The sequence below is a fragment of the Acidovorax sp. SUPP3434 genome (genome assembly GCF_030159015.1).
In the GTDB taxonomy this organism is placed as follows: Bacteria; Pseudomonadota; Gammaproteobacteria; order Burkholderiales; family Burkholderiaceae_C; genus Paracidovorax.
On the sequence record NZ_BQXL01000008.1, the window covers coordinates 54,424 to 112,094 of the forward strand.

General features: G+C 61.8%; 46 protein-coding genes and 1 pseudogene (2 of these 47 only partly in view). 33 read left to right on the forward strand and 14 right to left on the reverse strand.

Annotation, left to right across the window (positions count from 1 at the left end; translation table 11 throughout):
• Nucleotide 1, reverse strand: partial view of a DUF5623 domain-containing protein gene (locus AVKW3434_RS14025; RefSeq protein ID WP_284406338.1) — a 1-nt sliver only. It extends 1,325 nt beyond the left edge of the window; just 1 of its 1,326 coding nucleotides falls inside the window; only part of the start codon is in view: it crosses the left edge, with 1 base visible at nt 1; its stop codon lies beyond the left edge, outside the window.
• A gap of 321 nt (nt 2-322) precedes the next feature.
• On the opposite strand from AVKW3434_RS14025, the gene AVKW3434_RS14030 reads away from it, so the two are divergent.
• Together AVKW3434_RS14030 and AVKW3434_RS14035 are read left to right on the forward strand one after the other, a co-directional pair.
• Nucleotides 323-2,074, forward strand: a complete 1,752-nt coding sequence (locus AVKW3434_RS14030; protein WP_284406339.1) for an ATP-dependent nuclease — start codon at nt 323-325, stop codon at nt 2,072-2,074.
• The gene (locus AVKW3434_RS14035; protein ID WP_284406340.1) at nt 2,071-3,807 is read left to right on the forward strand and encodes a UvrD-helicase domain-containing protein; all 1,737 of its coding nucleotides are present in this window, start codon (nt 2,071-2,073) and stop codon (nt 3,805-3,807) included. The genes AVKW3434_RS14030 and AVKW3434_RS14035 overlap by 4 nt, the downstream gene beginning before the upstream one ends.
• 87 nt (nt 3,808-3,894) lie before the next feature.
• On the opposite strand, the gene AVKW3434_RS14040 is transcribed toward AVKW3434_RS14035, so the two are convergent.
• The 3 genes from AVKW3434_RS14040 to AVKW3434_RS14050 are packed head-to-tail and all read right to left on the reverse strand — an operon-like array spanning nt 3,895 to nt 7,704.
• Entirely contained in the window at nt 3,895-6,066 is a 2,172-nt protein-coding gene (locus AVKW3434_RS14040) for a KAP family P-loop NTPase fold protein (RefSeq protein ID WP_284406341.1), read from the reverse strand.
• Nucleotides 6,067-6,089: 23 nt separating this feature from the next.
• A complete protein-coding gene (locus AVKW3434_RS14045; RefSeq protein ID WP_284406342.1) occupies nt 6,090-7,115 on the reverse strand; it encodes a nucleotidyl transferase AbiEii/AbiGii toxin family protein in 1,026 nt (341 codons plus the stop codon).
• Complete coding sequence (locus tag AVKW3434_RS14050) at nt 7,108-7,704, reverse strand: DUF6088 family protein (protein WP_284406343.1); 597 nt, start codon at nt 7,702-7,704, stop codon at nt 7,108-7,110. The genes AVKW3434_RS14045 and AVKW3434_RS14050 overlap by 8 nt, the downstream gene beginning before the upstream one ends.
• A gap of 140 nt (nt 7,705-7,844) precedes the next feature.
• On the opposite strand from AVKW3434_RS14050, the gene AVKW3434_RS14055 reads away from it, so the two are divergent.
• From AVKW3434_RS14055 to AVKW3434_RS14085, 7 genes are all read left to right on the forward strand, one after another.
• Nucleotides 7,845-8,444, forward strand: coding sequence for a hypothetical protein (locus tag AVKW3434_RS14055; protein WP_284406344.1), 600 nt, complete (start codon nt 7,845-7,847; stop codon nt 8,442-8,444).
• The gene (locus AVKW3434_RS14060; protein WP_284406345.1) at nt 8,441-9,562 is read left to right on the forward strand and encodes an XRE family transcriptional regulator; all 1,122 of its coding nucleotides are present in this window, start codon (nt 8,441-8,443) and stop codon (nt 9,560-9,562) included. Before AVKW3434_RS14055 ends, AVKW3434_RS14060 begins: the two co-directional genes overlap by 4 nt.
• Nucleotides 9,559-10,167 (forward strand): poly-gamma-glutamate hydrolase family protein, encoded by a 609-nt coding sequence (locus AVKW3434_RS14065; RefSeq protein WP_284406346.1) that lies wholly within the window; start codon nt 9,559-9,561, stop codon nt 10,165-10,167. Before AVKW3434_RS14060 ends, AVKW3434_RS14065 begins: the two co-directional genes overlap by 4 nt.
• 143 nt (nt 10,168-10,310) lie before the next feature.
• Entirely contained in the window at nt 10,311-11,450 is a 1,140-nt protein-coding gene (locus AVKW3434_RS14070; RefSeq protein WP_284406347.1) for a hypothetical protein, read from the forward strand.
• A 23-nt stretch (nt 11,451-11,473) separates the two neighbouring features.
• Nucleotides 11,474-12,619 (forward strand): competence protein CoiA family protein, encoded by a 1,146-nt coding sequence (locus AVKW3434_RS14075; protein ID WP_284406348.1) that lies wholly within the window; start codon nt 11,474-11,476, stop codon nt 12,617-12,619.
• A gap of 236 nt (nt 12,620-12,855) precedes the next feature.
• A complete protein-coding gene (locus tag AVKW3434_RS14080) occupies nt 12,856-14,430 on the forward strand; it encodes a hypothetical protein (protein WP_284406349.1) in 1,575 nt (524 codons plus the stop codon).
• A 21-nt stretch (nt 14,431-14,451) separates the two neighbouring features.
• Nucleotides 14,452-15,834, forward strand: coding sequence for an RNA-binding domain-containing protein (locus AVKW3434_RS14085; protein WP_284406350.1), 1,383 nt, complete (start codon nt 14,452-14,454; stop codon nt 15,832-15,834).
• 46 nt (nt 15,835-15,880) lie between these two features.
• Here the strand turns inward: AVKW3434_RS14085 and AVKW3434_RS14090 are convergent, their stop codons facing one another.
• Complete coding sequence (locus AVKW3434_RS14090) at nt 15,881-16,408, reverse strand: hypothetical protein (protein ID WP_284406351.1); 528 nt, start codon at nt 16,406-16,408, stop codon at nt 15,881-15,883.
• 113 nt (nt 16,409-16,521) lie between these two features.
• Between AVKW3434_RS14090 and AVKW3434_RS14095 the strand changes: the two genes are divergently transcribed.
• A complete protein-coding gene (locus tag AVKW3434_RS14095) occupies nt 16,522-16,845 on the forward strand; it encodes a hypothetical protein (protein WP_284406352.1) in 324 nt (107 codons plus the stop codon).
• Nucleotides 16,846-17,621: 776 nt separating this feature from the next.
• Here the strand turns inward: AVKW3434_RS14095 and AVKW3434_RS14100 are convergent.
• The 3 genes from AVKW3434_RS14100 to msuE all read right to left on the reverse strand — a co-directional run bounded on the left by AVKW3434_RS14100 (nt 17,622) and on the right by msuE (nt 20,370).
• The gene (locus tag AVKW3434_RS14100) at nt 17,622-18,647 is read right to left on the reverse strand and encodes a methionine synthase (protein ID WP_284406428.1); all 1,026 of its coding nucleotides are present in this window, start codon (nt 18,645-18,647) and stop codon (nt 17,622-17,624) included.
• Between the two features lie 114 nt (nt 18,648-18,761).
• Nucleotides 18,762-19,745: a DUF1852 domain-containing protein gene (locus AVKW3434_RS14105; RefSeq protein WP_284406429.1), complete on the reverse strand. Its 984-nt coding sequence runs from the start codon at nt 19,743-19,745 to the stop codon at nt 18,762-18,764.
• Between the two features lie 43 nt (nt 19,746-19,788).
• Nucleotides 19,789-20,370: an FMN reductase gene (gene msuE / locus AVKW3434_RS14110; protein WP_284406353.1), complete on the reverse strand. Its 582-nt coding sequence runs from the start codon at nt 20,368-20,370 to the stop codon at nt 19,789-19,791.
• Between the two features lie 123 nt (nt 20,371-20,493).
• Here msuE and AVKW3434_RS14115 point away from each other — a divergent pair, with 123 nt between their 5' ends.
• Nucleotides 20,494-21,411: a LysR family transcriptional regulator gene (locus tag AVKW3434_RS14115; protein WP_284406354.1), complete on the forward strand. Its 918-nt coding sequence runs from the start codon at nt 20,494-20,496 to the stop codon at nt 21,409-21,411.
• A 40-nt stretch (nt 21,412-21,451) separates the two neighbouring features.
• On the opposite strand, the gene AVKW3434_RS14120 is transcribed toward AVKW3434_RS14115, so the two are convergent.
• The 5 genes from AVKW3434_RS14120 to AVKW3434_RS14140 are packed head-to-tail and all read right to left on the reverse strand — an operon-like array spanning nt 21,452 to nt 27,747.
• On the reverse strand, nt 21,452-22,312 hold the full coding sequence (locus AVKW3434_RS14120) for an isocitrate lyase/PEP mutase family protein (RefSeq protein WP_284406355.1): 861 nt from the start codon (nt 22,310-22,312) through the stop codon (nt 21,452-21,454).
• A gap of 14 nt (nt 22,313-22,326) precedes the next feature.
• Complete coding sequence (gene prpF / locus AVKW3434_RS14125; RefSeq protein WP_284406356.1) at nt 22,327-23,520, reverse strand: 2-methylaconitate cis-trans isomerase PrpF; 1,194 nt, start codon at nt 23,518-23,520, stop codon at nt 22,327-22,329.
• A gap of 23 nt (nt 23,521-23,543) precedes the next feature.
• The gene (gene acnD, locus AVKW3434_RS14130) at nt 23,544-26,171 is read right to left on the reverse strand and encodes a Fe/S-dependent 2-methylisocitrate dehydratase AcnD (protein WP_284406357.1); all 2,628 of its coding nucleotides are present in this window, start codon (nt 26,169-26,171) and stop codon (nt 23,544-23,546) included.
• 20 nt (nt 26,172-26,191) lie between these two features.
• Complete coding sequence (gene prpC, locus AVKW3434_RS14135) at nt 26,192-27,355, reverse strand: bifunctional 2-methylcitrate synthase/citrate synthase (RefSeq protein WP_284406358.1); 1,164 nt, start codon at nt 27,353-27,355, stop codon at nt 26,192-26,194.
• A complete protein-coding gene (locus AVKW3434_RS14140) occupies nt 27,352-27,747 on the reverse strand; it encodes an acyl-CoA thioesterase (RefSeq protein ID WP_284406430.1) in 396 nt (131 codons plus the stop codon). The genes prpC and AVKW3434_RS14140 overlap by 4 nt, the downstream gene beginning before the upstream one ends.
• Before the next feature lie 120 nt (nt 27,748-27,867).
• Between AVKW3434_RS14140 and AVKW3434_RS14145 the strand changes: the two genes are divergently transcribed.
• The 3 genes and pseudogenes from AVKW3434_RS14145 to AVKW3434_RS14155 all read left to right on the forward strand — a co-directional run bounded on the left by AVKW3434_RS14145 (nt 27,868) and on the right by AVKW3434_RS14155 (nt 30,533).
• A complete protein-coding gene (locus AVKW3434_RS14145) occupies nt 27,868-29,280 on the forward strand; it encodes a short-chain fatty acyl-CoA regulator family protein (protein WP_284406359.1) in 1,413 nt (470 codons plus the stop codon).
• A 304-nt stretch (nt 29,281-29,584) separates the two neighbouring features.
• Nucleotides 29,585-29,794, forward strand: a pseudogene (locus AVKW3434_RS14150) (transposase); the annotation flags it as partial.
• Nucleotides 29,795-30,275: 481 nt separating this feature from the next.
• On the forward strand, nt 30,276-30,533 hold the full coding sequence (locus AVKW3434_RS14155) for a DUF3325 family protein (protein ID WP_284406360.1): 258 nt from the start codon (nt 30,276-30,278) through the stop codon (nt 30,531-30,533).
• Between the two features lie 549 nt (nt 30,534-31,082).
• On the opposite strand, the gene AVKW3434_RS14160 is transcribed toward AVKW3434_RS14155, so the two are convergent.
• On the reverse strand, nt 31,083-31,565 hold the full coding sequence (locus AVKW3434_RS14160; protein ID WP_272563871.1) for an Hcp family type VI secretion system effector: 483 nt from the start codon (nt 31,563-31,565) through the stop codon (nt 31,083-31,085).
• Nucleotides 31,566-32,195: 630 nt separating this feature from the next.
• Here AVKW3434_RS14160 and AVKW3434_RS14165 point away from each other — a divergent pair.
• The 19 genes from AVKW3434_RS14165 to AVKW3434_RS14255 form a co-directional block, all read left to right on the forward strand.
• Nucleotides 32,196-34,163 carry a serine/threonine protein kinase gene (locus AVKW3434_RS14165; RefSeq protein ID WP_284406361.1) on the forward strand — a complete coding sequence of 656 codons (1,968 nt, stop codon included), beginning with the start codon at nt 32,196-32,198 and terminating at the stop codon, nt 34,161-34,163.
• Complete coding sequence (locus AVKW3434_RS14170) at nt 34,160-34,978, forward strand: PEGA domain-containing protein (RefSeq protein WP_284406362.1); 819 nt, start codon at nt 34,160-34,162, stop codon at nt 34,976-34,978. The genes AVKW3434_RS14165 and AVKW3434_RS14170 overlap by 4 nt, the downstream gene beginning before the upstream one ends.
• Nucleotide 34,979: 1 nt before the next feature.
• Complete coding sequence (locus AVKW3434_RS14175) at nt 34,980-35,462, forward strand: TssQ family T6SS-associated lipoprotein (RefSeq protein WP_284406363.1); 483 nt, start codon at nt 34,980-34,982, stop codon at nt 35,460-35,462.
• Nucleotides 35,463-35,489: 27 nt separating this feature from the next.
• Nucleotides 35,490-37,691 (forward strand): type VI secretion system-associated FHA domain protein TagH, encoded by a 2,202-nt coding sequence (tagH, locus tag AVKW3434_RS14180; RefSeq protein WP_284406364.1) that lies wholly within the window; start codon nt 35,490-35,492, stop codon nt 37,689-37,691.
• The gene (locus AVKW3434_RS14185) at nt 37,688-38,476 is read left to right on the forward strand and encodes a PP2C family protein-serine/threonine phosphatase (protein ID WP_272563866.1); all 789 of its coding nucleotides are present in this window, start codon (nt 37,688-37,690) and stop codon (nt 38,474-38,476) included. Before tagH ends, AVKW3434_RS14185 begins: the two co-directional genes overlap by 4 nt.
• Nucleotides 38,477-38,505: 29 nt before the next feature.
• Nucleotides 38,506-39,075 (forward strand): type VI secretion system lipoprotein TssJ, encoded by a 570-nt coding sequence (tssJ, locus tag AVKW3434_RS14190; protein WP_284402179.1) that lies wholly within the window; start codon nt 38,506-38,508, stop codon nt 39,073-39,075.
• Nucleotides 39,076-39,080: 5 nt separating this feature from the next.
• Nucleotides 39,081-40,415 carry a type VI secretion system baseplate subunit TssK gene (gene tssK, locus AVKW3434_RS14195; RefSeq protein ID WP_284406365.1) on the forward strand — a complete coding sequence of 445 codons (1,335 nt, stop codon included), beginning with the start codon at nt 39,081-39,083 and terminating at the stop codon, nt 40,413-40,415.
• An 8-nt stretch (nt 40,416-40,423) separates the two neighbouring features.
• Nucleotides 40,424-41,764: a DotU family type VI secretion system protein gene (locus tag AVKW3434_RS14200; protein ID WP_284402174.1), complete on the forward strand. Its 1,341-nt coding sequence runs from the start codon at nt 40,424-40,426 to the stop codon at nt 41,762-41,764.
• A gap of 2 nt (nt 41,765-41,766) precedes the next feature.
• Nucleotides 41,767-45,393, forward strand: coding sequence for a type VI secretion system membrane subunit TssM (gene tssM / locus AVKW3434_RS14205; RefSeq protein ID WP_284402172.1), 3,627 nt, complete (start codon nt 41,767-41,769; stop codon nt 45,391-45,393).
• The gene (gene tagF, locus AVKW3434_RS14210) at nt 45,375-46,100 is read left to right on the forward strand and encodes a type VI secretion system-associated protein TagF (RefSeq protein ID WP_284406367.1); all 726 of its coding nucleotides are present in this window, start codon (nt 45,375-45,377) and stop codon (nt 46,098-46,100) included. The genes tssM and tagF overlap by 19 nt, the downstream gene beginning before the upstream one ends.
• A 74-nt stretch (nt 46,101-46,174) precedes the next feature.
• On the forward strand, nt 46,175-47,182 hold the full coding sequence (gene tssA, locus AVKW3434_RS14215; RefSeq protein WP_284406368.1) for a type VI secretion system protein TssA: 1,008 nt from the start codon (nt 46,175-46,177) through the stop codon (nt 47,180-47,182).
• Between the two features lie 313 nt (nt 47,183-47,495).
• Nucleotides 47,496-48,035, forward strand: a complete 540-nt coding sequence (tssB, locus tag AVKW3434_RS14220) for a type VI secretion system contractile sheath small subunit (RefSeq protein WP_272563859.1) — start codon at nt 47,496-47,498, stop codon at nt 48,033-48,035.
• 18 nt (nt 48,036-48,053) lie between these two features.
• Complete coding sequence (gene tssC, locus AVKW3434_RS14225) at nt 48,054-49,550, forward strand: type VI secretion system contractile sheath large subunit (RefSeq protein WP_272563858.1); 1,497 nt, start codon at nt 48,054-48,056, stop codon at nt 49,548-49,550.
• Nucleotides 49,551-49,745: 195 nt separating this feature from the next.
• Nucleotides 49,746-50,540 carry a type VI secretion system accessory protein TagJ gene (locus tag AVKW3434_RS14230; protein WP_284406369.1) on the forward strand — a complete coding sequence of 265 codons (795 nt, stop codon included), beginning with the start codon at nt 49,746-49,748 and terminating at the stop codon, nt 50,538-50,540.
• Nucleotides 50,541-50,548: 8 nt separating this feature from the next.
• Nucleotides 50,549-51,073 carry a type VI secretion system baseplate subunit TssE gene (gene tssE, locus AVKW3434_RS14235; protein ID WP_272552281.1) on the forward strand — a complete coding sequence of 175 codons (525 nt, stop codon included), beginning with the start codon at nt 50,549-50,551 and terminating at the stop codon, nt 51,071-51,073.
• Nucleotides 51,074-51,139: 66 nt separating this feature from the next.
• Nucleotides 51,140-53,014: a type VI secretion system baseplate subunit TssF gene (gene tssF, locus AVKW3434_RS14240; RefSeq protein ID WP_284406370.1), complete on the forward strand. Its 1,875-nt coding sequence runs from the start codon at nt 51,140-51,142 to the stop codon at nt 53,012-53,014.
• Nucleotides 53,011-54,141 (forward strand): type VI secretion system baseplate subunit TssG, encoded by a 1,131-nt coding sequence (gene tssG, locus AVKW3434_RS14245; protein ID WP_284406371.1) that lies wholly within the window; start codon nt 53,011-53,013, stop codon nt 54,139-54,141. Before tssF ends, tssG begins: the two co-directional genes overlap by 4 nt.
• A gap of 37 nt (nt 54,142-54,178) precedes the next feature.
• Nucleotides 54,179-56,944, forward strand: coding sequence for a type VI secretion system ATPase TssH (gene tssH, locus AVKW3434_RS14250; protein ID WP_284406372.1), 2,766 nt, complete (start codon nt 54,179-54,181; stop codon nt 56,942-56,944).
• Between the two features lie 292 nt (nt 56,945-57,236).
• Nucleotides 57,237-57,671, forward strand: partial view of a DUF2325 domain-containing protein gene (locus AVKW3434_RS14255; protein ID WP_284406373.1) — the beginning only. The gene runs 486 nt beyond the window's last position; 435 of the gene's 921 nt are visible here — the first part of the coding sequence; it begins with the start codon at nt 57,237-57,239; its stop codon lies beyond the right edge, outside the window.

Sequence of the window (57,671 nt, forward strand, 5' to 3'; positions counted from 1 at the left end):
TGACAGTGCTCCTGAGTTCATGACGAAACGTCACCCGTCTGCCGCTTCTCGAACCCGAACATGACATGCGGGAAGAGAGGGAGTGTCGGCAGTGCTGTCAACAGCTTTGCTATGACGGGTGGCAGGCTCCTGCCCGAAGCCTTAGGAGGAATTATCACTCCAAAAAGAGGCGTTGGAACCACCGGGAGCGGGGAAGCGTGGGCGTTGATTCGAGGGCAGATAGGGCCATGCCCATGGGGTGGCACGCGGCCATGACAAAGCACTAAGCTACGATGTAACCATACGTGTCAAAACATCGCAAAAGCGAGGAGAGGAGGCGCCTTTGTACCTGGCTCAACTGAACATCCTGAATTTCAGGAAATTGCAGAAGGCGGAACTTCACTTCCAGCCGGGCTTGAACGTCCTGGTCGGCGCCAACAATGTCGGAAAGACCGCAGTGGTCGACGCATTGCGCGCTTTGCTGGCGGGACACGACGAACCGTACCCTCGGCTCGACAGCGACGACGTTCACCACCCCAAAGGCGGAAAGCCAACGGGCGACATTGTTTTCCAGTACATCTTCCGTGGTCTTCAACCAGACGATGAGGCCGACTTCCTCGCGGCGCTCAAGCCCGGTGCCAATGGAGAGTTGGTGGCACGCATAACCATCAGGTACGCCGAAGCCGACAAGGCGGGTCGATTGAGGGCCAAACGCTGGTGCGGCGACCACGAGGATGTGGGTCTGACGACGGACATGATGGAGAACCTGCGCGGTGTGTACCTACCTCCTCTGCGAGATGCCTCGCAAGGACTCAAGCCAAGCCGCACAAGCCAGCTTTCACGCTTGTTCCAACTGCTTGCCGACGACGCGGGTCGCGATGGAATCAACGTCGTGCTGAAGGCACTGGACGAGGAACTCAAAAAGCATCTGCCCATCGTCAACACGCACAAGGCCATCAGTAGCCGACACGGAACGATGCTTGGACCCCAACTCGCACAGCTGCTGGAGCTTGGGCTCAGTGCCAGCGACTTTCAACGGCTGGCTTCACGGCTGTCGTTGCTGGTGGATGCTTTCGAGATCGAGCAGAACGGGCTGGGCTTCAATAATTTGATATTCATGGCCGTGGTGCTCAGTGAGCTGGCAAAAAATCCTGAGGCCAGTTATCGCAGCCTGATCGTAGAGGAGCCCGAAGCGCACCTACACCCTCAACTTCAGGCGGTCTTGCTACGGTACTTGGAGACCGTCCAGGCTACCGATGGCGAAAAGCCAGTACAGCTATTTGTGACCAGCCACTCCCCTAATTTCGCCAGCATCGCCGATCTCGACAGCCTGACATGCCTCGTAGACACGGGCGCAGCGGTGGAGACTTTCTTTCCGAGAACGGTCACCTTCGGAAAAGGAAAGCGCGAAAAACTGGAGCGCTACCTTGATGTGACCCGCGCAGAATTATTCTTCGCGCGACGGGTAATCTTCGTTGAGGGCGCGGCCGAACTGATGCTGGTGAGCGTGCTGGCCGAGAAGGCCGGTTTCAAGTTGCGGGAGCATGCCGTCAGCCTGATCAGCGTTGAAGGCCTAAACTTTGATTCGTTCATGCCGCTGTTCGGAAAGAGCGCACTCAAGATTCCCGTCGCGGTGATCACCGACGCCGATCCTGTGGACGAGCCTGCCGACGGCAGTGAGCCGCAGGCGCTGTATCCGGCGCCCGGTCAGGCCATCAAAGTGTCGGATAACACGGCGAAGATGAAGGAAAGCGAGGACGATTTCATCAAGGTCTTCCATGGACTGAAGACGTTCGAGTACGACCTGGCGCTGCATGCCGATAACCGCACGGCGATGTTGAAAGCATTGAAAGAGCTGCACCCCAAGATTGCTGTAGCGGTCGAAGCCGAAGTGCTTGCGGCGGGGAGCGACGCCGAGAAAGCGCGAGCGCTCTTCGCCGGCTTGTTCGAGCGCAAACAGAACAACGTGCAAAAGGGGCGGTTCGGGCAGGCCCTCGCACAAGTGTTCTCGGAACCAGGCGCCGCGTGCGTGGTTCCGGAGTACATCCGCGCCGCGATCACGCACGCCTGCCAAGCAGGACCAGCAAAACCATGACCTTGTCGGCGGAACAGCAGGCCATCATCGACGCACCGCTCGAGCCTTTGTCCGTGGTTGCCTGCGCGGGCAGTGGCAAGACTCGCACGGCAGTGCGCCGGCTTGTGGAAATTCGCAAGCGGCTCGGTGAGCATCGTGGCCGGGTGGCGTTGCTGTCGTTTTCTAACGTGGCCGTGGACACCTTCCGCGAGAGCTATCAGGCTTTGACGCAAAGTGTTCCGGCAGGGTTGGGACGTGATCGGGTCGAAATCGATACGCTGGACGGGTTTGTTACCAGCAACATCCTGCGCCCGCATGCGTATCGAACGATGGGAGCAACGCAGGCGGCTTTCCTCGTGACGGGTGGAGAGTCGTTTTTGAATGGTTTTACATTCAATCCGGGCACCTATCCACTCAACATCACGAAGATGCAAGCTGGCTTTCGCGGTGGAGCCACCTACTTCTACTACGCGGGCAACGATCAAACGCTGGAGCTGAACACCGCCTACGCAACAGGCATCGTCAATCGCCTGGGCCGAACGGGTGCGTATACCCACAACCTGGGCCGGTACTGGTGCCATCGCGTGCTCCTCGAACAGCCGGGCATTCTCCGTGTGCTCGCACGACGCTATCCGCACATCCTGATCGACGAATCGCAGGATATCGGCACATTGCATCAGGCCATCCTCGAACAGCTGATAGCGGCTGGCACCCAGATCTCGTTGATCGGTGATCCCCACCAAGGCATCTACGAGTTTGCCGGCGCGAACGGAAAATTTCTAACGCAGTACGGACTGCGACCTGGCACAAGGAGCTATGCGCTGACGCGCAACTACCGATCGGTTCCCTCTATATTGGCACTTGCGAACAAGTTGTCCGCCCGTGCCGACACGGCGGAGCGCCAAGCACCTGAAACACCCCATGGCGCCTTCTTCATTGCCTACAAGAATGCGGAACGCGATCAGCTCATCACCGCGTTTCGTGCAGCCGTTCTGGCTGCGGATCTCGATCCGAAGCGTTCGGCCGTGGTCTGCCGCGGCCGCGAGCTAGCGGACAAGCTGGCAGGCAACGATGCGCCTGCGGGTCAGGGTATGGTGAAGGGTTTCGTGCTGGCAGCAATTCTCAGAGACAAGCGAAAAGACTATCTGAACTCGTTCAAGACCGTGGCCGCTTGCGTGGTCGGCCTGCTTGCTGATCCGCCGCAGGGCTTGGTGGCAATGATCACGCAGCCTGCACGCTACCCGGAAGCAAGGGCGCTGCGCTGCGAGATATGGGGTTTCACACGCAGTTCCGACGCCGGCTTACCTGCCGCTTCGCTGACCGCAGATGTGCAATGGCATCCGATGCTGCGTACGCGAGTGAAAGCTTTGCTCCAGGTGCTTCAGCAGAAGTTTGGATTGGCGACCGCGGACAATCTGGGAAACAAGCTGGCAAAAAAGGGGCTGCCGAATGCCCCGCTGATGGTCGAGGACGATCTGGCCGCTGCACGCGACGCCCGCATTCGGGTGGACACCGTGCATCAAGTTAAGGGGGAAAGCCTGGATGCGGTGCTCTATTTGGCCTCGAAGGAGCATGTCGCAGCGCTACTGGCGGGCGTCGACAGCGAAGTGGGGCGCATCGGATACGTTGCCATCACGCGTGCCAGGAATCTCCTGTGGCTGGGAGTGCCTGCCAGCGCACTAGCGGAGCTGCGACCCGCCTTGATCGCCGGAGGCTTTCAAGAAGCCGGCGTTGCGATCCCGGCTGAACAATGAATCAGGGGCGGACTGCGACGCTCAGCTGCCGAGGAGGACTGGGCGTCAGCTTCGATCATGTGCCTGTCGGGCACGCGACCGCATTTTTTAGTTGTCAGAGTCGTGCGGACCGCGCCCCTGCCTTCGCCGGGCCATGGCGTCGAGGAAGAGACGAACGGCTTCGCTTTCTGAGGGCGACAGGTCCTGTCGCTGGGAGACTTCCTGAACCCTTGCTTCGACCGCGTCGAGGTTCATCTCGGGCGTAAGGATGCCGGGGTGCATCGATGTCGTCACTCGCCCCACCCGATCTCCGACGATCGTGGACATGCCGCGCTGCACGAAATGTACGAGAAGTCTTGGCAACAGCTCATCGGATGCGACCGCAGTTTCAAGCCATTGACGGATGTCGGCGGAGTCGCCCCACCGGCGCCATTCCACCAAGACGGAGGCCAAGTCAGGTGTTTCAAGCAACCGCGCGTCGGTCGCGGCCCTGACGATCTTTTCAAGGGTAGCGGCCTTCAGTCGATCAGCTGTCGCGATGCTGAATGCGGTGAACAGCGATGGCGAACCATCGTTGGTCCCCTGGCGAACATGGCGGTCGATGAACTGAACGACCTCCACCAGCGTACTAAGCGCCTGGCTTTGTTCGACACTGGCGATCACCAAGGCTTCACGCTCATCTGGTGCAACAGCTTCCAGTAAGTGGCGAATCAACCAAGCGACCTCGATGCCGGTGCTCACTTGGAATGCTCCGACGGCATCTGCCGGTGAATAGAACCGGTCGCCTGCGCGCAGGGTGACGCGGATGAACGCCCGTGAGAATGCGGCCGGAATGTCCTGCGCATCGCGCAACCGCCTGATATACTCGTGCGCTTTAGTGTGTCCTGCCTGGCGAGTGACTTGGGTTGCGGCAATCAGCACTGCCTCGATGGCGTTTTCATCTTCGCCCAGGCTGATCATCGACCGGAGGTCGGCATGACTCAAGCTATCAGCGGCGACACCAAACTGAAAGTACGTAGTGAAGTGGTCCGGACTGCATACGCGAAGCTCGCGTCGCCACTCGCCGAGAGATTCACCGCCGTAGACCATGTTCCCGAAGACACCTTCTAAACGTGGGAACAGCCTCTGCAACATCAGGCAAACGCCGCTGCGCAGCGCATCCGGTATTGCTGCCACCCAGTCATCATGGAAAGCGCGCAGCTCCTGTCGGTCTGGAAGCATGCCAGGGTTGGAATAGCCTGCGAAGTGTTCGCGGTGATCGTGGATGGTTGCGTAGGTGTCCGGTAGGAATATGCGCAGGAACTCCAAGGCGATGAAGTCGACGGAATTGACCTCGTCACGCACGGCAGGATAGGTCACCACCAGCGCATTGACGATGCGTACGATGTCGCGGGGTTTCGTGATCAGGGGTTCAAGGCCTTCGTGATAGACGTTTCCCCAGTAGTGGTTGTCGAATGGGACGGCGGTGTCTTCGCCCAGGACATGATTCAGGTCATTGACGAGTTTGTCATGCAGTTTCTGGCGACTGACGACTGGCAACTGGAACGGCGCTTGAACAATTTTTTCCAGGTACGCTTCGCCATCCACGCCGAGTTCGCGACCCAATGCCTGAGCGACAACCGCTCGGTCGAAAGCGAGGAGGTAGATGACGTTGGAAAAATCCGCCAATGCCTTCAGCACCTTGAAGAGTTCGCAAATTTCCGAAGGCATCAGGCGGTCAATGTCATCAATGATGAAGAGGAAGCGCCTGCCGCTGGATTGAATTCCGTCGGCAACACCTTGCTTGGCCTCGTGAACGCTCTTGGGTTTGATTCGGAAGAGCTTGAGCAACCAGCCCACTCCGACATCGATCAGGGGCACCCCGGTCGCCGTGGCCACGGCAGTGCCCAGCGCTGTCGAATACTCCGAAAGCGTGTTGCCCAGTTGCTTGATGGTGTCGGATTGCTTGGGCAACTGATCCCGGAACTGCTTCAGGAACTGCGCAGCAAGATCGTCACGATTGCTGAACCACCACGGGTTGAAGGTGATGATCAGCGGGCGATCGGAGTTGGGCAAGGACTCGATCTCGTAGCGCACGAAATTCAACAGCGACGACTTGCCGGATCCCCATGGCCCGTGGATGGCCATCACCAGCCCTTGCGGACTTGGGGTAGTGCAGACCGCCGCTGCGATCCTCTTTGCAAATGGGGCGTAGCCGAAGGCGTCGTCGCGTGGGTCGGTTTGCGGGGCGTCCGACCCCAACGCAGATGCCTGGTGTTGTGGGTCGGGCTTGTCGGTCATGTACGAGCTTCGGGCATTCAGGTCTATTTTCGAGCTGCGGCATTCGCATGTGCGGCGACCTCGGCGCAGGCCTGCATCAGCTCATCGAAGGGCAGGGCGTTGCCAACCATGACTTCGTCTTCGAGCATCTTGGCGTAGTCGGTGGCCAGCGCCTCCCGGGCGGCACTTTCGGGCACGATCTGCAACGCGCCTTCGACTGCGGCGAAGTAGTCGATGATGGCGCCGCCAGCATCCTTCTCGCTGAAGAAGTAAGACTTATGTTCGGCCACGGCGCGGGCCACTGTCCGGTCGCCAGTGACTGCGTCGAAGTGCGCGCTGCGCATGATGGCGGCCAGATCGTGCCAGTGTCGCGCGTAGCGCTCCCCTCGGATTCGCCCTTGGGCGCAGTAAACGTGTGTCGCGGTGGCTTTCTCCCAAAAGGTCCGCGCAACGCTCATCACCTGTGGAGAGGCGACGGGGAACGTTACGCCATCGACGTGACCATCCATGTCGCACGCGACGGGTAGCACCTCGTGTGGCTCTCCGGTCGCCCGGCCGCCGAACTCCAAGGTCACGACAGGAGGCATGTAGCCAGTTCCTTGCTTGATGGCCGGATAGTGCAGCAGCAGCTTGTCGTGCTCCGGACCGCCGATCTCCAGTGTTGCCTCCAACTGCTCCCGCTCCAGCGCCGCCTGAAGGAGCGGTTGCACCTCGGAGGCGATCCATCCGGGAAGGCGATCCCTAACGGCCTTGGTCCACTTGCTGGCTTGGCTTCGGTTCGTCGGCAGGAATTCTTCGCCGCCCGTGAGGTCCGTGATCAGCTTTCGGATGTCGTATGTGAGGTCGATGTCTTCGGAGAAGCGGTCGATGATCTTGTAGACCTTTGAGAGTGACGTACCACCCTTGAAAGTAAGGTCGGTGGCAACTGGCGACTCAAACAATGCCCCCAGCGTCCAGACAACCCACACGTCCTTTTCGAGCAGGTGAGTAGGCCGTCCAGTTTTTGCCCGGGCCTGTTCCAGAACTTCGCCTTGGTCCTCTTTGCTGAGGGCGAAGTAGTGCTCAGCCACGAAGCGCCTCTTCGCCGATGGCTCTTGCCATCCAGGACGGCAGTGCCGCGCGCGCTGACGTCAGCGTCCGCCACTCAGCGGGCGGCAGCGTGCGGCGCAAGGCTGCCAGCGACTCGCCGACATGGGCTGGCCCCATCCAGGCCAAAGCACGCACGGCCGCACCAGCTGGCCCAGCTCCAAGCGCCAGCATCCAGCGCGGAGCATGTTTCACCATGACCTCGGAGCGCCCGAGCTTGAGTGTGCGAGTGCGTCCCGAGGTCAGGTAGACCTCGCGAATCGGTACCTGCTGGGTCAGGCCCAGCGCGTTGGCGGCGTTCGCGCCGTGTGGTGTCACGACCTCGCCACTTTGGGCGGCCAGGGCGTGGACCACCTTCTCGGGCGCCGGCGCACGTGTCCCGAACCGGTTAGATACCGGAGTGACGTAGGTTCCGCGCGCAACGCGAAGGAGCTTGCCTTCCTTGGTGAGGCGAGACAGCGCCTGATCAATGGCTGCCCGGCTTCCAAGGTGCAGGAACTCTTTGGGCGACACCACACCTCCCTCAGGCAGGGACTGTGCGTGCAGCAGGATGGATTCAGGGAGCATGGTCATGATCATTTCCAGATATCAGAATTTTATCTCTGTTTCTGACATTTTGCTGCTGTTGTGATGTACCTTGGCGCTCAAGAAGAGGTTGACGATTTGAAAATATCGCACGAAAATCAAGTTGACGAAACTAAAAAAGTGCACAAATGAACCTGCCACTGCCCGCCTCCTTCAATTCGGAACTCAGTTCTGACCGACTGCAGTCGGTTGCGCAATGGCTTCTGGATGAGCTGTACGCGACCGAGGATGACCTATCGCGTTCGACCGACAGCGGCTACACCCGCGGGTGCACAACATTCGGTCGCCAGAGAAGTCGCATCCTCGCAGAGGCGCTTGCCGGCAATCACACTTGGCTCGGCCTCTCCAGCAGCAGCAATGACATCGTCTTTACAGTTGGCGGCGTGCCGTGTCGGTTCAGTAACGATGACCCATCGAACCCATCGAAAGACGCGGTTCTGACGGCCAATCGCTATCAACTGGACTTCCTGGAATTCGCCACCAAGGGCGAGCCCGGCCGGTTCTGCTTCGTCATCGACCGCGGCCATGACGGGTCCGCTGAGCCGAGGGTCGAGTTTCTGGGCTTCGCGCCCAGCGGCGAAGTTGCCTGCCGCTGGGTATCCGATACCGTGCGCGTACTGCGGCTCGAAGGCCAGCAATCTTTGGCGCCGACTGTCCAGGTCAGCAAGCCGCAGGTGGCACCGAAGCGGCGCGACGAAGGCGACGCGGCCACTGAAGCTGTGCGATGAGCGAGTTCATTGGGACAAACCTTCGACTCATCCGCCTCTTTCATGATCTGTCGCTTACGGACCTGGGAGAGCAGGTCGGTGTGTCCAAACAGTTTTTGAGCCGCGTCGAGACCGGCGCCGAGATCGCATCTGCCCACTTGGAAGCAGCCCTCGCTGAAACGTTGGAAGTTCTGCCGGAGTTCTTCTATCGCATAGACCCGAATCCGATCGTCGACGAGCAATGTCACTTCCGGCGACAGCTGACCACCAAGGTCGCGTTGCGCCAAGTCGCGCGTGCCCGTGGCGAGATGCTCAAGCGACTTGTAGGCGTACTGGACGAACACGTCGAGCTGCCGCAGTACCAGGTCGGTGAAGCTGATGCCGAATCACCCGAAACTATCGAGCGAGCGGCCGAGACATTCCGATCGCTGTTCGGTCTTGGCCTTGGGCCGCTGAGCAATGTCACGCGGATTGCCGAGAACGCGGGTGCCGTCGTCATGCGAGTGCGCGGCCTCGCACCGGAAATCGATGCCGTGTCCTTCGCCACAAAGAGGCCGCTGATCGCCTTGAACGGAGACGGTCGCTCTGCATGCCGGGAACGTTTTGGAGTGGCGCACGAGCTCGGCCACTTCTCGCTTCACATTGGCGTACTGACAGGTGACCGGCTGACGGAAACCCAAGCCAACCGATTCGCGAGCGCACTTCTGATGCCGCGAAGCACGTTTGCCACCGAATGTCGATTGGCATTGCGAGGTACGCGCCTGAACTGGCCAGGCCTGTCGGAACTGAAACTTCGGTGGGGTGTATCCAAGGCAGCGATCATATTTCGCGGTCGCCAGCTCGGTGTGTTCTCAGATGACCAGGCGAGGGCGGGATATGTCGGCCTCAATCGGCATGGAGAGGCGTTGAAGGAGTCAGAAGACCACCTTATCGCCAATGAGGCGCCCGAAGTCATTGCCGAAAGCCTAAAGGTGATGAGGGAGCATTTCGGCGTACCGCAATCTGCAGTTGCACGCGAGATGCGAGTGCAACCAGGGCTTCTGCAAACGCTGCTGGAATTGCCACAGGCCGAGCCGACGGGCAACGTCGTGAGCTTGCTGCGTTCGGCCAGAACTCTCAGTGAAACGAACATTCAATGAGCGGCGCCGCAGAGCACTACCGGGGCTACGCCGACTTGGCAAATGCCCAAATCGAAGGCACCGACTACAGAGTTCATGTCCGCCCGGTCGCGCATTCATCTGTCGCTGTCATTGCGCCGCATGGCGGCAGCATCGAGCAGTACACATCGGAGATCGCCTTGTCGGTGGCTGGTCACGACTTCAATCTCTATCACTTCGAAGGAATTCGCCGCTCGGGCAACTATGCGGCCCTCCATCTAACCAGTCATAGGTTTGACGAGCCGCGGTGTCTTGCGCTCTTGTCCAAGTGTGACCATGTGGTTGCGGTCCATGGTTGCGGAGGTGAAACGCAAAAGGTACTTATTGGGGGGCGTGATGAATCGCTGAAGGCCGAAATCGCCCGAGCGATCTCGGATCTCGGTGTCGACACGCAGGTAGCGGATCACCCATTTCCAGCCACAGATTCCATGAACATTTGCAACAGAGGGCGGAGTGGCGCAGGTGTGCAGATTGAACTGACCATGCCTTTTAGGCTTCATGGACCACGTGATGCGCTCGCTGGCGCTATCCGTTCGGTTCTACTGGCATTGCCGGACCCTCTTGAAGCCGGAGGCCGGAGCCGATGACCGCCTTGTTAGCACGAGGATCCGACGGCGCCACTTGTACCGTGGGTCCAGTCATCGTCCGTAGTGTGGTCGGTCGTGGCCATCAGAATTTTGGCAGCGCACGAGCGTTCGCTCACAACTAAAACAACCAAGGGGAGATAGCGATGCCACTGACTGCGTACTCTATTTCTAGTGAAAAGGAGCTGGATGTCGAGCAACTGCTTGACCAGCTTTCCGCAAGAGCTGGGATCGGCCGCATCTCGCTAGAGGATCTACCGGATGCATGGCGCGCGCATATCCGCACTGACCTTGAATGTCCATGTTGCTTCGTGGTGGGGGCTGAAATTGTCAGGGAAGCTGTTTCGCGAACTTCAGGACGGGCCGTTCGGCAAGCCTGCTTCCGCTTTGCTGTTCCAGGTCACCAAACCCACTGTGATTTCGCATCCAGCGAGAGGGCCAACGCAACGCCTGAGAACCTTATCCCGTTTGGCGTCGCTAACTCCAACCTTACTCGGGCAGTCCGTGAATTGGTCTGCACAGGAATACAAGTCGGCACGTTCAACCAACGTTCCATAAGAGACATGCGCGAGTGGTTTTTTAACAAGAAGGCTGAAGCGCTTTTCGAAGTCACGCTCGATCCTCGGGTTCCGAAGTGGGTAGCTGGACTTTCGCGCACCACTGCCCATTCTTTCGGCCCCCTCCCGCTTGGTGTGGCGCTGACGGCGGAGATTGCGTCGGTGCCTGGTTTCGATTGGGTGTCGGAAGCGTCACGGAGACAGCGCGCGCGCCACCAAGAGATTTTGGATGCCATCCAGCAGCAGCGTCTTTGGATCCATGACACAGCAGACCGGATCGAATCCTTGGCAAAGCGCTACCAGGGGCAAGTGGTTTTCGACCCCTCTGTGCTTGCTGTTGAATATGGCAAGAGCCAAGCGCTGGCGTCGTTCATCTTCCGCAACTATGACCCCATCAAGCCTGGCAGCCGAAATGGGAGCATCGCTGTGAGCGTGTTGGCGCTGTCGGCGCTGCTTCTTTTTGTGAGCAATTGGGATCTGAACAGCGCTACCGCCACCTTTGCGGCGATTGCGGCGGCGGCAGGGCGCTCCGATGAAACCCTCGGCAACGTTATGGGCCTCAACCCATTTCATGATTACGACGCCTGGGATCGGCTGAAACGGCTGCAGGCCCTGCGCATCGCAGTACCCGAAAACGACGATCCGAAAGCTGAGCTTAAGCAGATAGAAATGGAGATTCGAAGCCAATTTCAAGGTCTGCCGAAGATGCTGCCAGCACCGCTCGCGTGACCATCTGAGCCTCAAAATTTCGTATGTCGTTCAAATGCATTTCAGGCGATCAAGAACTGCTCTCCATCGACTTCGATGCAGAGGGTTGGGAAGAACTGCGGATTCGAAACCGTAAAGATCGTGCGCTAAAGACGACGTGCTGCGGCGCAGACGTGACGCTTCGGCAAACGAAGCTCGGCACGCAGTACTTCGCGCATGCCAAGAAGGGAAGCTGCGCAGCTGGCACAGACCCGGCAGAGGTCATGTTGGCCAGGGAGGTGATTGCCAAGGCTGTGCGTCGGGCGGGATGGAAATTTTCGGTCGAAGAGGCTGTTGTGTCGGGTAGCGAGGACGGTTGGATGGTCGACGTGCTGGCAAAGCAAGAGGGTGGCAAGCCAGTCGCGTTCAAGATTCAGTGGGGGCGCCTGCCGCTCGACGAAGTGGCTCGCCGCCAAGCCGTATCTCAGGCAGCGGGAGTCCGCACGCTGTGGCTTATGCGGCAGCAGAGCATCCCTATCGAAAAGGCTGCTCCGGCATTCAGGCTCAGCCATGATGCCGAGGCAAGCATGTGCGTTGTTTCGTTACCAGGGCCTTACTACCATCCAGCTTTCGCCACCAGCAAGAACAGCGACGGTCCGAATCACTGGCGTCAACACATTGAACTGAGCCGGTTTGTCGAGGGTGCGCTGGGCAGGAAACTGCGCTTTGCGCCGCAAATTGGCCTCACCCTGCCGTTGGACGTGTGCGCAGCGTACACAGAGTGCTGGCGATGCAAGAAGACGACAGGCCTCGTCATCGACCTGTGCTTCGCCGCCAGCCGCGTGCTTGCCGGCGCCGCAGATGTCACCGCCGATATCTACGATTTTGATGACGAGGGCAGGGGGACCGCGCTGTTGATGTCAACCTTGCCGGCCGAGACCCTTGCGGCCCATGGCATTGGAGCGATCAAGCCACGCCGCAGCCGCACCGTGGGTGAGACCTATCTGTCCAATGGATGCGTGCATTGTGATGCCTTGCAGGGGCGATTCTTCGACCACGAGGTCGCCTACGACGCGAAGCCGATCTTCAGCGTAGATGTGTTGTTCGACGACCGCTGGGCTTCGCACCTGGAGGACCGTGAAGCCATCGACAAGTGGTGGTTCGACGATCGACCAGGCGAAGGCGCCGTGGAAGAGGGCTCGCAAGGCTAGATTTTCTTACGTCCGTCCAGGGATGCGGGAGTGCGATGCGAACGGGAAATGGGAAGTACGACGAGGGGCACTTTGGCGCTGCGCTGTCTCCCATTGTGACAGCGAGCATCCAAAAACGCCGCTCCATGGTCCGGAACGGCGCTTGGATTGGCACCATTTGGTGGCCGTCGAAACATGAAGACTCGACCACGTATTTACGTGTTATAAATAGCGCAGTGTGACAGGAGACACTGCCGATGCCCGATCTGGTCGAAACTGCCCTGAGGAAAATCGGTCCCTGCGTCAGTACCGCCTTGGTAGCGGCGCTGATCAAGGAACACGGGCTGACCGCAGACAACGCGCGGCAGAAGGTCTCCCGCTCCACCTCGATCAAGAAGTTGGCGCACATCCTGTTCCCCCATCGCGCGCGCTTTTTGTATCTCCAGTCGGACTATGGGTCACCGGATTTCTGGGTGGCGCTGACGCGTGAACTGCTCGCGAACTCAGTGTCCTATGGAGGCGGATTGGCAGCCTTGCTGGCACGAGGCGGTGCTATGCCGGTCGCGCACTTTGCAATTGCCTGCGGCGCGCCTGTGGCCCAACGAGGGCACGTGTCCCCGGCCGGAATCCTGGAACGACTGAAGGCAGCCCAGTTGGTGCAAATCGTCACCGAGCCAGGCATCGGTGAGTGCGTCGAATTGTCCCACCAGAGTTCTGCCGATTCCTACGAGCTGGCGCGTATGCGCGCCCGCCTGCACACAGAGCAAGTGCTGCTGGGCGCGGTGAAGGATTGGGCGCGAAACTTGGGTCTGGTCAGCTACAACAAGGTGGAAATCCGGGATGAGGGAGGCCGTCAGCCCAAAGTCGGAACCTTCCATTGGGACATGGCCGGGCCTTCGTACTTGGGGCCGCTGGCGAAGCGGGCAGCCAACGCAAAACCCAAGCCCGGCTTCCTGGTTTGCGATGTGCTGCTGGGGGTGAACGTGTCATCGGTCGAACTGCGGCCCTTCATCAATAAATGCACCACCTTGAGAAGCCTTACCAAGGTAGGAGCCTGCCTGCAGATCTTTGTCGCCGATGGGTATGCACCACAGGCGTACGCGCTCGCCAAGGAGCAAGGTGTCATACCTGCGACGACGGAAACGCTGTTCGGGGTGGAAGTGGCCAAGGCGCTGAGGGAGTTGGCAGAGCTGCTGCGGGATGTCTATCCGCGCGCCGGCACTTTCGAAAAGGTGGACGCTGTGTTCGCGCAGCTCAGTCACATCGAAGGCGCGGCGAACAATCTGCGCGGTGCTCTGTTCGAGTATCTCGTCGCCGAGATCGTGCGGACCAACAGCGTGCACGACAACATACAGATGAATGAGGTGCTGCGCTCAGACAGTGGATCCGCTGAAGTTGACGTCCTGGTAGAGCACCGCAATCAGAGTGTCCGGTTCATTGAGTGCAAAGGTTACCGGCCCGGCGGCACCGTGCCCGATGAGATGGTGGAACGCTGGCTGGAAGACCGCATCCCGCTCCTTCGAAAGGCCGCGGCGTCCAATACGTTTTGGCAGAAGTGCAGGCTCGAATTCGAGTTCTGGACGTCGGGCACGCTGACACCTGCGGCGGAAGCCTTGGTCGCTGCTGCGGCCGCAAGGACGCACAAGTACGCAATCAAACTGGTGTCATCTCGCGACCTCGCGGCGCTTGGCAAAGCGTCGAACAACACTGCCTTAAAGAAAACTCTCCAGGAGCACTTCCTTGGCCATCCGCTCGAGAAGGCGGACCGCGTGGCTCAAGCGTCCAGACGACGCCTGGCAACTCCACCTGCGTCGCAGCTGGCCACTCGATAGCCAAGGCGAAAGAGAGATTTGATGGAGTCCAAATTGCCTTCTAAGAGCGACCATTCGACTCGGCGAGCGGGTGGACCCGTGCATTTCATCCGCCTCACTCTCACAAACTTCGGCCCGTTTCGCGAGATGGCCGTTGACTTCCAGCCAAGCGGCGTTTTCGTCGTCTCAGGTCCGAACGCCTCGGGAAAGAGCCAGCTGCTCGGCGCGGCGGTCGCGGCCATCGTTGGAAAACGCGCTATTGCACTAGACCCGACGGGAGTTGGGCCGTCGAATGTTGCGCTCGAGCTCGGGGATGGGAGCGCTAGAGAGGTTGCATCGCTGACGGTGGCTGCGGTCGCGGCAAGGCCGGGCGGCAGAGGCCCGCAATCTGAGATTACGCACACCTCAACGCCGATGGTCCGGGACTTGTTGGCGAACTTGAGTGAGAACTCGCGACCCCGCTTGCTCCTTGGTGAAACCACTGGGGTGAATCGCCTCAGCAAACGCGACTGTGGCGAGTTCGAGAAGCTCGCACCGCCTGAACTTGTCCGGAGCGACTTCTGGCAGGAAATGAAAAGCAGCGGTTGGCTCGAATCAAGCGCCCATTCCGGGGGCGTGGGAGTCGTAATCGATGTTGTCCATGAGTTCATTGCCCGAGCCAGTATGGGACATTTCCCCCTCTTGGTCGACGGCGTCTTCGGCCAGCTGGACCGGCGTGCGTCTGAATTCTGCGGGGATCTTCTCCGGCAGATAGGCCGTCACTCCCAGGTCATCGTGGTGAGCCCTTCGTTTGCAGACATTCACCTCGGCCATGTGCTGATCCGGTTGCCGTTGCATGAATCCCCGTTGCGAGCCATGGCGAACTACACCAGGCCTGCGAGATTTCAAGAAGTCCGGCGAAAGATCGCCGTGAGGGACCGGAAAAAGAGCTTCAAGCTTGGGGAGAGATTTCCCACGCCAGAGAACAGAGGTTGCGAGTTGAAGGAAGTGAAGGGGAGGAACCCTGTCGGATCAATCGGTCAAGTCGTCGACCAGTACGTTGTCGCATTCTTGAATGCGGGCATCGAGCAGACGGGCAGCATTTTTTGGGGCATCACGGATGAAGGCCGAACTGTCGTGGGAGTCCCGCTGACCGACCCGCAATGTGACGAAGTTCGTCGAGTCGTAGTGGAAAAGGTCGGCAACATCATGCCTCCCATTGCGCCGAGTGGCCTAAGCATTGAGTTTCACCCAGTGACGACGGCAGATGCTGTTCCGCTGTATGTGATAGAGGTTAGGGTGCAGGCGGTACTGGGCACATACCTCTACGCTACAGGCTCGGAAGACGTGTATGTCAAGACGGAGGCCGGCAAGAAGAAGCTCACAATCATGCAGATTCAACAAGAGTTGCTTCGGCGAATGAGTGTTGTGCCTCCGGGTGCTTAGCTTCTGACCGGCTCTCGCGGGAGCCCTCCCGCGCACCGATGGGCGATCAAGCGTACTTCGACTGCGAAGGGGCTGGGCCAAAGAAAAGACGTCGAACCTGCTTCTCGTACTCAGAGGCCGCCTTTTCGAACGCCTTCTGGCTTTTCGCGCTTGCTCGCGGCTTGCGCTTGGCGATTCCTCGATCGAAGCTGACCACTAAGTTGGATTGCCCCAGCTTCGTGAGTCCATCGCGGAATCGATCGGGTGACCGCACGATGTAGCGGGCTACGTCGGGCGGCACGGTGGTGCGTCCATCCGCTGCGTCGTCGAGTTCCTTCATCCGATGCGCGTACAGCTCGCTGAAGGCATCGACATGCCCCACCTCGTAGATGGCATCTAGTGCTTTCCACGTGCGTTCCCTGATGCTCTCCAGGAACGCCTCATCGAATTCCATCGTCGCCAGGCGCTCCAGCGTTGCTGGTTCAACATCCAGCAGCGGAAGTGGAGCGCCGATGATGGCCGCGAGCTCGTAGTGCGCTTCGATGACCTTAATTGCCTTCGTGAAATCCCTCCCCGATAGCCCATGCGTGTGCATGAAGTCGTCGCGGACGCTGACGAACGCAGTCGAACTTTTCCAGGAGTCGCGCGGGGGGAGGGCCCTGGCCAGGGCGCGAAGTTCCCATCGGACAGCTTGTCCGTGTACGTTCCTTGGCCGTATTCGTACGTGATCGCATCTGCCACCCGCTCAAATTCCTCACCTGCGGCGACCATCCGGGCAAAACCCTGGCCCAGAGCTTGGAGATTGATGATGCCTATCTCGGCGAGGTGTGTTTCGTCGCCCTTGCTCTTGCGGTATCGAAACGCCTCACCCGTTTTGTCTATCCGGGCGAATTCCGCGATGGCTGTCTCCAGTGGCGCGAGCAGCGCTGGAAGCCGGCGATCAGCGGTCGCACACAGTTCCTTCAACCTGTCCAGCAGATCGCCCAATACATGGGTCGAGTCCAGCACTATCGGCAGCGTGTTTCGCAGTGACGACACGCGGGCTATCTGCCGCTTGAGGAAGAGTTCGATGTGATGTCGGGCGCAGTACCCGATCGGGTAGATCAGCGCATCAACGTAAACCGCGACGTGCTCGTTCGAATCGGAGTCCACGTAACCTTGTTGCTTCGCGGTTGCGATGAGTGCCAGTGCGGCTTGCGCGAAGCCGGTGACGTACCCGTGGTCATCGTCGCTACCTGTGTTGTTCCCAACACAGGCGTTCAGGTCAGGACTGATGCCTACGTCAAATAATTTGGTTGTCATGTGGATCGTCTTCGCCGGCGTTGCGGACGGTACTGCCAAGGTGTGATGACGCTCCCGACGGCCCGCATCGCGGAGCGAAAGCCGTGGAGCGACAGAAGCCGTCGAGCATGGAGAATACAGTTGCAGGCTGCGGCGATACTTGACGATTGATGCGCTGGAGTTGCCGCCCCGCAAACCGAGTCCATCTCCCGCGCCAGTAAAAGCGCTCGTTTTTCGACGGTAGAAGTGACGGTAAAGTACGATGCCACGACCTTTAAAGCAAGCATCCATGCGGGTTCCCGGCCCTCGGAAACGATTGAGTGGGGGGGCAGGGCGCCTCAGCGTACTCCAGCGAAGCAGATCGTATTACCAGTTCCTGCCCAAAGGCGTCACGGCCGCGTTTCGCTGAGTCGGCAAAAGGAGCCTGAAAGTCTGGAAATCAACTTTGCAGGTTTGCGGTCGTTGGGGCATGAAGCGTCGTAATACTGCTTCACCACCAATCTCGGACAATAGGCAATCTGCATTGATCAAGCCTTGGTCAGCCGTTGCCTTGCCAATTTGGTTCCTTCTGCGAGCGCCTGCAGCTTGCGCCACGCCACATCCCGCCCCATCGGCGCCAGCCCGCAATTCGTGCACGGGAACAGCCGCTCCTTCGGCACGAACTCCAGCGCCCGGCCGATGGTGTCGGCCACTTCCTCGGCGGTTTCCACCACGTCGCTGGCCACATCGATCACGCCGACCATCACGTCCTTGCCGGCCAGCAGCCTCATGAGATCGGGGGGCACGTGGGAGTGGATGCATTCCAGGCTCACTTGGTCGATGCTGCTTTTGGCGAGCGCGGGGAACACCGCCTCGTACTGGCGCCATTCCTCGCCCAGCGTGCTTTTCCAGTCGGTGTTGGCCTTGATGCCGTAGCCGTAGCAGATGTGCACTGCCGTCGTGCAGGTGAGGCCCTGTGCTGCACGCTCGAGCGCCTTCACGCCCCAATCGGCGGCATCCTTCATGTAGACGTTGAAGGCGGGTTCGTCGAACTGAATGATGTCCACACCGTCTGCCTGTAGCGCGAGGGCCTCCTGGTTGAGCAGTTCGGCAAACGCGAAAGCCATCTTGACCTTGTCCCCGTAGAAGCGATCAGCCACGGTGTCGACGATGGTCATCGGTCCGGGCAGGGTGAACTTCAGCTTTTTCTTCGTGTGCGCGCGCGCCAGCTGTGCTTCGAAGGCATGCACGCGGCCTTTGAGGTGCAGCGCGGAGACAACCTGCGGCACCATCGCGTCGTAGCGGTTGTCGCGGATGCCCATCTTCACCTTGTGCTCGAAATCGATGCCTTCGACCTGTTCGAGGAAGCCGTGCACGAAGTGCTGCCGCGACTGCTCGCCGTCGCCCACGATGTCCAGGCCCGCGTCTTCCTGCGCCTTGATCCACAGCAGGGTGGCGTCGGCCTTGGCTTGGCGCAGTGCATCGCCTTCGGCCATCCATTGCGGCCAGAGTTTGTTGGTTTCTGCCAGCCAGGCTGGTTTCGGCAGGCTCCCGGCGACAGAGGACTCAAACAGCTGCGCGACACCGTGCGAATGCGAGTCGCTCAACGAGGGGAAGACAGAAGTGGAGGGGGACTGCATGGCAGGCAAAGGATTCTTCATGAAGGCGATCTGGATTTTGTGGATGGGTCAGTGCGCGAAATCGGCGGCCCATTCTTCAAGAACGTTTCTGTACGGCTTGATGAAATTTTCCTCCGTGAACTTGCCTTGTTTCACTGCCAGCTGGCCCCGTTCCTCTCGGTCGTAGACGATGCGGGTCAATGAGTAGTCCGAATTTCTCAGGCTGGGTTGATAGAGGCTCCCCGCTGCGGAATTGGCGTTGTAGATCTCCGGCCGATAGATTTTCTGAAAAGTCTCCATGGTGCTGATGGTGCCGATGAGCTCGAGATCGGTGTAGTCCCCCAGCAGATCACCGACAAAGTAGAAAGCCAACGGCGCGACGCTGTTTGGCGGCATGAAAAAGCGAACCCGCATACCCATCTTTTCGAAGTACCGGTCGGTCGGGGAACGCTCGTTCTGCTGGTATTCGGCGCCCAAGACAGGATGCCGATTGCCGGCCTGGTGGTAGGTCTTGCTGCTTGAAGCGCTGATGCAGATTACCGGCGGTTTGGCGAACCGTTTTTTGTAGGCATCCGAGCTCAGGAAGTGCTTGAAAAGCTTCCCATGCAGGTCGCCGAAATCAGTGGGAGTGCCGAACTCGGCGCTGTCGATGTTGTGCGCCGGAAGCACGACGCTGAAGTCGTAGTCACGTAGGTAGGATGAAAAATTGTTCCCGGCAATTCCGTCAATGCGTCTGCCGATTTGCTTGTCAACGATGTTCGGTTTCAGTATTTCAATCAGCGGGAACACGTCACTGCCGCTACCGGCGTCCATGTTCATCTCAACGGAGATGATTTCAAGCTCGACGGCATAGCGATCTCCCGTAGGGTTGTCCCAATGCGCCAAGCTGTTGAAACGGTTGTCGATCATCTTCAGGGTGTTGCGCAAGTTCTCCTGGCGACTGCTGCCGCGGGCCAGATTGGCGAAGTTGGTCGTGATGCGCGTGCTGTCTGATGGCTGGTAGTTTTCATCGAACCGGATGCTTTTGATGCTGAAGGTGAAGTGTTTGCTCATGATGATCAGGTGCACTGGTTTGATTTGAAGACCGCTGCTTGTTTCAGGTTTCGACCACTTCCTCTGCGGGGGCCGATCGTGCAAGGTGTGTCAATTCGAGCAGCGGCAAAGCGCGTTGGACTGCAAGTTGGGTTCTCTGAATCAAAGCCTTGCTCTGCAGCCGGTAGTCCGAGAAATCCTGGTCGGTCGCGTACACGCCCAACGGCAACGTGCGCGCCTGAAAGAAGCTGAACAGCGGCCGCAACTGGTGGTCGATCACCAAGGCATGGCGCTCGCTGCCGCCGGTGGCAGCCAGCAAGACCGGCTTGTCGATCAAGGCGTCCTGGTGAATGAAGTCAAAGAAGTGCTTGAACAGTCCCGTGTAGGAGCCACGGTAGACCGGTGTGGCCACCACCAGGACGTCGGCTTGCTCGACCGCGGCAAGTTCGCACTCCACCGCGTCGGGCAACTGGGAGCGCCAGACCGCGCCCGCAAAGTGCGGTGCGAGCTGGCCCAGCTCGACCAAGCGTTGCTCGCACGGAATCAAGTCGGCGATCAGATCCAGCACGTGCTCCGAAAGGGCCACGGCTTTGGAGGGACGTTGAAGTCCGCCGGAAACTGCTACTACGCGAAGTGGACGTGTCATCTTTGTGTGGCGATCAGGGTTTCTCAAACGTCCAGTAATCACGGAAAGGTTGAATCGTAGGATCGACGAACCGTGAAGTAAAATGGTTTTAATTCACGCATCCATGAATCTCACTCATTTGCCATGCTGGAGCGCGCTCATCTTTCCATCGTCCAAGAAGTGGACAAGCAAGGCTCACTCACCGCTGCCGCCGAGGTGCTGCACCTGACGCAGTCGGCGCTGAGCCACTCGATCCGCAAGCTGGAAGCCCAGATGGGCACCGAAATCTGGCAACGCGAAGGGCGCAGCCTGCGGCTGACGCAGGCGGGCCAGTACCTGCTGGCGGTGGCCAACCGGGTGCTCCCGCAGCTGGATCTGGCCGAGGAACGCTTGCGCCAGTTTGCGCAGGGCGAGCGCGGGTCGCTGCGTATCGGCATGGAATGCCACCCCTGCTACCAATGGCTGCTGAAGGTGGTGTCGCCCTACCTGGCGAGCTGGCCCGACGTGGACGTCGACGTGAAGCAGAAATTCCAGTTTGGCGGCATTGGCGCGCTCTTCGGTTACGAGATAGACCTGCTGGTCACCCCCGACCCGCTCTACAAGCCCGGTCTGCGCTACGAACCCGTGTTCGACTATGAGCAGGTGCTCGTGGTGCCGCGCGGCCACCGCCTGGCCAACGTGCCTTACGTGAAGCCCGCACAGCTAACGCAGGAGGTGCTGGTGACGTATCCGGTCGCCACCGACCGGCTGGACATCTACAACATGTTTCTCATGCCCGCCGGCGTGGCGCCCAGGCGCCACAAGGCGATCGAGACCACCGACATCATGTTGCAGATGGTCGCGAGCGACCGCGCGGTGGCTGCACTGCCACGCTGGCTGGTCGAGGAGTATGCCCAGAAGATGGACATCGTTCCCGTGCGGCTGGGCCCGCGCGGCATCGCCAAGCAGATCTTCCTGGGCGCGCGGGAAGCGGACACCGACATCAATTACCTGAAGGCCTTTGTCGAACTCGCACGGCAATCAGGCGGTCTTGTCGACAAGGGGCAGGCCCCGGCCCTGTGACACGGCCGTGCCGCCCCGCGACCTTCCACAGGAGGCCGCATCACGTGTAGCGCTTCTCCAGCGCGTCCCACTCCGGCTTGTTGACCAGGCGTTGGCGCTCGGCAAAGGTCGCCACCAGTCCGCTGGATTCCTGCACTTCCTTCTCGTCGCGCAGCACGGTCAGTGCCTTCTGCATGCCGGCCACCGCACCCTGTAGCGCGGCATTGGCATACAGCACGATGCCATAGCCCAGCTCACCCAGGTCCGTGGCATTGAAGATAGGCGTCTTGCCGCCGATCACCATGTTCATCAATTGCGGCTTGACCAGACGCCGGGGCAGCGCGCGAATCTCATCGGGAGTGGTCACGGCCTCAACGAAGAGGATGTCCGCACCGGCCTCGGCGAATTTTTGCGCCCGTTCGACAGCGGCTTCGAACCCGTGCGTGGCGGCCGCGTCGGTGCGAGCCATTATCAGGAGATCAGCATCTTGGCGCGCATCGACGGCTGCCTTGATCTTGCTGACGGCCTCTTCTGTGGAGATCACTTCCTTGCCCGAGAAATGGCCGCAGCGCTTCGGCGCCACTTGGTCCTCGAACTGGATGCAGTCGGCGCCGGCACGTTCGAGCGTGCGGACGGTGTGCCGCACGTTCAGTGCATTGCCGAAGCCGGTGTCGGCATCGACGATCAGCGGCACGCTGACCGCGTCGCGGATGCGCGCTGTGTGATCGGCGATGTCCGATAGGCCCATGAAGCCCTGGTCAGGCATGCCAAACCACATGTTGGTGACACCGGCGCCGGTAATGTAGATCGCCTTGAAGCCCAGGTCTTCGACGACCTTTGCGGACAGCGCATTGAATGCGCCGGGAACGATCAGGCCGCGGCGAGCCTCGGCGAAGGACTTGAGTTGCTTGCGGGTGGACATTCGAGAAATTCCGATCAGAAACTGTCGCCGGGAATACGTACCCAGCCTTCCATCAATACGCGGGCGCTGCGGCTCATCAAGGCCTTGGTGACCACCCATTCGCCGTCGACCTTGCTCGCCTCGGCGCCCACACGCAGCGTTCCCGAGGGATGACCGAAGCGCACGGCCTGGCGCTCGCCGCCGCCGGCCGCGAGGTTCACCAGCGTGCCGGGTATGGCGGCGGCCGTGCCGATGGCCACGGCTGCGGTGCCCATCATGGCGTGGTGCAGCTTGCCCATCGACAGCGCGCGCACCAACAGGTCGATGTCCGCAGCGGCCACTGCCTTGCCGCTGGACGCCGTGTAGTCCTTGGGCGGCGAAACGAAAGCCACCTTGGGCGTGTGCTGGCGCCTGGCCGCTTCATCTACGTGATTGATCAAGCCCATCTTCACCGCGCCGTGCGCGCGGATGGTCTCGAACATGGCGATGGCATTGGTGTCGCTGTTGATGGCGTCCTGCAGTTCGGTGCCGGTGTAGGCGATGTCGGCGGCGTTGACGAAGATGGTGGGGATGCCCGCGTTGATCAGCGTGGCGCGCAACGTGCCCACGCCCGGCACGTCGAGGTCTTCGACAACTTTGCCCGTCGGGAACATCACGCCACTGCCTTCACCGTCCCCTTCGTCGGCCGGCTCGATGAACTCCAGTGGCACTTCGGCCGCTGGGAAGGTCACGCCATCGAGTTCGAAGGTGCCGGTTTCCTGCACCTGGCCAGCGGTGATGGGCACGTGCGCGATGATGGTCTTGCCGATGTTGGCCTGCCAGATGCGAACGAGGCACGAGCCGTTTTCCGGGATGCGCGCCGGTTCGACGAGGCCCTGCGCAATCGCGAACGGCCCGACCCCCGCCGACAGGTTGCCGCAGTTGCCCGACCAGTCGACGAACGCACTGTCGATGGAAACCTGGCCGAAGAGGTAGTCGACATCGTGGTCCGGCCGCGTGGAGCGCGACAGGATGACCGCCTTGGAGGTGGACGAGGTGGCCGCGCCCATGCCATCAATCTGCTTGGCGTAGGGATCGGGGCTGCCGATGACGCGCAGCAGCAGCGCGTCGCGCGCGGGACCGGGCTGGCGCGCCGCTGCGGGCAGGTCCTGCAGGCGAAAGAACACGCCCTTGCTGGTGCCGCCACGCATGTAGACGGCGGGTATCTTAATTTGGGGTGCAGATGCCATGGCGATGAGGAGGGTGGTTGTCTTCAAGCGACCGACTTGTTCGCGGCCAGGAAGTCTTGCGCAAAACGCTGCAGCACGCCGCCGGCTTCGTAGATCGACACTTCTTCCGCCGTGTCCAGGCGGCAGGCCACCGGAACTTGCAAGGTCTCGCCGCTGCGGCGGTGAACGACCAATGTCAGGTCGGCGCCCGGCGCGGGCTTGCCGACGACGTCGAAGGTCTCGGTGCCGTCCAGGCCCAGCGTGAGGCGCGTGGTAGCGGGCTTGAACTCAAGCGGCAGCACGCCCATGCCCAGGAGGTTGGTTCGGTGGATGCGCTCGAAGCCTTCGGCCACCACGGTTTCCACACCCGCCAGTCGCACCCCTTTGGCAGCCCAGTCGCGAGACGAACCCTGGCCGTAGTCGGCACCGGCCACGATGATCAACGGCTGCCTGCGGTTCAGATAGGTTTCGATGGCTTCCCACATTCGCACGATTTGCCCCTCGGGTTCGATGCGCGTGAAGGAACCCTTCTGCTGCACTCCGTCGACCACCGCCATTTCGTTGACGAGTTGCGGGTTAGCTAAGGTGGCGCGCATCGCCGTCAGGTGGTCGCCTCGATGCGTGGCATAGGAGTTGAAGTCCTCTTCCGGCAGGCCCATCATGTGCAGGTACTCGCCGGCGGCGCTGTCCATGAGGATGGCGTTGGAAGGCGAGAGATGGTCCGTCGTGATGTTGTCGGGCAGGATGGCCAGCGGCCGCATGGCGCGCAGTGTGCGCGGCACGGCCGCCAGTGCCCCCACGCCCTCGCTGTCCCAGTAAGGCGGGCGGCGAATGTAGGTCGACTGCGGCCGCCAGTCGTACTGCGGACTCACTTTTTCTCCGCTGTCGGCATGAATCGCGAACATGGGTTCGTAGACCTTCCGGAACATCTCGGGCCGCACCGACGCCGCGACGATGGCGTCGATTTCCGAGTCGCTTGGCCACAGGTCGTGCAGGCGGATCTCCTTGCCGTCAACGACGTCCAGCACGTCGCGCTCGATGTCGAAGCGCATGGTGCCCGCGATGGCGTAGGCCACCACCAGCGGCGGCGAGGCGAGGAAGGCCTGCTTCGCAAAGGGGTGGATTCGGCCGTCGAAGTTGCGGTTGCCAGAAAGCACCGCCGTGGCGTACAGGTCGCGCTCGATGATCTCGTTCTGGATCTTCGAATCCAGCGCGCCGGACATGCCGTTGCAGGTGGTGCACGCGAAGCCCACGATGCCAAAGCCGAGCTGCTCCAGGTCGTGCAGCAGGCCGGCGTCGTGCAGGTACAGCTCCACCGCCTTGGACCCCGGTGCCAGCGACGACTTGACCCACGGTTTGCGCTTGAGTCCCAATCGGTTCGCGTTGCGCGCGAGCAGCGCGGCGGCAATCACGTTGCGGGGGTTCGAGGTGTTGGTGCAAGAGGTGATGGCCGCGATGATCACCGCGCCATCGGGCATCAGGCCTGCGGCCTCCTGCTGCCGGGCATCGGCCAGGCCCACCGCGATGTTGCGCTCCGCCAGTTGCGATGTCGGCAGCCGGCGGTGCGGATTGGAAGGGCCGGCCATGCTGCGTACGACGCTCGACAGGTCGAAGCTCAGCACGCGCTCGTAGACCGCCGTCTTCAGCGCATCGCCCCAGAAGCCGGCCGTTTTCGCGTAGGTCTCGACCAACGCGACCTGCGTGTCTTCACGACCCGTGAGCCGCAAGTAGGTGAGCGTCTGCTCGTCGATGTAGAAGAGCGCGGCGGTGGCGCCGTACTCTGGGCACATGTTGGAGATGGTGGCGCGGTCGCCGATCGTCAGGCCCTGCGTGCCTTCGCCGAAGAACTCCAGGTACGCACCGACCACTTTTTCCTTGCGCAGGAACTCGGTGAGCGACAGCACGATGTCGGTGGCGGTGATGCCCGGCTGGCGCCGGCCGGTGAGCTCCACGCCGACGATGTCGGGCAGCCGCATCCACGAGGCGCGGCCCAGCATCACGTTCTCGGCCTCTAAGCCGCCTACACCCACCGCGATCACCCCCAGTGCATCGACGTGGGGCGTGTGGCTGTCTGTGCCCACGCAGGTGTCGGGGAAGGCCAGGCCGTCCTGCACGTAAACCACCGGCGACATCTTTTCCAGGTTGATCTGATGCATGATCCCGTTCCCCGCCGGAATCACCTCCATGTTGGCGAAGGCGCGCTTCGTCCACTCGATGAAGTGAAAGCGGTCCTCGTTGCGCCGGTCTTCGATGGCCCGATTCTTCTCGAAGGCCTGCGGATCGAACCCGCCGCACTCCACGGCCAGAGAATGGTCGACGATGAGTTGCACCGGCACCACCGGGTTCACCTGCGCCGGGTCGCCGCCTCCGGCCGCGATGGCGTCGCGCAGGCCAGCCAGGTCCACCAGCGCCGTCTGGCCCAGGATGTCGTGGCACACCACGCGCACGGGAAACCAGGGAAAGTCGCGATCACGCCGGCGCTCGATGAGCTGCATCAGGCAGTCGTTCAGGATGGCGGCGTCGCAGCGCCGGACCAGGTTCTCGGCATGCACGCGTGCTGTATACGGCAGCCGCGCCCAAGCACCGGCCTGCAGCGCGTCGACGGCGGCGCGGGCGTCGATGTAGTCCAGTGCGGTGCCGGACAGCGGTTTGCGAAATTCTTCGTGGGGCATGAGCATGTGCATTGAATTGCTCAGTGGCGTTCTTCGATCGGCAGAAACTTCAAATCCTCTGGGCCGGTGTAGTTGGCACTGGGGCGAATGATCTTGTTGTCCGCGCGCTGTTCGATCACATGCGCGGCCCAACCGCTGGTGCGCGCGATCACGAACAGCGGTGTGAACATGGCCGTCGGCACGCCCATCATGTGATAGCTCACCGCGCTGAACCAGTCCAGGTTCGGGAACATCTTCTTGACTTCCCACATGACCGATTCCAGCCGCTCGGCGATGTCATACATCTTGGTGGTGCCCGCCCCGTCGGACAGGCGCTTGGCCACACCCTTGATGACCACGTTGCGCGGATCGCTCACCGTGTAGACCGGGTGGCCGAAGCCAATCACGACCTCCTTCGCCTCGACGCGGCGGCGGATGTCGACCTCGGCCTCGGCCGGGTTGTCATAGCGCTTCTGGATCTCGAAGGCCACCTCGTTCGCACCGCCATGCTTGGGGCCGCGCAGTGCACCGATGGCACCGGCGATCGCCGAGTGCATGTCGCTGCCGGTGCCTGCGATCACACGCGCGGCGAAGGTCGATGCGTTGAATTCGTGTTCGGCATAGAGGTTCAGCGAGGTGTGCATGGCGCGCTCCCACTCGGCACTGGGCTTCTTGCCGTGCAGCAGGTGCAGGAAATGCGCGCCGATGGAGTCGTCGTCGGTTTCCAGTTCGATGCGCTTGCCCTGCGAAGACCAGTGATACCAATACAGAAGCATTGAGCCCAGTGATGCCATCAACCGGTCGGCAATGTCGCGCGCGCCGGGCGTGCCGTGGTCGTCCTTCTCGGGCAAGGTGCAGCCCAGAGCAGAGACGCCGGTGCGCATCACGTCCATAGGGTGGGCGTTGGCGGGGATCTGCTCCAACGCCCGCTTCACGCTGGCCGGCACGCCGCGCATCGCCTTCAGCTTGGCCTTGTAGGCGGCGAGTTCGGCGCGCGTCGGCAGTTTGCCATGCACCAGCAAGTGGGCGATTTCCTCGAACTCGCAGACCGCGGCGACGTCCAGAATGTCGTACCCACGGTAGTGCAGGTCGTTGCCAGAGCGGCCCACGGTGCACAGCGCGGTATTGCCGGCGGTGACGCCGGAGAGAGCGACGGACTTCTTGGGTTTGAAGGCAGGTGCGGTGGTTTCGGTCGTGGTGGTCATGCTGTTTCCTTGTCCAGATAAGAGCGATCAATAGGGGCCGGGCGACCGGAGGCATCGACTGCCACCATCTCGAACACGCCCTTGAGGACTTCTTCCGCCGGGATGCCCGGCTTGTCGGCGATGCCGGTCACGCAAACAGTCATCGAACTGCGGCCGATGCGGCTGATCCAGCCGCGCAGGATGAGCTGGTAACCCACCGGCACCGGCGAAAGAAAGTCCACATGGGTCACGCTGGCCATCACGACCTCCTTCTGCGCCAGCCCGCGTGCTGCCAGAAAGGCCGCCTTGGCCATCAATTGCAGCCCTTGCCCGGCGAAGAGCGTGTTGTGGTGATTGGCTTGCAACGGCAGCACCAGTTCGCGCAGTTCAGTGGTTCCGGCGGGTGTTGTCATGTTTCGCAATTTACGCAGAAAATGCGCTTCACAGAAGGACTGAAAGGGCAAAGACTTGCGAACGAAATTCAGCAAAATTGCGAATTTTGCGAAGTTGAGCGAGCTCGGCCTGTCAACACAATGAAGAAAACGTTCATGGGGGTACGACTGCGCAAGCTGCGCGCCGAGCGCGGGATGTCCCAAACCGCTATGGCCAATGCGCTTGGGCTTTCCCCCAGCTACCTGAACCAGTTGGAGCAGAACCAGCGGCCACTCACCGTGGCCGTCCTGTTGAAGATCGACAGAGCGCTTGGCATCAACATCCAAGAGTTCTCGGAGGACGAGGAAGCGCGTCTGATCGCCGGCATGCGTGAAGCGCTGGCCGATGCGACTGAACCGGTATCGCTTCCAGAACTCAAGGAGGTGGCGTCGCAGATGCCCGCGTTGGGACGCGCGTTGATTGCCCTGCATCGGCGCAGCCTCGAGGTGCAGGAGCATCTCGAGACGATCGCGGTGCGCATGGGCGACGACCGTTCGGACATCACTTCAGCACGGGCTATGCCCTTCGAGGCGGTGCGCGACTTCTTTTTTGCGCATCAGAACCACTTTGAAGAAATCGACCGGAACGCCGAGGCATTGGCCGCTGAAGCGGGTGTGCGCGGCGCACTCTTGGCCGACTGGCTGGTGCAGCGCCTGCTTCAGCGTCATAAGGTGCGCGTGATTCAGCTGTCCGACGAATTTGGTGGCAAGCGGCAGTACGACCCCGCGCACCGTACGTTGCGCGTGTCGGCGGCACTTGACCCGGCCCAACAGGTTTTTCAGCTCGTGACGCAACTGGCACTCATTGAGCAGGCAGGCGCGATCGACTCTCTCGTCTCTGGCCACGCGTTGCTGCACGATGCGCCTTCCAAAAAGTTGGCACGCGTTGGTCTGGCCAACTACTTCGCTGGCGCGATGCTGCTGCCGTACGGACAGTTTCTCGGCGAAGCCGAGCGGCTTCGCTACGACATCGATCTGCTGGGAAAACAGTTCGCCGTCGGCTTCGAGACGGTCTGCCACCGGCTCAGCACCTTGCAGCGTCCGGGCGCCCCGGGCGTCCCGTTCTTTTTTGTTCGGGTCGACCGAGCCGGCAACATCTCCAAACGGCAGTCTGCAACGCACTTCCACTTCAGCCGCACAGGCGGCACCTGCCCGCTTTGGAATGTCTATGAAGCCTTTGCGCAGCCGGGCCGCATGCTGCCCCAGTTGGCCTCCATGCCCGATGGCCGCTGCTACCTTTGGATTGCACGAACCGTGACGAGCAATGAAGGCGCGTACGGCTCGCCACAGCGCATCTTTTCCATCGGTCTGGGGTGTGACGTTCGCCATGCTTCCCGGCTGGTCTACGCTCGCGGACTGGATCTGCGAGACCCGACGGCGGCTACCCCGATTGGCATGGGTTGCAAGGTCTGCGAACGCATCGAATGCCGGCAGCGCGCGTTTCCGTTCGTCGGACGTTCGTTGGACGTGGACGAAAATCAGAGCCACCTAACGCCGTACGGCATGACGCGATAAATGTGACTTGCTAAGGACTGACGGCCGTATGTAGTGCTTTGGCATGCGACCGCTTGGTGGCTTAAAGCGGCCAATCTTTGGGCTGGGTGGCAGGCCGCAACCAGTGGCGGATTCAACTGGTCGATGCAACACACTAACCGCTGCAGAGGCAGAAGGAGTGTTGCATATGAAGTATCGGACACGAACCTACTTCACGGACGCCCAGAAGACATTGATGTGGGAGCGCTGGAAGGAAGGCTGGATGCTTCACCAGATTGGCCATCTATTTGTTTGACCTCATACTTCTATCCAGACCATCTTGTCGAAGACGGATGGGCAGATCGCGGATGCCGTATCGATCTGCGAGCGCCCCGCATCTGTCGAAGATCGGGCGGTGCCTGGCCATTGGGAGGGTGACAAGGTGTCCGGCAGCGGCAACAGCCAGATCGCCACGTTGGTCGAGCGACAGACGCGATACGTGATGCTGGTCAAACTCGAGGGCAAAGACTCGCAGTCGGTCGTCAACGCGCTGATCGCCACGCTCGCCATCCTGATTGCCAACCGGCTGTTGCCCGAGACGCAGTTGGCCGGGTGGCTACAGGGCTTGCAGAACACAGGCGACCTGGAGCGGTACCTGTTCTGGGGCGCCTGGGTGATGGCGATGCTGCATGCCTTTGTGCGCAGCGCGCCGATGGCGCAGGGCCGCATAAGCCTCGCGTGGCGCGATCAATGCTGGGCCGTGGCGACGATGGCCGTGACCGCCGTGCTGCTCAACTCGGTGCCCACGGGCGACAACCTCGTCAAGACGCTGGGCGAACGTTACTGGCCGGTGGCCGGCGTGGACCCGTTCCTGCTGGCGAGCGCGGCGGCGGCCATGCTGGCGGCGCGCAAGCTCAAGGCGCGCAGCGAAGCCACTGCGCAGGCCCAGCGCGCGGAGGCGGTTCATACGTGAAGCTGCATTGCTGGCGGCTGCGCTGGCGTTGAATGGGGAAGGCATGGCTTAGTTGGCACTGGCCATGGACATGCACTGGGCGCAGGTGCGCCGCGATGCATCGTCTCGCGCAGCGGTTTGGCGGCTGCGCGCGCTGGGCGCGCTCGGCACGCTGGCAGCGCTGGCAGCGCTGGCGCTGTGCTTGTGGGTGGATCACGCTTTGATGGCCTTGCTGGTGTGGGTGATGGCCCTTGCAGCCTCGGCCTTGATGGTGGTGTTCACGATGACCTGGCGTCCGCACTGGCTGCGCTTGATGGCATGGGTATGCGCCAAGAAGAATTGACGATGCTGAGGGTCAAATCGCAGGCGCTTCACGGCGCGCGTGGTGCGCTGCATCAATCTTTGCTGCCGGCGTGCTGGCAATCCGTGTGTCATTGAATCCGCGGGAGAGATCCCTCGAGGGGCTGAGGTAAAGAATTTTCCGAAAGCCGTAGGCTGGAGAAGGCTCAGTAGTACAGTGGTGCGCCGTTGCGCAGCGTTTCACCGAGAAGGTGAAGGTGACGGTAAAAGCGACGGTATAGAGTTCATTAAAACCGCCAGATCCCTTTAACCATGCGGGTTAGCGAGACCTATTGATGATCGAGTGGGAGTGAACTGGCCCTCGATGGCTATGGAGCGAATGTCCCATTGCCAGGGGCATCTAAACCGCTGGCGGTTGGTTCTGATTTGCGTCTTTGACTTTCGTTCGGGGCGCAATTTATAACGGTCAGGCGTGTATGGATATAGCCTACGATAAGTTGGGTTCGACTCCGAATAATGGATCGTCGAAGAAAAAAGCAAGCCATAAAAAAAGCCACACGAATGTGGCTTTTTTTGTTGGTCAAGAAGCGTATTAGGCTTCCTTGTTTTCCTTGATGTTGAAGCCCATTTGGCTTTCCGCACCCTTGCCGCCTTGGTTGGTTTGTTCCCAGTACTGGGTCTTGACCTTGGCTGCCTGAAAGGCATAGTTCACCAGGACAGAGTCGCTGCCGTCGGTGCCGCTGACGGTCACGCTGGTCACCATCACGTCGGTCAGGGTGATCTTGCCGAATTCGATTTGCGTGCCGCCGGCCTTGCAAAGCGAGATTTCCACTTGGCCCAAGTGCTTGCCGGTGGAGCAGTGCTTGAGCACGGCCGGATAGCACTTGTCGATGGAGGCCACGATGTTCAGGTCATGGAAGGTGACCTTGCCGGCGCCGGCACCACCGCCGCTGGCCATGGAGTTCGGCTGGGTGGCACCCCAGGTGAACGAGTTGATGTCAGTCCAGCCCTTGTGGTTGGAGTCTTGCGACTCACCGCTGGCGCCTTCGACCTTCATGAACATATCGACTGACATTATTGCTTCTCCTGTAGTTGCGATGTTTGGTACGCAAAGTCAATGAAAAGTCTGCGGGCCCTTCAACAGACGGGACGCGCTGACCTGAAGAAACAGTCACTGTGTAGAAAGGCAACAAGAGGAGAAGATAAATGCCTGTGCGGGCGATCTCCCTCTGGACCGCGATTGCGATGCCGATCCGTGATCTGTTTATCTGCCGGCGATCATAAGAGTGCCGCGTGTCATTTCGGTGATACAAGTTCGGACTAATTGGCGCCCCAAAGAAACAGAAGAAACAATTTGTTTTGTGGTTTGAATTGGCTTCAATAGGTAACGGGTTTACCGCATGTGAAGGTAGACTCGCCACTTCCAAAAAATGGGCGTGATGGCAAGGGGTCTTGTTTTGGATGCTGCGATCTGAGGGGTCTACAGCGTCCCGGGCCTATCGCTGTTCTATGATGCTGCGGCAGCACGCCAGGGCTAGGCCCGGGTCGTGCGTGCAGGAACCCCGTCCACAATCCCGCTTGGCCTGTTTGGCGGCAAGTGCCCCTGCTTTTCATCTCTGCCTTGGGGCTCGGTGCGCAGGGCACTCAGAGTTGACTTGATTCGTTCTTCAACTTCCACGACATAGATGCGCAAAAGCGTGAAAACATGCACAAGGAAATAAGTGGTTCGGCGAACTGCCTGGCTCCCGGTGTCCAGGTTGGTGAATACCGACTGAGCGATGTCATTGGAGAGGGCGGCTTTGGCATCGTCTACCGGGCCAGAGACTTGAGTCTTGATCGCATCGTGGCGATCAAGGAGTACATGCCATCGACGTTGGCGGGCCGCAAGGAGTCCAATCAGATCCACGTCCGCTCCCAGCACCGCGGTGCTTTCGATGCGGGGCTGCGCAGTTTCATCAACGAAGCGCGTCTGTTGGCGAAGTTCTCGCATCCTGCGCTGGTGCATGTCTATCGCTTCTTTGAGGCGAACGGTACTGCATATATGGTCATGCAGTATTACGAAGGCCAGACTTTCCGGACGTTTTTGAACCAGCAGCCGAAGGCCATGGACGAACAATGGCTGTCGACCATTATCGCCCCCATCCTCGATGTGCTGGAGATGTTGCACGCTGCGGACTGCTATCACCGGGACATCGCGCCGGACAACATCTTCCTGCAATCTTCCGGCATGCCGGTGCTGCTGGATTTCGGTGCAGCGCGTCGAATCATCGGGGACATGACCCAGGCCCTGACCATGGTCTTGAAGCCGGGCTTTGCGCCCATCGAACAGTACGTTGATGACGGCGCCATGCCGCAAGGCGCCTGGACGGACATCTACCAGTTGGGAGCGTTGCTTTATCTCTCGATCACCGGTCGCCCGCCCGCGACGTCGGTGGCTCGGATGATCAACGATCCGGTGTCCACCCTCGTGCCTGAAAACTGTCCAGGTTTCAGTGCCAGATTCCTCAGTGGCGTGCACCACGCTTTGGCGATCAAACCCCAGGACCGCCCGCAGTCCATCGGCGATCTGCGGCACCTCCTGGGTTTGAAGGCGGTCACCTTGTCGTGGCCCAGCTCCGGTTTGATGGGTCTCAGCGCGGCCGAGGAAAGTGATCCTTCGATGGATGCGCCCGTGCACGTCCCATCGGCGGTCGCGGCTCCGGCGGCATTTACTGCACCGCAGCCTCCTGCAGAGGCCGTTGCGCCGGTCGCTCCGCACCCCGATGCGCGGCATGGCGCCGTGCCCAGCGAGGCACATGCCCCCGTTGTATCCGGCTTGGATACCACGCACCAGCACCGCCCATCCACCGAAGTTCGGCCCTCCAAGGCTGCCAGTGCGCCGGTGCATGCGCCGCCATCGCCCTCTGCAGAGTCATCTGCGAAAGCGCATTCCCGGAAAACCAAGCTTGCAACCAGCCAGCAAGGTTCCGGGCACACACCGCCCACCAAGCGCCCCGTGTGGCTGATTCCTGCATTGGGCTTCGCTGCGTTGGTTGTTGTGGCAGGCGGCGCATGGTGGATCACCAGCGGTGACGACGCCGCAAAGACGGCGGCCGTGGCCCAGGATGCCCAGGAATCGGACCAGTGGATGCTGGCCGCCCGCATCAATACGCCCGATTCGTTGCGGACTTATTTGAGTCTTTTTCCCAATGGTGCGCACCGTGCTGAAGCCGAAGAACGAATCGCTGCGCTGACGTCGGCCGTGGCGCCGGCCTCCGCTCCCGTGGCGCAGCAGGCCCCGGCTTCGGCGCCCGTGGTCGCCGCATCGGCACCCATGGTGGTGGCGGATGTTGCGCCCGCGAAGGTGCCTCCCGCATCCGTGCCGACGCCGGCGGCTTCGGCCCCGGCAGCGCCGAGTGCTCTGCCCACGCCTGAAGAGGCGGCGCGTGTGCCTGCGCAGGCTACCCGCACGGCAGATGCCGAGAACAAAGGCAAGATTATTTTGCGCGTCATGCCATGGGGGAACGTGTCCGTCGACAGGGTTCCCGCAGGAACGACTCCACCATTGACCCAGTTGACCCTGTCCGAGGGACTTCACCGCATCGATATCTCCAACCCGGTGGCACCCACCGTGACACAGATGGTGTTGGTGAAAAAGGGCGAGTCGGTCGTTTTAACGCACAAGTTCGAATGATGCATTTCAGGCCATTCATTGCGCTTGGACGCGTTGCTTATCTGGTGGCGATGATTCACGCGCCGTTGCTCCACGCCGCTGCAGATTGCGACGAAAAGGCTGCACCAAGCAGGGCTGAAACGTCCCCGATCAACACCGGTCGGCAATATCTGGGTCAAGGCATTGCGCTGTTTGACGCCAAAGACTTTCAGACCGCCGAGCGGGCGTTTCAATCGGCCTTGTTTGCCGGCCTTCCGGATGGACAGGAGCGCGCGTCAGCGCATAAGTATTTGGCATTCATCTATTGCACGAACGGAGAGGGCAAGCGCTGCGAATCGGAATTCGACGCGGCGTTCGCAGTACGCCCTTCCTTCAAGATCGATGGTTATGAACTCAACAACACGCCCTGGCGCAGCGCTTATTTCCGTTCGCAGGCACGATGGGCCACCCGCTGCGATAAACCGGTGCTGGATGCCTCTGCAGACCCTGGGACAACACCCGGCACTGCCCGTGCCGCGGATGCGGTCGCCGCAGCCGCGATTCCCGCATCCCGGGTGACTGCCGCTCAGACATCGAATTCCGTGCCGGTCAGCTCGCTGTTCAAGACCGCAGAGAAAGACGCCGCATTCAATGTCCGCATTCGGCTGTCGCCCTGGGGCCAAGTGCAAGTCGATGGCAAGGCGATGGGGGTGAGTCCTCCATTGACACAGTTGAAGTTGCCGGCTGGCTCCCATTCGCTGGAGTTGTCTAATCCAGGCTTTGAAACCGTTAAGAAAGTGATCACGGTCATCGATGGTGAAACGTTCACCATCGAACATGATTTTGATGCGAGGTAGCATGAAATACAGATTTCCTTTGATTGTTGGCCAGTGCATGCTCGGCCTGTTGCTGACTGCCTGCCAGACGCCCCCTCAGGGTGCGGCGACGCCGGGAGCGGATGCCGCAACGCAGCAGCCTGCCGTGCCTGAACCTGCCAAGCAAGATCCGGTGGCAGCCAAGGAACAAGCGCTGGCGCGTGCTTTGGATGTGTACGCAGATGGTCGTTACGACGATGCGATTGCTGCGTTGACCCCTTTGATTGGCGCTCCTGAACTGCCACTGGCCTCCCAGGTGAAAGTGCTCAAGTTCATCGCTTTCAGCCACTGTGCGATGGGCAGGCTCAGGCAATGCCGTCAGCATTTCGATCTGGCGCTCGAACAAGATCCCACCTTTCAGCTGACCGAGGCGGAAAAGGGGCACCCCGTTTGGGGCCGGGAGTTCAATGCGGCGCGCGCTGCGGCAGCCCGTGCAAAGCAGCGCAGCAATCGAAAAGCCCCTTAAGCAAAGCGGATCAGTCAGGCACCGTCCATGGATAAAGTCGAACTCAGAGTCGTTCAACAGGCCGATCTTGCAGTGGATCGGACTTGGTCTGCAGTTTTCGGCGTTGCCGGAGGCACCATCGGCCGAGGAGGGCAGAACAAGTTGGTGCTGCCCGACTCCGATGCCAGTGTGGCCCGCGTGCATGCGATGGTCCGCATGGAGTCCGAGGCGGCTTTCATCGCCAACCTGTGCGAGCGCCGCTCCATCACTGTGGCTGGACAAGAGGTACGCTCTGGCGAAGAGGTGCCGCTGGCGATCGGTGATGAAGTGGTCATCGGCCCTTATCGCTTGTACGCGTTGCTGCCAGGGCAGGCCTTGCCTGCACCAGCGGCGCCAGCTCTCGCGCCAGCCGTCAAAGCAGACGTTGCGCCGGTGGTACCCCTGCAGGTCCCCGCTGCCGCTCCGCAGGCGCCTGCAAGCGGCCTCCTGGAGGAGTTGCAAGCCCCGGCTGATGCGGGCGACAGCAATCCTTTTGCCATCCTGGGCCTGGCTTCAAATCCCATCGATGCATCCGCCGACGCAGAACGGCCGGCCGTGCCTGCGTTTATGGCGATGCCGCAAGAAGAGGCGGCCACTGCCGAGCTGCCTTCAGGTGTGGAAGCCGAGCCTCTGGTCTCCAATGCCTCCCGGGATGCCGGTTTGCAAGTGCCTCTGGTGCCGGCAGACCTATCTCCGACCGCCGGGGTTGCCACTGCGCCGCTGCCTTCCGGATGGGACGACACCCCATTGCCTCGGAGCGCGCCAGCAGTTGCGCATCGTGCACTGGTCATCCCGGACGATTTCGATCTGTTTGCACAGGACCCGAAGAAGCAGGCGCAAAAGGGCGACCCTTGGGCCGGAGGCTTGCAGACGAAGAGTCTGACGGACGTCGCCAATCTTCGCCATGACGAGTTGCTGAAAGCGTTGCCGGTCTCCGGACGCTTCGAGCATCAGATGGACAATCCTGCCCATACAGGCCTGCCCAAGGCGCTTGAACCCCGCAACGAGTTGGACCCGTTGCGTCTGTTCCAGCAGGACCGCGAAACGCCAGCCCTTCAAGACAATTCACTCGCAGTGCCTGGATGTGATCTATCGCAGGCTTTCAGCATGCCGAAGAGCGCGATTGCTGGAAGCGGTATGGACGAGCGTCTTCCTGTGGGGGCGTTGGGAATCGAGGCCATCAGCGTCGATGCGGCGGTGTCCTCCACGAAGGCCAAGGTCGCGCCTGTCGATCTGGCGATACCGGTACCGAACGAGCCTGTGGTAGCGCCTTTGCCAGGCCTTCGCAAGGTGGAAGGGCTGAACCTGGACAGCTTCGGAGGTGGACTGCCTGCAGCGGATTCCGATTGGCTGACTCCCATCGAGCCGGTGTCGCCAGTCTTGGAAAAAGGTGCAGTCCCGCCGGCCTTCTTGGAAGATCGGCCAGGGCAACACCGGGACGAAATCATGTCCTTTGCGGCACTTGTGGAGCCGCTTCCGCCATCCAATTTGCCTGCACCTGCACCTGCACCTGCACCTGCACCTGCACCTGCACCTGCACCTGCACTCTCGCCTTCTTCCGACTTTCCTGCACCGGCTACCTTGCCAGGACTGGCGGCCATGCCTCCCGCGGAGTTGAGCGCGTTGGTCACCGCTTTTCTGGACGGCGCCGGGGTGTTGCCGAAGAAACTGGAGCCCACGCTCACGCCGGAGTTCATGCGATCTTTTGGCGAGGCGTTCCGTGTCGCGGTGCAGGGAACCATTGACTTGCTGGCAGCCCGCTCCGAGATCAAGCGGGAGTTTCGCGCGGGCGTCACGGTGATCGCCTCCGGTGCCAACAACCCGCTGAAGTTCTTGCCAACACCGGATGGCGTCATCATGCAGATGATCGGGCAGAATTTTCCGGGGTTCATGCAGCCAGTTCCGGCCATGAAGGACGCCTACCAGGACCTGTGTGTGCACCAGTTGGCATTGATGGCCGGTATTCGGGCGGCCTATGCCGAGGCGCTGGCGCGCTTTGATCCGGTCGAGCTGGAAAAGCAGGCTGCTTCCATCGGCGGGATGCTTGGAAAGGTTTCCTCCATCGGCCGCAAGGCGGCTTTGTGGGACGAATACAAGAAAAACTTCGATGCCATCCGCCGGGATGCGGAGGACGATCTCACCGCCTTTTCTGGCCAGGCTTTCCTGGAAGCCTATGAGAACGCGGAAGCCGCTGCAAAGGCCAAGTTGTGATTGCACATGTTGTTGGCGATCAGTATCGGTTCCGTCTCACCGCAGCGTCGCTCTCGGACAGGGGCTCGCGCGCGACCAATGACGATTTCCTGGGAATGGTGGATGTGGGAGGCCGCGGGTTTTGCTGCGCATTGGCCGATGGGGCTGGCGGCCACGGCCACGGCGGATTGGCTGCGCGGCTGACGGTCAACGCGGTTCTGGATGGCTTTCGCCACAACCCGCTGTTCGCGCCCGCAGGCCTGGCCTCGTTGATTTCGCTGGCCGAGCATACGGTCGCGGTGGAGCAACCGTTGTCGGTTTCCCGCCGACACATGAGTGCCACGGTGGTCCTGCTGTGCCTGGACTTGGCCAAAGGCCGTGCGCTCTGGGCGCATTGGGGCGATTCACGCCTGTATTGGTTCAGGGACCAGCGAGTGCATCGCATGACGGAAGACCACAGCGTGGTGCAACAGCTGCTGCACGCGGGGGTCTATCGCAACGAGGACCCTCGGGATCTTCCGAACCGGAGCGTTCTTGCGGGCGCCATCGGGGCCGAGTCGCAGATTCCTCCCACGGTGCTTTCCAAGGCCGTCGATCTGGTTGCAGGAGATGCCTTCCTGCTGTGCTCGGATGGGCTTTGGGAAGGCATTCATGAAGACGATATGGAAGAGGCATTGCGGCTCAGCCAGAACCCGGAAGATTGGCTGGAGCACATGGAGGCCACGCTGCGTGCGCAGGGGAAGCCGCATCAGGACAACTTCAGCGCATTCGCCATTTGGGTGTCACCCAGTGAAGACGGGCTGTGAAAACAGTTCTACCAACAAAGGAATCGACGATGCTTGATCGGGTTTATGGATTGCGCCGTGCTTTGCTCGGAGGGGCCGTGGGTGTCGGTGTACTGGGCCTTGCCGGATGCGGTGTCATCAGTTCGATGAATCGCCCCCAGGAAGCCCCTACTGCCGTTCCGCCGGCCATTTTCGAAGTGGTCGCCGATGCCAAGCTCAATCCCGATGTGCATGGCGCTCCCAAGCCTATCTTGCTTCGGATGTACGAATTGCGTGCCACAGCGGCGTTCGACAAGGCCAGTTTTCTGGACCTGCAAGAAAAGGATGAAGCGCAGCTGGCAAGCGACTTCGTGCGTCGCGAAGAGTTTCTGGTGGTACCTGGAGAGCGGCGGGTCTTCGAGCGCAAGGGAAGTGCCGAGGTCCGTGCCTTTGCTTTTTTCGCGGGCTACCGTGATCTGGAGAAAAGCACCTGGCGCGCCACTGCGCCGGCACCCAATTCGGTGGAGATGCGCCGGCGCTGGTGGGGACTGGGTGAGACCGAACGCCTGAAGCCCGTGCGCTATCTGGTCACCGTCTCCCAGGACGCTGTCAAAGTTCAAATCCAAGAAAAAACGCAGTAACTATCATGGTCTGGCAGCGCAAGGTCGTATGGGCGGAGGGCATGTTCTTGCGCCCTCAGCATTTTCAGCAGCAAGATCGATTCACCGATTTTCTGGTGCAGGCACGCACGCTGCCCACGCAGTTCTTCTTCTGGGGATTTTCGAGCCTCGTCCTGGATACGGAGCTTCTCGCGCTGGGCAAGATCGGCTTGATCTCTGCCGAAGGGGTGTTGCCGGACGGCACGCCTTTCAGCTTTCCCCATCATGACGAGCCCCCGCCCGCGTTGAGCATCGGCAAAGACGTCAAAGACACGGTCATTCACCTGGCTTTGCCGATGCGCCGGCGCATGGCTGCTGAGGTGTCCCTGGGGTCAGAGCCGAGCGCGCTCGTGCGCTATGCCGCAGAAGTGATCGAAGTGGCGGATTCCAACGACGTCGGCGCGCAGGCGGCCGAGGTGCAGGTCGGACAGATCAAGCTCGCACTGCGTGCATCGCAGGACATTGCCGATGGCTGGGTCAGTCTGCCGTTGGTGCAGGTGGTGGAGCGCCGCGCAGATGGCTCGCTGCTGTTGGACCCCACCTTCATACCCACGGTCGTCACCAATGCCGACATGTCCAACCTCTCAGTGTTCTGCCGTGAGCTGTTTGGCCTGCTGCGCCAGCGTGGCGCTGCGTTGGAAGAGCGCTTGACTCAGCCGGGTCGCGGCGGCGTGGGGGAGGTCGGCGACTTCCTGATGCTGCAGTTCCTGAACCGCTGGGAGCCGGCGGTGGAACACTGGGTTCGGATCCGCGCCATCCATCCGGAGCGGCTGTTCGATGACCTTCTCAAAATGGCGGGCGAACTGGCCACTTTCACGCGCGACCAGCGGCGTCCTGCGCCCATGCCTGCCTATGACCATGACGATTTGCGAAGCTCTTTCCTGCCATTGATGCTGGAGCTGCGGCGTGGCCTGTCTTCGGTGCTGGAGCAAAACGCCATCCAGATCGAACTGCAGGAACGCCAGTATGGCGTGCATGTTGCACTGATCCCCAGCACCGAGCTCTTGACCAGCTGCGACTTCGTGTTGGCGGTGCATTCGCAGGCGACGGTGGAGTTTCTGCGGGCGCACTTTCCGACCCAGATCAAACTGGGCCCGGTGGAGCGCATTCGGGACTTGGTCAATCTGCATTTGCCTGGCGTCACTCTGCGGTCCCTGCCGGTCGCTCCCCGCGAAATTCCCTACCACGCCGGGTACTCGTATTTCGAGTTGGATACGGCGCACGACCTGTGGCGCCAACTTCAAAACTCCGGCGGCTTGGCCTTGCACGTCTCCGGCGAGTTTCCTGAACTGCAGCTTGAGATGTGGGCCATTCGCCGTTAAGAACCGATATGTCCATTCAAACCTCTGGCAATGTATTTGCCTTCGATACCGGCACCGGAACTGCCGCGCCTCGGGCTGGGGCCTCGGCACCCCAAGCCTCTGGCGGCGCGGTGCGCGAAACGGCGCTTCCGGATGTCGTCAGCGGGGGCAACCCCCTCGTGGCTGCCTCCAACACGCTGCTGAATCTGATCCCTCAGATCCGGGCCATGGCCACCAATGGCGACCCTGGCGGATTTCAGCAGTTTCTGTTGGAAAACATCCGGCAGTTCGAAAGCCGGGCCGGCAACACCGGCGTGCCGATGGAGACCATCATCGGCGCCCGGTATTGCATCTGCACAGCGATCGACGAAGCGGCGGCGCAGACCCCTTGGGGTGGCTCGGGTGTCTGGCCCAAGTACAGCCTGCTGGTCGCGTTGCACAACGAAACCTGGGGCGGTGAGAAGTTTTTCCAGTTGCTCTCCAAGCTGGTGCAAACGCCCAACCAGCACATCGACCTCATCGAGTTGATGTATTTCTGCCTGATGCTGGGTTTCGAAGGCCGGTACCACGTCGTCGAAAACGGCAAGAGCCAGTTGGAGAGCCTCAAGGCCCGTCTGCTTCAAGTCATCGAAGGGGCGAGGGGGGACCGCAGCGGTGCCTTGTCGCTGCATTGGCGTGGCGTTCAGCGCGCGGCGGTGCCGCCGTGGACCTTGATTCCCTTTTGGGTGGCTGCCGCACTGGCCTTGCTGATCGCGTTTTTGATCTTCCTCTGGTTCAACTACCGCTTGGCATCGCGGTCCGACGATCTGTTCGCTTCGATCAACGGCATTCGCCTTCCGCAGGCCCCTGCCGTCATCGCCGCTGCGCCCAAGCCCAGATTGCGCCAGTTCCTGGAGCCCGAAATTCGAGAGGGCCTGGTGGAGGTGAACGACCTGGCCGACCGAAGCATCATCATCCTGCGCGGCGATGGGTTGTTCGATGCCGGTGCCACGGTGGTGAAGCCTCGGTATGTCGGCGTGATCGAGCGCATTGCCGCCGCGTTGAACGAGGTGTCCGGGAAAGTGGTGGTCAATGGTTACACCGACAACTCTCCCATTCGCACCGCTCGGTTTCCTTCCAACTGGCATTTGTCCCAGGAGCGTGCGCAGGCCGTCACCACCATGCTGACGAAGAGCGTCTCCGATGGGCGCCGGTTGCATGCCGAAGGCCGCGCAGAAAGCGATCCGGTGGCGCCCAACACCACACCGGAAGGCAGGGCGCTCAATCGCCGCGTGGAGATCGTTTTGCATGTTGCCCCGCAGACCCGTGACAGCGAGCTGCAGATCACCCCGGGTGCCAATCCCCGGGGCGGCGCCACCAATCAAAAATAAGCATGTTCCGCAAGATATTCGATTTCCTGTTCAACCGGTTCACGCTGGTCCTGCTGGGACTGGTGCTCTTGAGCTTGGTCATCTGGTTCATCGGACCGCTGATCTACATCAAGCCTTACCAACCCCTGGAAAGCCCTCAGGTCCGTGGATGGTTGATCTTTGCGATCTTCGCGTTCTGGTTCTTGAAGCTCTTGGTTCAATGGTGGCGAGCGAAGCAGATGAACGCTCGCCTGCTGTCCCAACTGGCCCGTTTCGGCACGGGTGACCGGCCGGCTGAAAAAGCCGGTCCAGGGGAAGAAGAAGTTGCCGAACTCGAAACCCGCTTCAAGGAAGCGATCAGCGTTTTGAGCAAGACGCGCTTTGGACAAACGGAACAAGGCTGGTTCGGACGGCTGAATCGCCGCTACATCTACCAGTTGCCCTGGTATCTGATCATCGGCTCGCCCGGCTCGGGCAAGACCACGGCGCTGGTCAATTCCGGTCTGGATTTTCCGCTGGAGGCGCAGTTCGGAAAGGCTTCGATTCGAGGCGTGGGTGGCACGCGCAATTGCGACTGGTGGTTCACCGATCAGGCGGTGCTTCTGGACACCGCAGGACGTTACACGACCCAGGAAAGCGATGAGACCCAAGACAAGGCCGCCTGGGGCGGATTCTTGTCCTTGCTGCGCCGATTCCGGGGGCGGCAGCCTGTCAATGGCGTGCTGGTCACGTTGAGTGTTCAGGAGTTGCTGAGCAGCACCGACGCGGAGCGTGAACGCCTGGCGCGGCTGATTGGCATGCGCCTGGGCGAACTATGCGAAGAGCTTGCGATCAAGTTCCCCGTGTATGTGCTGGTCACCAAGACCGACTTGCTGGCCGGGTTCAACGAATTCTTCGGCAACATGAACCGTGAGGAGCGGGCCCAGGTCTGGGGGTTCACCAGCCCATACAACGAAGGGGGTGTGCAAGAGGAGCCGGCAGCCCGCTTCCGCGCTGAATTCGACGAGTTGGCAGGGCAGATCAATCGCCTGTTGCCGCAGCGCCTGCTCTCCGAGCCCGATCTGGCGCGCCGGGGCTTGATCTATGGCTTGCCGCAGCAGTTTGTCGGTTTGCGCGATGTGTTGCAGGAAACGCTTTCCACCATCTTCGCATCGTCCCGGTTCAAGGAAAAGCCGCTTTTCCGGGGCGTGTATTTCACCAGCGGAACGCAAGAGGGCATGCCGTTCGACCGGGTGCTGTCGGCACTCTCGCGCCGGTTCGCGGTTCCTTCCCCCGCAGGGGCTTCGGTGGGCGCCAAAAGTGGCAAGAGCTATTTCATTGAAACGCTGCTCAAAGGCGTGATGTTCAATGAAGCGGGCTTGACTGGCCGCAATGCCAAGAAAGAACGGCAGTTGCGCCTTGCCCAGGCAGGAGGGCTCATTGCCCTGGTTCTGGCCCTGGTCGGTGTGACCGTCGCCTGGACCGTCAGCCACGACAACAACGTGGCCTACATCGGAGAAGTGAAAGACCGGGTTCCCGCGCTCAAGCAGGCGGTCAACGATGCCCGCGATGCCGACCCCGAAGACATGGTGAGCTTGCTGCCGCTGTTGAACAATGCGGAGTCCCTGGCCGTGAGCCAACGCTACGAGGGCGACTCCGCCCCGTTGAGCTGGCGCCAGGGCTTGCTGCAGGTGCCCAAGGTCCAGACGGCTGCGGATGCCACCTACATGCGCCTGCTCGAAGATGCCTGGCTGCCGCGCCTGTCCCGGCATTTGCGCCGGTCGCTGCAGCAGACGTCCACGAGCAACCCGGAGGCGAGCTTCGAAGCGCTGAAGGTCTACCTGATGCTGTACGAGCCTGAGCGCTTCAATGCCAAGGCCATCCGTGCATGGATGGTCAACGATTGGGAAACGTCTCTTCCGCCTGGTTTGGTGCAATCCGGCGTCGTCAACCAGCTCGCGCATCACCTCGACAATCTGATGGAAGACCGCGCGCTGGTGGCCCCGGTGCCGATGGATCAGCAGCTGGTGGCCGAAGTGCGCCAGCGGCTGGCCCAGATGTCGCCGGCACAACGGGCCTACAGCCGGCTCAAGCAATTGCTGCTCACGGGCAATTCGTTGCCGCCCGAATTCACGGTGGTTCGCGCCAGCGGTCCCGAGGCGCCACAGGTGTTCTCCCGCCGCAGTGGCCGTCCGCTGACCCAGGGCATTTCCGGCCTGTTCACCTATGACGGGTACTACGGGGCGTTCGCACAGGAACTGCCCAAGGTCACGGCGTTGCTGTCCCAGGAGGAAAGCTGGGTGCTGGGCAAGGCCGATGGGCGGCGCAGTACGGCCAACGAAGTGCTGACTGGTCAGCTGGCGCTCGAGGTCAAGCGGCTTTATCTGATGGAGTACGCGAAGCTCTGGGAGGACTTCCTGGCCGATGTGCGCCCGGTGCGCATCGCCTCTCTGGATCAGGCGGGCGAGCAGGCTCGCCTTTACTCTGCCGCCAATTCCAGCTTGGAGCAGTTCATTCGCGCCGTCGCGAAGGAAACCACCCTCGGCCAGCGCCCTTCCGCTGGGGGCGGAACCAGCAGTTGGCTGGGCGAGAAAATCAACCGCATCAAGGAAGAGCAGGAGCAGTTGAGCCGCCTGACCGGCAAGCAGGTGAATGTGGCGGGGCTGACCTCCAGCGGTACGCTGGAGGCGGATCTGGTCGATTTCCGCTTCCGCGAGTATCGGCGGCTGGCCACCTCGAACGGTTCGGGCCCTTCTCCCATGACTGCGAGCCTGCAGGTGCTGAACGAGGCGGCGGCGGTGATCGCATCGGCGCGGCAGCAGGTCAGTGCCGGTGGCACAGTTCCGCCTTCGCTGTCCGCCACGCTGGAGCGGGTACGCACGGAAGCCAAGCGCGTGCCGCCCCCTCTCAACGTCATGTACGAAGATCTGGCGGGAGCCACTTCGGCTTTCGTGGGTCGCGACGTGCGCGCCGCGGTGGGCGGTAATCTCAACGCCACGATCGGCGCCTTTTGCCGGCGCGCGATCCTGGGTCGCTATCCCTTCACGCGCAGCGCAGGCCGCGATGTGACGACGGATGACTTCGCCCGCCTGTTCTCCGTGGGCGGCACCATGGATGAATTTTTCCGCACCACGCTGCAGCCGATGGTCGATATTTCCACCAACCCCTGGAGCTTCAAGCAGGGTGTGGACGGTTCGCCCGTGGGCGGCTCTGCCGCGCTGGCTTCGTTCCAGCGCGCCTCCGTCATTCGGGATGTCTACTTCCGGGCCGGCGGGAAGGCCCCCTCGATCCGGCTGGACATCAAGCCCTTGGAGATGGATGCGGCCATCACGCAAATGGTGCTGGATGTCGATGGCGAAGTGCTGCGCTACCAGCACGGGCCTCAGATTCCGAAGTCGGTGAACTGGCCGGGTGCCCGTGGCACGGGGCAGGTCCGGCTGCAGTTGACCGGATCGGGGGCCGAAAACACCGGCTTGGTCACCGAAGGACCTTGGGCATTGCACCGGTTCTTCGACCGGGCGCAGATTCTGCCTGGCAACGCACCTGAGCGCTTCATCGCGGCTTTCAATATCGATGGGCGGCGCCTGCGATTCGAAATCACCACAGGCAGCGTGCTGAATCCTTTCCGTCTCAAAGCCATGGAGGAGTTCGAGTGTCCTGGCAACCTGTGAGTCAAGCGTCGCCGCAAGTGCAGTCCCGCATCGCCTGGTTTGGAAAGCTGCCGGGGCAGGGCGATTTCGTGGGACGCAGGATGCCCCGCGCCATCGGTGACGAATGGGACGCCTGGTTGAGCCGCGGGCTGGAGCAATTGCGCGCGCAGGGCCCGGGGCAATGGGAGCCTGGCTTCATTCAATCGCCGCTGTGGTTCTTCATTGCCAGCCTGGGCGGGAAGACCTTGCCGGTGTGCGGCGTGCTGGCCCCGAGTGCGGACCGCATCGGGCGGTGCTATCCCATCACGGCGGTGGCCATCGCCACCGATCGGACCAGCGCTTTGGTATCCGACCCGACTCTGGAGCGGTTCTTCTCTGGCACACGAGACGCCATCATCGAGGCCCGCAGGCTGGCCCTGCCTGCGGAAGAGCTGGATGCACGGCTTTCTTCGTTGCCATGGCCGTTTCACGCAGACAAGCCTGCACCTGCACCTGCACCAGCGGCTGCGCCCTCGATGGCGGGCATCCTGGCGGACCTGGGGCTGAGCCCATCGTCCGGTGGCGGCACCGTCAATGGCCGGCCCTGGAGCGCCGGGCGCGATATCTTGCGCTCGCAACAGGCGCGCAGCGTCTGGTGGTCCGATGCGGCTGGGGGCAGCGAAATGGTGGAGCACGGAGGTGCCTTCGATGGCCATCTGTTCTCTCGGCTTTTCAAAAAGGCCCCCTAGCCATGTCGCTGCTCTTCTTTCTTCTTTTATTGAGCCCGAGCGAGCATCTTCGATGCGAACTGACAGGTATTTGAATGATCGATCTTGACGCCCTGCTGGCGCCCACCAGCGATGCCCCACCTTGCGGTGAGGACCTGACGTACGACGCCGAGTTTCTTGCCCTGGAAAACGCCGCGAATGGCAAGCCGGAGCAGCAGTTCGGCGAGACGGTGATCCCGGCGGAGCCGCCGGACTGGCGTGACGTGGAAAAGCGCTCCACGGGGCTCCTGTCTCGCACCAAAGACATCCGGGTGGTGGCGAAGCTGTCCCACGCCCTGACCAACACGCAGGGCGTTCGCGGCATGTCCCAGGGGGTGCAGCTGATGTCTGCCATGTTCAGCCAGCATTGGGATCACCTCCATCCGCTGCCGGAAGACGGCGATCACTTCATGCGGATGAATGCGGTGGCTTCGCTGAACGACGTCACCGGGCAACTGCGGGATCTTCGCCAACAGGATTTCTTGCGGTCTGCTGCGGGTGCGATCAATGTCCGGGATGCGGAGGCCCTGGCGCGCGGCACGGCAGCCGATGGCACCATCAAGATGTCGCTGGATCAATTGCGTGGTGCCGTGTTCGACGCCTGGCGGCAGGGCAACGAGACGCTCCGCGCATGGGTCGTGGCCAGCGAGGCTTTCGATTCGATGCAAGCCATCTTCCGCGATCGGCTCGACGCGGACCAACGACCCGATCTGGAGCAGATTCGCGGCGTGTTCAGCGTGCTTCGCGATCTGATTCCCAAGGATGCCGATGCTGCCGCGCCGGTGTCGGACACGGTGGAAGAGGCGGGAGCCGTACCTGCTGAAACGCTTGTGGCTGTCGCAGCCAACCAGGGATTTGCGCTGCGCACGCGGTCCGATGCCGTGTCGCGCCTGATGGAGATTGCTGAATTTCTGGAACGCACCGAGCCTACCAATCCTGCTCCCTTGCTGATCCGAAGGGCCGTGCGGCTGATGGGCCTGGATTTTCTGGACATTCTTCGCGAACTGTCTCCAGACAGCGTGGCCCAAGTGGAAAATATCACTGGGGTGAAGAGCCCTCTGTAAACGTTTTGTAGCATTTAGTCGCGAAGGGCTGGAGATACTTGCGGGACGGAGCGCAGTGCGGATACTGCAGCCTGTCCAAAGTTCCAATCATGGGTTGGAGCCTGGATCCGCGGACCCTCTCTGCGGTATGTTCCAGTAGCAGGGTAGTAATCCAGCCGACCAAGAACGGTGAGACGGCGCGCCCAAACAAATGGGTGTTCCATTTTGTTATGAATTTGTAAGTTGGTGTTGTTGCGAAGTCGTTGTAATTGCGATGCCTTCACAAGACCCTACGCTCACGTTTTATAAATCCTAGGAAAAGAGAAGTTACATCATGACACTGAGCAAAACGGGCAAGAGTGGTCAGAAATTCATCGCTCGCAATCGCGCGCCCCGGGTCCAGATCGAATACGACGTGGAAATCTACGGCTCTGAAAAGAAAGTGCAGATCCCGTTTGTGATGGGCGTGATGGCCGACTTGTCCGGCAAGCCTGTCGAAGCGTTGCCGGAGATTGCCGACCGCAAATTCCTGGAAATCGACATCGATAATTTCGATGCGCGGATGAAGTCCATCAAGCCCCGCGTCTCTTTCAACGTGCCCAATACCCTGACCGGCGATGGTCGCCTGCACATCGAACTCACGTTCGACAGCATGGAGGATTTTTCCCCCGCGGCCATCGCCCGCAAGGTCGGTGCGCTCAATTCCATGCTCGAGGCACGCACGCAGTTGCACAACCTGCTGTCGTACATGGACGGCAAGCAAGGGGCCGAAGAATTAATCAGCAAGGTCTTGAAGGATCCGGCATTGCTCAAATCGCTCGCCGCCATGCCCAAGCCGGCTGACAGCGCTGAACCATCGACGGACGTGAAATAAGCGAGGAGTGACCCGACCATGAACGCACGCCAAATGGAAGCGGCACCAGCCGCCCAGACACTCGAAGGCAACGAATTCGCTTCGCTGCTGCAAAAAGAATTCAAGCCCAAGACCGATCAGGCACGCGAGGCCGTCGAAGCCGCGGTACAGACCTTGGCGCAGCAGGCCCTGGCGGCCTCCGCGACGCTGTCAGATGACGCCTATCAAACGGTGCAGGCCATCATTGCGGAAATCGACCGCAAGCTGTCCGAGCAGGTGAACCAGATCATTCACCACAGCGAATTCCAGCAACTGGAAGGCGCATGGCGCGGTCTGCACCATCTGGTCCACAACACCGAAGTGGACGAGATGCTCAAGATCCGCGTGATGAACATCTCCAAGAAGGAACTGCATCGCAACATGCGGCGCTACAAGGGAGTGGGCTGGGATCAGAGCCCCATCTTCAAGAAGGTGTACGAAGAGGAATACGGTCAGTTCGGTGGCGAGCCCTTCGGCTGCCTGGTCGGCGACTACCACTTCGACCACAGCCCGACCGATGTGGAATTGCTGGGCGAACTGGCCAAGGTGTCCGCCGCGGCGCATTGCCCCTTCATTTCCGGCGCCTCGCCCGCCATGATGCAGATGGAATCCTGGCAGGAACTGGCCAATCCCCGCGACCTGACGAAGATCTTCACCAACACCGAGTACGCCGCCTGGCGCAGCCTGCGCGAGTCCGATGATTCGAAGTACATCGGCCTGGCCATGCCGCGTTTCCTGGCGCGCCTTCCCTACGGCGCCAAGACCAACCCGGTGGACGAATTCGATTTCGAAGAGGAAACCGCCAGCGGCGATCACAGCAAGTATTGCTGGGCCAACTCGGCCTATGCGATGGCCGTGAACATCAACCGCTCGTTCAAGTACTACGGCTGGTGCACGTCCATCCGCGGCGTCGAGTCCGGCGGTGCGGTGGACAACCTGCCTGCCCACACCTTCCCGACGGACGATGGTGGCGTGGACATGAAGTGCCCGACCGAAATCGCCATCAGCGACCGCCGCGAAGCGGAGCTCGCCAAGAACGGCTTCATGCCCCTGGTGCACCGCAAGAACTCCGATGTGGCCGCATTCATCGGTGCGCAGTCGCTGAACAAGCCGGCCGAGTACTATGACGCCGACGCCACGGCCAACGCCAATCTGTCCGCGCGCCTGCCTTACATGTTCGCCTGCTGCCGCTTTGCGCACTACCTCAAGTGCATCGTGCGCGACAAGATCGGCTCGTTCAAGGAGCGCTCCGACATGGAGCTGTGGCTGAACGACTGGATCATGAATTACGTCGATGGCGATCCAGCCAACTCGTCGCAGGAAACCAAGGCCCGCAAGCCGCTGGCGGCTGCCGAAGTGCAAGTGGAAGAGGTCGAGGGCAACCCGGGTTACTACACCTCCAAGTTCTTCCTGCGTCCGCACTACCAACTCGAAGGCCTGACTGTTTCGCTGCGCCTGGTTTCGAAGCTGCCGTCGGTCAAGCAAGCCGGCAACTGATCCAGCGCTCTTGCGACAGGCGTCGGGGGTCATGACTCCTACGCCTTTGGATTCACCACAGCGCTGACTTTCGATGGGCGCAGACCACGGGGTGCCTGACATGGCATCGGCCCTGGTCTCGCGCCGGCTTCCCGCCGGGAGGATGCATCGGCGGCGCTGTCTTCATGCCCTTTCGTTCAAGGTCCCATCCGTCCCATGATCTTTGATTCCAAGCTTCCGTTGGATACGCAGCTGACTTCGTTGAAGGAGGCCATTCGCAAGGATCCGGCGGATGCGTCTCTGCGCGTTTACTACTTTCAGATGCTGGTGCTGTTCGGCGAGTGGCAGAAGGCGCTCGACCAGTTGCAGATCTGCGCGCAACTGGACAGCAAGACGGCGCCGATGGCCAAGGCCTACCGCGAGGTGATTCTTTGCGAAGTGGCTCGGCGGGACGTGTTCGCTGGCCGGCGCACGCCGCAGATTCTCGGGGACCCACCGGCCTGGCTGGGCTGGATGGTCGAGGCGCTCCAGTGCGCGGCGGACGGCCAGGCCGAAAAAGCCGCCGAACTGCGCAGCAGTGCCTTCGATGAGGCACCCGCTTCGCCGGGTGAACTGGACGGCAGCCCGTTCGAGTGGCTGGCGGATTCCGATGCACGGCTGGGCCCGGTCTGCGAGTTGTATGCCAACGGCGGGTACTACTGGGTTCCTTTCACCGCGATCCAGCAGATCAACTTCGAAAAACCGCAGGACTTGCGCGATCTGGTCTGGTCGGCCTGCGAGGTGACGCTGGTCAACGGCGGGCAGATGCTCGGATTCATTCCCACCCGGTACCCGGGCTCGGAGAGCGTGGCATCCGATGGCGTGCGCCTGTCGCGCACCACCGAGTGGAGCGATCTGGGACAGGAACAGGTGGCTGGGCTCGGCCAGCGCGTGTGGATTTCCGAGCAGGCAGACCATGCACTGCTCGACGTGCGCCGCATCAAGTTCTCGGCCGAATCGACTCAGGGCTGACCCGATCCATGGCGACCACGCGCCCCAATGACAACTTCGGCAACGGAAAGGACCGCCTTCAGCCGGCCCTGCTGGACCGCCTGACGGACCACGAGCCCAGCAAGCGCACCGAGCGTGCCGATGCCGTCTATGTCACCGAGGCCCGCCTGCGCCAGGCCCTGTTGCGGGATCTGAACTGGTTGCTCAACGCCTCGGATGCGACTTCGCACATCGATTTCGAAGGCCTTCCCGAGGCCGAACGGTCGGTGATCAACTTCGGCATGACGCCACTGGCAGGCCAGTTGCTGTCCGAGCTGGACTGGAAGGACATCGAGAAAGCCATTCGCAAGTCCATCCTGGCCCACGAGCCCCGCATCCTTCGCGACACGCTGACGGTGGCCCTGGCCCCCTCCAGCAAGCTGTTCAGCCACCACAACACGCTGCAGTTCGAAATCCGTTGCCAGTTCTGGTCCGCGCCTTATCCGATGGAATTGCTGCTCAAGACCAGCCTGGACCTGGAAACCGGGCAGGTGGTCGTCTCTGATTTACGGTGAAGTGATCCAGGCCATGCATAGTTGCGCCATCCGACCGGTCCTCGATGTGCCGGAGGGCATCTCCCGATGAATCCTCGCCTGGTCGAGTACTACAACCGGGAGCTCAGCTATCTGCGGGAGCTGGGCGCCGAATTCGCGGCCGCCTTTCCCAAGGTGGCTGGCCGCCTGTCGCTGCGCGAGTTGGAGGTGGCCGACCCCTACGTGGAGCGCCTGCTGGAAGGGTTCAGCTTCCTGACCGCCCGCATCCAGATGAAGATGGATGCGGAGTTTCCGCGGCTCTCCCAGCGCATTCTGGAAATGGTCTGTCCGCACTATCTGGCCCCCACGCCGTCGATGGTGGTGGTGCAGATGGACCCCAGCGCGAGCGAAGGCAGCCTGGCCGATGGCTACACGCTGCCGGTGGGCAGCGTGCTGAGGGCGCGCAAGACGGCGGAGGAGCAGACGCCGTGCGATTTCCGCACCGGGCACGAGCTCACGTTGTGGCCGATCGATCTCACGCAGGCCCGTCTTGGCGGCCCGCCGCTGGACCTGCCGCTGTCGCGGCTGCGCCTGTCCGAAGAGCCGGCGGCACACCTGCGCATCGACCTGTCCACCCGTGGAGCGCTGCGTTTTTGCGACCTGCGCATGGACCGGCTGGAGGTGCACATCTCGGCAGGCGATGCGGTGGCATCGCACCTGCAGGAGCTGATCCACGAGTCGCTGATCGGCATCGTGGTGCACGATGCGCAGGACCCCTCGCGGGTCTGGGCCCACCTGCCGGCCGATGCCCTGCAGGCAGAAGGCTACGAGCAGTCGCAGGCCCTGCTGCCGTACTCGCACCGCAGCTTCCAGGGGCACCGGCTGCTCCATGAGTATTTCGCGTTCCCGGCGCGGTTCCGGTTCTTCTCGATTCGCGGGCTGCAGACCGCTCTGGCCAAGGCCGAGACCAAGGCCATTGCGATCACCTTGCTGCTGCGCCGTGCCCAGCCTGCACTGGAAGCCCAGGTGGATCGGCACAAGTTCCTGCTGCACTGCGTGCCCGCGATCAACCTGTTCGAACGCCCGGCCGACCGCATCCATGTGGCGCCGAACGTCAACGAATACCACGTGGTGCCCGACCGCACCCGCCCTCGGGATTTCGAGGTCTACAGCGTTCTGGGCGTGACGGGCCACCGCGAGGGGCAACTCAACGACCGCGAGTTCGTGCCGCTGTTTTCTTCCATCCATGGCATCCGGTCCAGCGACCAGGCCTACTTTGCTGCGCGCAGGGAGCCTCGCCTGTTTTCGGAACATGCGGCGCGCTTCGGCCCCCGAACGCAGTACCTGGGCAGCGAGGTGTTCATCTCCCTCGTGGATCAGCGGGAAGCCCCGTTCTCGGACGATCTCAAGCAGCTGAGCGTGCGCACCCTGTGCACCAACCGCGACCTGCCGTTGCTGATGGGCGGGCGCAGCAGCGAGGGCGACTTCACCACGGTGGAATCCGTGCCGGTGGACCGCGTTCGCACTGTAGCGGGCCCCACGCGGCCCACATCCAGCGTGGCCGAGAACGAGATCACCTGGCGCCTCATCTCGCACCTGTCCCTGAACTACCTGGCGATGACCGACCTGTCGGAAGAAGAGGGCGCGGCCACGCTGCGCGATCTGCTGCGGCTGTACCTCGACCTGGGCGACAAGGACCTGTCCGGCCAGGTCTCCAGCATCAAGGGCGTGGGCATTTCCGCCATCACCCGCCGCCTGCCGCAGCATGGGCAACTGGTCTACGGCCGGGGCGTGGGGGTCTCGGTCGGCGTGGACGAAAGCTCGCTGGCCGGTGTCAGCCCCTGGCCGCTGATGGCCGTGCTGGAGCGCTTCTTCGCGCGGCACGTGGGGATGAACAGCTACACCGAACTGGCCCTCGATTCGCGCCAGCGCGGCCGCATCGCGCAGTGGCGGGTGCGGCCCGGCCAAAGGCCCTGCACATGAGCCGTTTGCCCACGCTCGACGCGGGCGACGCCCGGCAGGCGCGGATTGCACGGCCACCGAGTGATGTCGGGGTGGCGCTCTTTTGGCAAAAGCTGAAGGACAACCCGCACGAATTCGATCTGTTCTTCACGCTGCGGCTGCTGCAGGCCCGCCAGCCTGAGTTTCCCCGGTTCGGCCGGGCCCTGCGGCCCCAGGGCGAGTCCCTTCGCCTGGGCCAGGACCCGTCGCTGGCCTTTGCCCCTGCGACCCTCGCGGAGGTCCTGCCCGCTGTGGCGGGCCAGCCAGAGCGGCTGATGGTGTGGAATTTCGGGCTCTACGGGCCCAACGGGCCGATGCCCACGCACCTCACGGAGTACGTGCGCGAGCGCCTGCGGCAGTACGACGACCCGACGCTGGCGCGCTTCTCGGACATCTTCCACCACCGGCTCTTGCTGCTGTTCTTTCGGGCGTGGTCGGACCCGCAGCCGACCACCTCGCTGGACCGGGCGGGCGACGATTCCTTCGGCCGGCACCTGCGCAGCCTGGTGGGGCTGGGCGAGCCCACACAGCGGTCCCGCGACGCGGTGCCGGACCACGCCAAGCAGTACATGGCGGGCCACCTCACCCGCTGGACGCGCAACCCGGAAGGCCTGACGGCGGCCATTCGCCTGTATTTCGGCGTGCCGGTGGAGTTGATCGAATACGCGTTGCACTACCTGGAACTCGAACCCCGCCAGCAGACGCGGCTGTCGCGCAATGCCTGCAATTCACAGTTGGGCGTGGACACCGTGGTCGGAAGCCGGGTGCCCGATGCACAGAGCAAGTTCCGGTTGCGGATCGGGCCGCTCACGCTGGCGCAGTACGAACGTTTCCTGCCTTCGGGCGAAGACTTCCAGGCGCTTGTGGACTGGGTGCGCAACTACCTGGGCATCGAGTTCGCGTGGGACTTCGAACTGGTGCTGCGCCGCGAAGACGTGCCCCCCTGCCAGCTCGGCGGCGCCACGCGGCTGGGGTGGACGACCTGGTCCCTGTCGGCACCCGCCACCCGCGATCCGGACGACTTCCGCCTGGACCCCGAGCACTGGCTGATCCTGCGCAAGGGCGCTGCCCGCCGCGCCACCTCGCCACCCACATCTGCGCACGCCTGATGCGCTCCCTTTTTAAAAACTGACTCACCGAGGTCCCATGTCTGAAATTAGCCGGCAAGCCCTTTTCGGAAAATTGAATCCCCTGCTGTTCAAGTCGCTGGAAAGCGCTACGGTGTTCTGCAAGCTGCGCGGCAACCCGTATGTGGAGCTGGTGCACTGGTTGCACCAGTTGCTGCAGGAAACCGATTCCGATCTGGTGCGCGTGTTCCGGCACTTCGAGATCGACGCTGAAAAGCTCGCGGCGGACGTGCTGCAGAGCCTGGACTGCCTTCCGCGCGGGGCCACCTCGATCAGCGATTTCTCGGCCCAGATCGAGACCGCCATCGAGCGTGGCTGGGTCTATGCCACGCTGATGTTCGGCGAGTCCCAGATCCGCAGCGCCTACTGGCTCTCCGGCATGGTGCGCACGCGGGCGCTGGCCAATGAATTGCGGGCCATCTCCAGCGAACTGGGCCGCTTGACGGAGCCGGCCTTGAGCGACGCGTTCGCGAAGCTGCTGCCCGATTCGCCGGAATCGCGCCTGGGCGCGGCAGACGGTTCCGGCCTCTCGGGCGTGCCCGGCGAGGCCAGCGGTGCCACGGGCCCGGCCGGCACGGGGCGTGGCGAGGCGCTGCAAAAATACACGGTCGATCTGACCGAGCGCGCGCGCCAGCAGGAACTGGACCCCGTGACCGGGCGCGACGAAGAAGTGCGTCAGATGGTCGACATCCTGATGCGCCGCCGCCAGAACAACCCCATCCTCGTCGGCGAGGCCGGCGTGGGCAAGACGGCCGTGGTCGAAGGCCTGGCGCTGCGCATCGCGGCGGGCGATGTACCGCCGCCGCTCAAGGACGTGCAGCTGCGCGTCGTGGACATCGGCCTGCTGCAGGCCGGCGCCAGCATGAAGGGCGAGTTCGAGAACCGACTGCGGGCCCTGCTGGACGAGGTGCAGGCCAGCACGGCGCCCATCGTGCTCTTCATCGACGAGGTCCATACGCTGATCGGCGCGGGCGGGCAGGCCGGCACGGGCGATGCGGCCAACCTGCTCAAGCCCGCGCTCGCGCGCGGCGTGCTGCGCACCATCGGCGCCACCACCTGGGCCGAGTACAAGAAGTACATCGAGAAAGACCCGGCGCTCACCCGGCGCTTCCAGCTCGTGCAGATCCACGAGCCGGACGAAGCCAAGGCCGTGCTCATGCTGCGTGGCGTGGCCGCCAAGCTGGAAGGCCACCACCGCGTGCGCATCGGTGACGACGCGGTGGCTGTTGCCGTCAGCCTGTCGCACCGCTACATCCCCTCGCGACAACTGCCGGACAAAGCGGTGAGCCTGCTGGACACCGCCTGCTCGCGCGTGGCGATGGGCCTGCATGCCACCCCGGCGCGCCTGGAGGCCGTGATCCGGCAACTGGAGTCGCTGGCGGTCGAAAAGGACATCGTGCAGCGCGAACTGGACCTGGGCGTGGGGGAGACCGAGCGCTTCGACGAAATCAATGCGTCGCTGGCGCGGCTGGAGGCAGAGCATGAGGTGCTCAAGGCCCGCTTCGAAAGCGAAAAGGCCATGGTGCAGCAGATCGTGGACGCAGAGGCTGCCGTGCTGTCCCGCCGCGTGGCCAAGGAGGCCGCGGCACAAGCTGCGCCGCCCGCCGAAAGCGCCGCGCAGGACGGCACCGTGGCACTCGCCGATGCGCAGGGGCCGGCCGATTCGGCACCTGCGCCAGCGCAGGGCGATGGGGCGGACCCCGCGGCCGTCCACCAGTTGAGCGGCCTGCGCGGTGAACTGCTGCGCATGCAGGGCGAGGACCCGCTGCTGCAGCCCGTGGTCGATGCCAGCGTGGTGGCCGCCGTGGTGGCGGAGTGGACCGGCATTCCGGTGGGCCGCATGGTGCGCGACGAGGTCAAATCGGTGCTCACGCTGGCGGACACGCTGGAAAAGCGGGTGATCGGCCAGCGGCATGGCCTGGAGGCCATCACGCGGCGCATCCAGACCGCCCGCGCGCAGCTGGACAACCCGGGCAAGCCCATCGGCGTGTTCCTGCTGGCAGGCCCGTCGGGCGTCGGCAAGACCGAGACCGCGCTTTCGCTCGCCGAGGCGCTGTACGGTGGCGAACAGAACCTCATCACCATCAACATGAGCGAGTTCCAGGAAGCGCACACGGTCTCGACCCTGAAGGGCGCGCCGCCCGGCTACGTGGGCTACGGCGAAGGCGGTGTGCTGACCGAAGCCGTGCGCCGTCGGCCCTACAGCGTGGTGCTGCTCGATGAGATCGAGAAGGCCCACCCCGACGTGCACGAGCTGTTCTTCCAGGTGTTCGACAAGGGTTGGATGGAAGACGGGGAAGGGCGTTACATCGATTTCAAGAACACGGTGATCATCCTGACCTCCAACGTGGGTTCGGAGCTGATCGCCGGCATGTGCCGCGACCCAGATCTGGTGCCGCCGCCCGAGGCCCTGGCCAAGGCCGTGCGCCAGCCGTTGCTCGAAAAGTTTCCGGCTGCGTTGCTGGGCCGGCTGGTGGTGGTGCCGTATTTCCCTATCTCCGACGCGATGCTGGACCAGATCATCCGCCTGCAGTTGCAGCGCATCCAGACCCGCATCCTGGAGCGGCACAACGCGCAGTTCACGTTCGACGAGGCCGCGGTGCAGCTGATCCGCCAGCGCTGCAGCGAGGTCGAATCCGGCGCGCGCATGGTGGACGGCATCATCACGCAGAACCTGCTGCCGCGCCTGGCCATGCAGTTCCTGCAATCGTCCGTGGACGCGCACGTGATCCGCCAGATCCAGCTCAGCGCATCGGACAGCGATTTCGAGATCGTGTTCGGTTGATGCCGATGCTCCATGGCTCCCGGCGCAGGGGCCATGGAGGCTGGCGCCAGCCCCAGGACCGCCAGCAAGGAAGAGGGAATGGTGCTGGCGGCAGGCGCTCGCACGCCGGTGAAGGCCGCGCGGCATTTGCAGTCTGGAAAGGACGCCGTTCATTCGTTCGAACGGGTGCATTCATCGCAAAAAAAGCCTGGCTACGCGAGCACGCCCGTTGGCTGGCAAAAAACGACCCGTCGGACGGAGAGTCCGGGAGTCGCCCCACGATGAAACCTATTGGGGGCTGACCGGATTGGCGGTGGATTCTGAGAAGAACCACCGAACATCCTGGCCAGCGATTGACGCCAGTGTATCATTAAATGAGAATGGTTATCAATCAAATGTGCCGCGCTTGCAGCGGCACCTCAGCAGTTCACTGCGGGTCGAGCAGGGGCGCAGCCGGGTGCGCCGTGCTGGCATCGGGCTCGTCCCGCATCGGTTTGAAAAGGGAGCGCAGATGACCGACACGCCGTTGGAAGATCTCATCGAGGAACACCGGGTCCTTCTGGACGGGTATGGGCGGGCGCAGATCCGCTGCAGCCGTTTACTGGCCATGCAGGCTGCAGAGATCGAGCGCCTGCAGGCCCAGTCCATCCGCCTGCGGGCACGGGCCATCGTGGCCGAGACGGCGCTGGCATTCGCCCGGGAGGAGGCCGCCGAAGGGAATGCCGCTGCGCTCCAGGGCCCGGCGCGG

Coding starts and splice junctions, on each gene's coding strand:
- AVKW3434_RS14035 (WP_284406340.1), top strand. CDS start 2,071: ATGACCTTGTCGGCGGAACAGCAGGCCATCATCGACGCACCGCTCGAG.
- AVKW3434_RS14040 (WP_284406341.1), bottom strand. CDS start 6,066: ATGACCGACAAGCCCGACCCACAACACCAGGCATCTGCGTTGGGGTCG.
- AVKW3434_RS14050 (WP_284406343.1), bottom strand. CDS start 7,704: ATGACCATGCTCCCTGAATCCATCCTGCTGCACGCACAGTCCCTGCCT.
- AVKW3434_RS14055 (WP_284406344.1), top strand. CDS start 7,845: ATGAACCTGCCACTGCCCGCCTCCTTCAATTCGGAACTCAGTTCTGAC.
- AVKW3434_RS14060 (WP_284406345.1), top strand. CDS start 8,441: ATGAGCGAGTTCATTGGGACAAACCTTCGACTCATCCGCCTCTTTCAT.
- AVKW3434_RS14065 (WP_284406346.1), top strand. CDS start 9,559: ATGAGCGGCGCCGCAGAGCACTACCGGGGCTACGCCGACTTGGCAAAT.
- AVKW3434_RS14070 (WP_284406347.1), top strand. CDS start 10,311: ATGCCACTGACTGCGTACTCTATTTCTAGTGAAAAGGAGCTGGATGTC.
- AVKW3434_RS14075 (WP_284406348.1), top strand. CDS start 11,474: ATGTCGTTCAAATGCATTTCAGGCGATCAAGAACTGCTCTCCATCGAC.
- AVKW3434_RS14080 (WP_284406349.1), top strand. CDS start 12,856: ATGCCCGATCTGGTCGAAACTGCCCTGAGGAAAATCGGTCCCTGCGTC.
- AVKW3434_RS14085 (WP_284406350.1), top strand. CDS start 14,452: ATGGAGTCCAAATTGCCTTCTAAGAGCGACCATTCGACTCGGCGAGCG.
- AVKW3434_RS14090 (WP_284406351.1), bottom strand. CDS start 16,408: ATGCACACGCATGGGCTATCGGGGAGGGATTTCACGAAGGCAATTAAG.
- AVKW3434_RS14105 (WP_284406429.1), bottom strand. CDS start 19,745: ATGAGCAAACACTTCACCTTCAGCATCAAAAGCATCCGGTTCGATGAA.
- msuE (WP_284406353.1), bottom strand. CDS start 20,370: ATGACACGTCCACTTCGCGTAGTAGCAGTTTCCGGCGGACTTCAACGT.
- AVKW3434_RS14115 (WP_284406354.1), top strand. CDS start 20,494: ATGCTGGAGCGCGCTCATCTTTCCATCGTCCAAGAAGTGGACAAGCAA.
- AVKW3434_RS14120 (WP_284406355.1), bottom strand. CDS start 22,312: ATGTCCACCCGCAAGCAACTCAAGTCCTTCGCCGAGGCTCGCCGCGGC.
- prpF (WP_284406356.1), bottom strand. CDS start 23,520: ATGGCATCTGCACCCCAAATTAAGATACCCGCCGTCTACATGCGTGGC.
- acnD (WP_284406357.1), bottom strand. CDS start 26,171: ATGCCCCACGAAGAATTTCGCAAACCGCTGTCCGGCACCGCACTGGAC.
- prpC (WP_284406358.1), bottom strand. CDS start 27,355: ATGACCACCACGACCGAAACCACCGCACCTGCCTTCAAACCCAAGAAG.
- AVKW3434_RS14140 (WP_284406430.1), bottom strand. CDS start 27,747: ATGACAACACCCGCCGGAACCACTGAACTGCGCGAACTGGTGCTGCCG.
- AVKW3434_RS14145 (WP_284406359.1), top strand. CDS start 27,868: ATGAAGAAAACGTTCATGGGGGTACGACTGCGCAAGCTGCGCGCCGAG.
- AVKW3434_RS14155 (WP_284406360.1), top strand. CDS start 30,276: ATGGACATGCACTGGGCGCAGGTGCGCCGCGATGCATCGTCTCGCGCA.
- AVKW3434_RS14160 (WP_272563871.1), bottom strand. CDS start 31,565: ATGTCAGTCGATATGTTCATGAAGGTCGAAGGCGCCAGCGGTGAGTCG.
- AVKW3434_RS14165 (WP_284406361.1), top strand. CDS start 32,196: ATGCACAAGGAAATAAGTGGTTCGGCGAACTGCCTGGCTCCCGGTGTC.
- AVKW3434_RS14170 (WP_284406362.1), top strand. CDS start 34,160: ATGATGCATTTCAGGCCATTCATTGCGCTTGGACGCGTTGCTTATCTG.
- AVKW3434_RS14175 (WP_284406363.1), top strand. CDS start 34,980: ATGAAATACAGATTTCCTTTGATTGTTGGCCAGTGCATGCTCGGCCTG.
- tagH (WP_284406364.1), top strand. CDS start 35,490: ATGGATAAAGTCGAACTCAGAGTCGTTCAACAGGCCGATCTTGCAGTG.
- tssJ (WP_284402179.1), top strand. CDS start 38,506: ATGCTTGATCGGGTTTATGGATTGCGCCGTGCTTTGCTCGGAGGGGCC.
- tssK (WP_284406365.1), top strand. CDS start 39,081: ATGGTCTGGCAGCGCAAGGTCGTATGGGCGGAGGGCATGTTCTTGCGC.
- AVKW3434_RS14200 (WP_284402174.1), top strand. CDS start 40,424: ATGTCCATTCAAACCTCTGGCAATGTATTTGCCTTCGATACCGGCACC.
- tssM (WP_284402172.1), top strand. CDS start 41,767: ATGTTCCGCAAGATATTCGATTTCCTGTTCAACCGGTTCACGCTGGTC.
- tssA (WP_284406368.1), top strand. CDS start 46,175: ATGATCGATCTTGACGCCCTGCTGGCGCCCACCAGCGATGCCCCACCT.
- tssB (WP_272563859.1), top strand. CDS start 47,496: ATGACACTGAGCAAAACGGGCAAGAGTGGTCAGAAATTCATCGCTCGC.
- tssC (WP_272563858.1), top strand. CDS start 48,054: ATGAACGCACGCCAAATGGAAGCGGCACCAGCCGCCCAGACACTCGAA.
- AVKW3434_RS14230 (WP_284406369.1), top strand. CDS start 49,746: ATGATCTTTGATTCCAAGCTTCCGTTGGATACGCAGCTGACTTCGTTG.
- tssE (WP_272552281.1), top strand. CDS start 50,549: ATGGCGACCACGCGCCCCAATGACAACTTCGGCAACGGAAAGGACCGC.
- tssF (WP_284406370.1), top strand. CDS start 51,140: ATGAATCCTCGCCTGGTCGAGTACTACAACCGGGAGCTCAGCTATCTG.
- tssG (WP_284406371.1), top strand. CDS start 53,011: ATGAGCCGTTTGCCCACGCTCGACGCGGGCGACGCCCGGCAGGCGCGG.
- tssH (WP_284406372.1), top strand. CDS start 54,179: ATGTCTGAAATTAGCCGGCAAGCCCTTTTCGGAAAATTGAATCCCCTG.